We start from the raw sequence: 56,557 nt of genomic DNA on the forward strand, positions 1-56,557 counted from the left end.
GATCAGCGTTGCGTAGATCGAGGCCTGATGCACCTCTCATCCGCAGCGTCAGCTGGCTTTCTGGTATTGGTCGAGTGGCAATATGTCGTGTTGGTGCTGACACACCAGCGGGCAACTTAAGCCGACCACGGCCGTACGGTTGCCGCCTCTGGAGTCGGGTTGCTGTTCATCGCCTGTAACAGCCGCAGCGACTGGAGCTTCAAATTTTCGAGCCCGGCACTGGCCTGGCGACCAGCTACAGGGGGCATGGGAGCGGGCAATGTCCGCGGCGGACGTCGCCCGCCAAGCGCAGGGACTGGCGCTCGCGATCGAAAAGTATGTCCCTCCCTCTCCCCCCAATCTTGCCTCTCTCGTACTGCTCATCGAGAATGGCCGCCGAATACTTCTGACGGGAGACGCGGGCGTGGGAGCCTGCTCGAATGCCTCACCGCGGCCAAATTAATTGGAGACGATAGGCGGCTCGAAGTCGACGTGCTGCTGACCTGATCGCGTACTCACTGGTGATATGCTGCCTATGCTCGCCTTGAACGGATTCGAACCAATGCCTCGTGCCGAAACGGGTTGTTCCCAGCCAAGGCCCGCAGAGATAAGTGAGTATGGCAGTCTAATCATCAGCCGCCATACCCGTATTGGAGCTAAAGGCCACTAAGCCTTAATGAACGCCAGCAGATCCGGATTAATCACGTCAGCATGGGTGGTCAGCATGCCGTGCGGGAAGCCCTTGTAGATTTTCAGTGTGCTGTTCTTCAGCAACTTGGCCTGGAGTTCCACGGCGTCCTTGTAGGGAACGATCTGATCGTCATCGCCCTGTGTGACCAGCACCGGGACTGTGATCGCCTTCAGATCTTCGGTCTGGTCAGTCTCCGAGAATGCTTTAATGCCGTCGTAATGGGCTTTGGCGCTGCCCATCATGCCCTGGCGCCACCAATTGTCGATCACGCCTTGCGAGACCTTCGCGCCTTCCCGGTTGAAGCCGTAGAATGGGCCGGACGCAACATCGAGGAAGAACTGAGCACGATTGGCTGCGAGTGCGTTACGGAAACCATCGAATACTTCGATGGGTGTGCCATCAGGATTGGCTGCGGTCTTGACCATGAGCGGCGGAACGGCGCTGACAAGAATGGCCTTGGCGACACGGCCCTGCGGCTGCCCATATTTGGCGACGTAACGAGCGACTTCGCCACCACCTGTCGAATGGCCGATATGGACGGCGTTGCGCAGGTTGAGGTGCTGGGCGATAGCTGAAGCATCGGCGGCGTAGTGATCCATGTCGTGACCGTCGCTCACCTGTGACGAGCGGCCATGGCCGCGGCGATCATGTGCGACGACACGGTAGCCCTTGCTGACAAAGAACAGCATCTGGGCATCCCAGTCGTCGGATGACAAAGGCCAACCGTGGTGGAATACGATAGGTTGGGCGTCCTTCGGACCCCAGTCCTTGTAGAAGATTTCCACACCGTCCTTGGTGGTCACGTAACTATGGGTCATTGGTTCAATTCCTTGCTGATGAGGGGAAATTTTATTTTCAGAAGCCAAAGCCGGGATGGCCAGGGCGAGAGAAATGGTGGTGCCGGTCAGCAGAACCTGCCGACGGGAGAGGGAAAATTCGTTGATCATGAGATGTCTCCAGGATTTCGAGCCGGCCAAACCGCCAGCTTAGCCGTTGACGCAAGTTGCGCTTACTCGGCGCCGCGGGTGCTCTCGAACAGGAACCAGGCACGGCGCTCGGCCTCGTCCACCCAGTTCTCGATCAGGCTGGCAGTGGCGATATCGCCATGCTCATCGCAAAGATTGTGGGTCTCCTTCATCAGAGAAACCAGCGTGAGGTTATCTTCACGAAGTTCAGCCAGCATGTCGGCCGGCGTCACGAAATCGGCGTCGTTGTCAAGCAGGCGCTGCACCTTGGAAATATGACCGATAGAGCGGATCGTCGTGCCGCCGATTTTGCGGGCCCTCTCGGCGACATCGTCCGTCATGGCAAAAATCTGCTCGCCCTGCTCATCGAGCATCAGGTGGTAATCGCGGAAGTGAGGCCCGCTCATGTGCCAGTGGAAATTCTTGGTCTTGAGATAAAGCGTGAAGACATCGGCCAGAAGCGCGGTCAGCGCGCCGGAGATTTCGGTCGTTGCGTTGGCGCCGAGGGTAGTCGGCGTTGCGAGCGGCGATTTGCGATGTTTCTCGGCGAGCGTGCGGTCCATGATGATCTCCTTTGGATTGTGTGGGCTGCTGAGGATTTTTTTAGAGCGGTAAGCGACCCCACGGTATCCAATGCTTGGCTAGTCAAACCCACACCAAGGTATAGTTTCGGAACTCTCGGCATTTCGAAACACCCGCGCTATCAATGCTGCGAGCGCCAACCTATCGGTCTGGTTTTACACGGGAATAATAGATTTTGAGTTTGCGTTTTGCCAACCGGGATGGCTTGATGACACGATCGACATCCAGATGGGAAGCAGCATGCCTTCGCTTGGACTTGTGAACCTGAAGCGACGTTTATCGGCTCGCTACGAAACCGGCATTCTGTCGTTTGCATTCGTTCTTGCGGCTACTGTCTTCTATCTCGACACATTCACCGACATCCACAGCGCGCTTGCCACGCTCTATGTCATCACGCTGCTTCTCTCGGCGGAAACGCTGACGGAAAAGGGAACGCTGCTGCTGACGGCAGTCAGCATCGGTCTGTCAATTCTCTCCTACGCCGCGGCCCATGGCACAGACGCCGACCTTGCGGCAATATTGCGCCTGGCGGTGGCCGTCGCTGCCATCTCGATTACCTGTGCGCTGATCATACGGAACCACCGTGCGCGGCTGGATCTGATAAAATCCAATATCGCCTTGCAGAGCAGCGAAGAACGCTACCGGACGATTTTCGAGCAGAGCCGCGTCGCTCTGTGGGAGCGTGATTATTCCGAGGTACGCGCGTCGTTGATGGTCCTTAAAGCGCAGGGCGTCGCCGATCTGGGTGTTTATGCGCGAGACAATCAGAATTTCATCGGCGACTGCATCGCCCGCATACCGACGGTTGCTGCCAATGCTGCGGCGCTGGAGCTTCTCGGTAATGTCAGTGCAGAGAATGCAGGCTCGATGCGCCGCTATATCGCGCAGGATGACGAGACCTTTCTCGATCTGATGGTGGCGATCTTCGATAACCAGAACTATTTCGAGGGCAAAGGCACGATCATCACCAGCGACGGCAGCACCAAGCTGGTTTTGCTGACGGTGGGCTTTCCAGTGGACGTCGCCAACTTCAACCGCGTCATCGTCGGCATGTTCGACATTACGGAGCGCGAACTGGCCCAGAAGGCGATGTTCGAGGCCCAGGCCGAACTCGCACTCGCGTCGCGTGCCGCGACTGTGGGAGCCCTTTCGGCGTCTCTCGCACATGAACTCAACCAACCACTCGGCGCAATCGTCGTCAATGCCCAAACCCTGCAGCGCTGGCTCGATCGGGATCCGCCGGATCTGGCGGCGGTGTCCCGCTCGGCCGAGCGCATCGTACGCGACAGCCAACGCGCCAGCGACATTATCCAGAGCACCCGGTTGATGTTGAGCGAGCGCACGCCGGTCCTCGAGGCAGTGTCATTGGCCGATCTTGTCAGTGAGACGCAAGCTCTCATGGAGAATGAGTTTTCCAGGAACCGGATCACATTCGAAACGAGCGAGGCTCCCGGGATCACCAACGTCTGTGCCGTCCGCATCGAGCTGCAGCAGGTGATGATCAACCTGATCACCAATGCCATTCAGGCCATGGCCGCAACGCCGGAAGAGCTTCGACGGATTTCGGTGTCGATCAACCCGGCAGAGGGCCAAAGCATGCGGGTCAGTGTTCGTGACACCGGCCCTGGCCTGGGCGACGAAATCCTCAAAAACCTGTTCAAGCCGTTCTTCACCACCAAGGAAACCGGCCTTGGCATGGGCCTTGCCATCTGCCGCGGCATGTTGGAAGCCCGTGGCGGCTCTCTGACCGCGAGCAACCATGCGGACGGCGGCGCGCTGTTCGAAATGATCGTACCGATGGAGGCTGTCTATGAGTGATGCCAGGAAGTCCGCCAAAACCACGAGCAACGATACTCCTGTCGTTTACGTGGTGGATGACGATCCCTCAATTCGTGAGGCGCTGGTCGATCTCTTCCTGTCTGTCCGAACGGAAGCACAGGCATTTGAAAGCGCTCATGACCTGCTGGACGGGGCCGATCTCAAGCGACCGGGCTGCATCCTGCTCGACGTAAGGCTGCCCGGCGCCAATGGCCTGGACTTCCAGCTTCATCTGGAAAAACTCGGTAACCGGATGCCGATCATCTTCATGACCGGGCACGGCGACATACCGATGACCGTGCGGGCAATGAAGGCCGGCGCGGTGGATTTTTTGGCAAAGCCGTTCCGGGATCAGGATATCCTCGATGCTGTCGCCGTCGCTTTCCAGAAAGACAGGGACCTGCGCCAACAGTCCGCTGCAAATGGCGCCGTCACGGAACTAGCCAAATCATTGACCCGCCGCGAACATGAGGTCATGACGGCTGTCGTTCAGGGCCTGATGAACAAGCAGATCGCCTTCAACCTCGGCATCAGCGAGATCACGGTCAAACTCCATCGTGGCAATGTCATGCGCAAGATGGAGGCGCGCTCGGTCGCAGATCTGGTCCGCAAAGCCGAGCTGCTTGGGCTATAGATGGAAAAACCTAGACCCTTGTATGGTACAAGGACCAATATCGAAGGCGCATATACCGGGCTGTAGATATAACACGGCAAGGCCCCACTAAATTGTCCAGAACACCAGTCATAGCTATTGTTGACGACGATCGGTCGATCCGCGAGGCGCTTGACGATCTCATTTTGTCCTGCGGCTATCAGAGCCGGCTGTTCACGTCCGCGGAAGAGTATCTTGCTGCGCAGGATCGCGCCTCGATCGACTGCATGCTGGTGGATGTCAAAATGCCCGGTCTCACGGGGATCGAGCTGCAGGCAGTGCTGAACGAACAAGATGCGCTGAAGCCGCCGATGATCTTCATGACATCCTATACCGACAACAAAACAAGGGCGGCGGCGATGGATGGCGGCGCTTTTGCCATTCTCGGCAAGCCTGTGAATTTCAGCCAATTGGTCCAGTGTCTCGAACAGGCACTGAAGCACTGACCCACGCCAACGAGGAGTAAACCCATGTCGCACGGTTGTTCGCATACAACAACGATCCGCACGGTTCACCCCAAAACGCTCGGCTGCGAGGAATGTCTGGAAACAGGACAGGCCTGGTTTCACCTGAGGCTTTGTCGCGAATGTGGCCATGTCGGGTGCTGCAACCAGTCGCCCGGTCGCCACGCCACCGCGCATTTCCATGTCACGCAGCATCCGATCATAGAAGGTTACGATCCGCCGGAAGGGTGGGGATGGTGTTTTGTCGACGAGACGATGGTGGAATTGCCGGACCAGACACCCCAGCGCGGACCGATACCGCGTTACTACTGAAGCCCTTCCGCAAATCGGCATTTGCCAGATGACATTACAGACCGAGGGAGAATTCATGGCGGATCTCAGCGCGCGACAGCACCAGATGTATCCGATGCTGTCCACCCTTCAGATCGAGACGGCAAAACGATTTGCCAGTGGCGAGCCGCAGCATTTCGAAGCCGGTGCCTTCGTGTACAAGGTGGGCGATCACGCAGCACCCGCGTGGTTGGTGTTGGAAGGCGCGATGGATGTCTTTCGCCATGAAGGCCTCTCGCATGAGGCGCCTATCACCACGCATGGCGTTGGTCAGCTATCCGGCGAGGTCAACCAGCTTTCCGGACGCCCGACTTTGGCCGGTGCGCGTGCGGGGGCCGCAGGCTGTATCGCAATTCCTTTCGACGCCGCCCATCTGCGCGCACTTGTTATCGGATCAGCCGATGTCGGCGAGATTATCATGCGCGCCTTCATCCTGCGGCGTGTCGGGCTGATCGATGCGGGCGCTGGCTCGGTGCTCATCGGTGCTCCGGGCAATGCAGCACTTTCACGATTGCAGGGATTCCTCGCCCGCAGCGCCTTTCCCTATATCGTGCTCGATTCATTGGCCGAGGGCGAAGGCCGAGCACTGATCGAACGGCTCGGCATCCTCGCTTCAGAACTTCCCCTGATGGTCTGCCCCAACGGAACGGTGTTGAAGAACCCGACCGACACGGAAGCCGCCGCGTGCCTTGGCATGACGCCGGAGCTGACGCCCGGCAAGCTCTATGACGTTGCCGTCGTCGGGGCCGGGCCAGCGGGCCTTGCCACCGCTGTTTACGCCGCCTCGGAAGGTCTCGATGTCATCGTCATCGACGAACGTTCGGTAGGAGGACAGGCAGGCGCTTCCTCACGCATCGAAAACTATCTCGGCTTCCCGACCGGTATATCCGGCCAGGCGCTGGCCGGGCGCGCCCATAACCAGGCACTTAAATTCGGGGCGGAAATGGTTTTGCCCGTCAGTGTCAGCGGTTTAATCCCCCCGAAAGATGACGCCGGTGCGCTGACACTCGAACTTGGCGGCGGAAAATCTGTGACGGCCCGCAGCGTGGTCATCGCCTCCGGTGCGCACTACCGGCGTCCGGATATCGCCAACATCGAAAGCTTCGAGGGCAACGGCATCTCCTATTGGGCCTCTCCAATCGAAGCAAAACTCTGCGCCGGCGAAGAAATCGCTCTGGTCGGTGGCGGGAATTCGGCAGGCCAGGCCATCGCTTTTCTCGCACCTCAGGTCAAGAAACTGCATCTCGTAGTCCGGCGCGCGCTCGAAGAAACGATGTCGCAATATCTGATCGACCGCATCAAGGCGTTCCCCAATGTCGAACTGCACATGCATTGCGAAGTGGACGCGATCGAAGGTGATCCCGCTGGCGGCCTGAATTCCGCTACCCTGCGCAATCGGCTGGATGGAGGCGAGAGCGAGCTGTCACTTCACCACCTGTTCCTCTTCATCGGGGCCGATCCAAACGCCGGCTGGATCAGCGACCGCGTCCATACCGATGACAAGGGATTTATTGTTACCGGCCAGTCCTTCGATGCGCTTTGCAGCTTCGCCCGCAAGCCCCTGCCCCTGGAAACCAGCCTGCCGAACGTCTTTGCCATCGGCGATGTGCGGGCGGGGTCGACCAAGCGGGTTGCCGCAGCGGTGGGGGAAGGTGCCGCCGTCGTCTCCCAGATCCACACTGCGCTCAGCCTGATGAATACCCCGCACTAAAGCATGCGACATTTCTCGGAACCAAACGACCTACTGGCAAATGCCGGCGGGTCGAAAGTGTCGTTCTATGGAGATTTGAGTGACAGCCGGTCGGCTCAGATTGCCGACGCACCCAGCTGGCGGCCATATGCCACGATTTCCCGGCCAACGACGATACGCTCGGCCTCGAACCGATGCAGGGCGATGGGAAGGTCAATCTCCGACGCCAGGCAATTGCTCAACGCCATGACATCGCCGGCTGCTTTCGACACCCCCATCGCAGTGTGCGGCCGCGCGACGAAGGCGGCGTCACCGATCAGCACGATTGATCGTCCCATCATACGGGGTGCTTCGTAGTCGAAAATCCCCTGGATCGATGGGCTAAGTACCGCCCCGACCGCCAGCGCAAATTGTGGCGGCAGCTTTTTTGTGGCATCGACGCGCAATGCCTGCAGACGATCGTCGGACAGGCCATCACGCGGAAGCGAAAATCCATGCGACCGGCCATCATGATCGGTAAAGGTGTCGGCCAACGCGCTGGCTGCGACTTTGCGAAACCAGACCCAGTTATAGCGGCGATCACCTCTACTCATTTCGCCCTTCGATCCCGGTACCAGATAGCCAAGCACATGGACGCCTGGTCTGACATGGAAGGCAAAGCGATCGACAAGCAGCTCCGCTGCCGCAGGAAGGCTGGTCTCAGGGATAAGTCCACGCCATGCGACATAACCCGCATAGCGGTTCTCATGATCCTGCGGATTGACCGCACGGCGCACCACGGAGCCGAGGCCATCGGCGCCGATGACCAGATCAGCAAGCTCCCGCGTCCCATCCTGGAAAACCAGCTGGGCGCCTTCGTTTCCGTCGAGCACATCGGCCACACCCCGGCCCAGTACATAGCTTTCCGAGGCGATACGCGATGCGACGGTCTCAAACAGGAAATCCCACGATATCTGTGTCTGGGGCATGTGCACGGTCTGGGCGATACTGCCGTCCGGATTGAGATAGATGCGTTCCTTTGCCACCACGCCGACGCGCGCCACATGCTCGCAGCCGATCAGCCGGAGTATATGCAGCAGGTCGTTCTGGCCGACCAGCCCGGCCCCCCGGCCGGCGAGACCGTTCCTTGAACGCTCGTAGATGCGAACATCGTGGCCAGCCTGCTGGAGCATGATGCCGGCGAACAGACCGGCGAGCGACCCGCCGACGATTCTGATACGGAGCTGTTTCATCGTCCCGCCCTCATTGCCCGACAACCGTCGGCGAATGCCGACGGTGATGAAAGATTTTCACCGCGAAGGCTGCGATGCCAAGTGCCGCGCCCAGCAGGCTGACGAAGAGCCAGCCACCCTGCCCCCATGCCAACGTCGCCAGGGCCGAGCCGGCCGCCCCACCGAGAAACATGCCGGTCATGAACACCGTATTGAGTCGGCTGCGTGCGTCTGCGTCCAGCGCATAGATGATATGCTGGTTGGAGATCAGTGCGCTCTGGATGCCGAAATCGAGCACGATGACGCCGACAACCAACGAAGCGATAGATGCCCAGACGCCAAAGATCAGCCAGGCGACGATCGTCAAGCCTGCGCCCATCCAGACCACGAAATGCGGTCCGCGCTTGTCGGCGACCCAGCCTGCGAGCGGCGCTGCAAATATACCGACAGCACCGACGATCCCGAACAGACCCGCTACATCCGCCCCGAGTTGAAACTTCGGTCCGGCGAGATAGAGAGCCAGAATGGTCCAGAAAGCGGTGAAGGAAGCAAACAGGAATGCCTGGATAATAGTTGCAGCTCGCAGCGCCGGGTGGCGCTTCCACAGATGTCCGAGTGACTGGATCGCCTGATGATAGCGCAGGGTCGATGTGAGGCGGTGCTGGGGCAGGACCACGAACATGAGACCTGCGGCGATCAGGGCAAGCGGCACGCCAATCCAGAACATTTCCCGCCAGCCGGCATGCTCGCCGACGAAGCCCGAAAGTGTGCGGCTGAACAAGATGCCCGACAACACGCCAGCCATGACCGTTCCGATCGTCGCGCCGCGCTTTTCCGGTGCTGCCAGCGATGCGGCAAAAGGCACGATCTGTTGGGCGACCGTCGAACAGGCTCCGACGATGACCGACGCCGCAACCAGAATCCCGGCCGATGGTGCCAGTGCCGCAAGCGCCAGTGCCGCCGCCAACACTACGAACTGGCCGATAATCATTTTGCGCCGGTTCACCATGTCGCCTAGCGGCAACAGCAAGAAAAGCCCGAGCGCGTAGCCGAGCTGCGTTGCGGTCGGTACCATGCCGGTAATGGGCTGGTCGCCGAACTCACTCTCGATGATGCCGAGCATTGGCTGATTGTAGTAGATGTTGGCAACCGCAATGCCGCCAGCAACGGCCATCGCCAGTAGCGCCGCCTGCCCAATTTCCCGACTACGAGCATCCGGCGCCATCCCGGCCTGTATCGGTCCTGTCTTTTCCATGATCCTGCTCCATTTCCAATCCTGATCTGCGCAGACGGTATGCCGGATGGCGGTGCAGGCACATTCAATGGAAGTCTATCCGTACCTATACATCGGTCTAGGCTCGCATCGATGCGTTGAATGCTAGATTTGTCGAAACGCAATTGCAGGGAGACGTCCATGAGCAGAAGCGGCCAGACGGAATCGAACGCCATACCGCACCGGCAGGCGGCTGGGGCGCTCTCAAGGCCGTTGCAAAGACGCTCGCACATCAGCAGATCATCGCCGAGGGCGCTGTGACACTGTTGAAGGCCAACCAGCCCAACGGTTTCGATTGTCCCGGTTGCGCCTGGCCGGACCCCAAGCACACAAGTTCTTTCGAGTTTTGCGAGAATGGCGCCAAGGCGATTACCTGGGAATTGACGGCCAAGCGCGTCGGCCCCGATTTCTTTGCTTCGCATTCGGTGACGGACCTCTGGGACTGGAGCGATCACAAGCTTGAAGACCAGGGCCGCCTTACGCACCCGCTGATCTACGACCACTGCAGTGACCGCTATATCGCGATCGAATGGGAGGATGCATTCAATCGTATCGCTGCAGGGCTGAACAGCCTGCCCAGCCCTGACGCGGCCGAATTCTACACCTCCGGAAGGGCCTCGAACGAGGCGGCATTCCTGTTCCAGCTGTTTGTACGCGCCTACGGTACCAACAATTTTCCCGACTGTTCCAACATGTGCCATGAGGCAACCAGCGTCGGGCTGCCCCTGTCGATCGGCGTGGGCAAGGGCACGGTGACGCTGGAGGATTTCGACAATTGCGACGCGATCTTTTCGTTCGGACACAATCCCGGCACCAACCATCCGCGCATGATGACCACGCTGCACGAGGCTTCTCGCCGGGGCGTACCCATCGTGGTCTTCAATCCGCTCAAAGAACGAGCGCTGGAGCGGTTTGCGGCGCCGCAGGACCCAATCGAGATGACCACTCTGTCATCGACACCGATCGCCTCGGCCTATCACCAGGTCCGTACCGGCGGCGATCTTGCGGCGCTCAAGGGCCTGATGAAGCGTATCTTCGAGCGCGACGTAGCTGATATCGCATCCGGTGGAGCCGGCGTGCTTGATCGCGAGTTCATCGCCACCCATACCATCGGACTTGATGCGCTGAAAGCCGATGTCGAGCAGACAGAATGGCCTGAGATCATCGAAAAGTCCGGTCTGTCGCTCGAGGCACTCGATAGTGCTGTCGACGTCTACCTCAAAGCGAAAAATGTCATCCTCTGCTACGGCATGGGCATTACCCAACACGCCAATGGCACGGCCAATGTGCAGCAACTCGCCAACTTCCTGATGCTGCGGGGTAATATCGGCCGACCGGGCGCCGGTATCTGCCCCTTGCGCGGCCATTCCAATGTTCAAGGCGACCGGACTGTCGGCATTACTGAAATCCCCAATGCAGCTCTCTTGGATGGCATGGAAAAAGCCTTCGGTTTTCGACCGCCTGCGGAAAAGGGCCACAACGCGGTGGAGGCAATCGAAGCGATTATCGACGGCAAGTCGAAAGCGCTTATCTGCCTTGGCGGTAATCTCGCCGTCGCCATGTCGGATCCTGAAGCGACGTTCGCCGGTATGCGGAAGCTCGACATGGCCGTGCATCTCGCGACGAAGCTCAATCGCTCACATCTCCTCCTGGCAAAGACGTCGATCATCCTTCCGGTGCTGGGCCGGACGGATCTGGACATTCAGGCAACGGGGCGCCAGTCCGTCACTGTGGAGGATTCCATGTCGATGGTGCATGCGTCACGGGGGTTCCTCAAGCCGCCAAGCGACCAGTTGCGCTCGGAGCCGTGGATCGTCGCCGGCATGGCCAGGGCAACGCTTGGCGACAGGCATGGCATCGATTGGGAGGGTAGGGCTGCTGACTACGGCCTGATCCGTGACAAGATCGAGATCGTCTTTCCAGACTTCCATGAGTTCAATGTGCGCGTGAAAATTCCCGGCGGCTTCCGCCTCACCGTTGCCGCTTCTGATCGCGTGTGGAAAACGCAGTCCGGCAAAGCCGAGTTTCTCGTTGCACCAGGTCTTGATGAGGACGCCCGCTTGCGTGACCCCGATGCTCTCGTGCTGGCCACGGTGCGCAGCCACGACCAGTACAACACTACCATATATGGACTCGACGACCGTTATCGTGGCGTTTTCGGCCGCCGCGATGTTATCTTCATGAACCGATACGACCTGAAAACGCGCGGCCTTGCCGACGGCGACCTGATCGACATCGAAGCGATTTCGGGAAGCGGTACCAGAAGCGTTACAGGGTTTACAGCTGTTGCGTACGACATACCGCCCGGTTCGGTGGCAGGCTACTACCCCGAAATGAACCACGTCATTGCGCTAACGGATTACGACAGAAAATCGGGAACGCCAGCATATAAAGGCGTTCCAGTGAGGATACGGCGATCCCTGTAATCAATCTGACCGCTCGATCGGGAACGCTGATGTTGCGATGCAGGAAGGCGGTCACTCGTGCCATTTCCCCCCTTTAAACGTTGGATGCCGGGGAGTGACATCCTTCTGATAAGCGCATTCCACCTCACTCGGCTACCCGCCATGACGCCTGTCGCCTTGAACCGAATCGAACCGAACCGGCGACCCTCGCATTCTTCCTATTCTACCGGTGTCCTAAGCTGCTGTGAAATTTGGATTTTGAAGCGTAAGGCGATCTATGGGACTGTAGCACGCTATCGATTACACGCACGAACATCCTGCGAGCCGGGAGACTTCGAATGCTGCCACGCGCATCTTCATGTCGGTCTTGATAATCATCGCCGACAGCACGGTCTTCACGTGACGGGTTTCCGGCAGAACAACATCAAAGCCAGCTTTCGTCAGACCTTCATCAACCATTGAGACAATGGGCCTGCTTCCAGGCGATCCGATGCCACCTCTTACAAGCCTTGAAGCACACGTATGACGGAGCAGTGGGGAACGACGTCGCTATCGGTCGATAGCCCCACCTCTTGCTTGGCCTGGTTCCACACCGCGCGGAATTGTTGCTGATTGATGGTAACGAAAGGTCCGTTCCGTCCTGCTTGGCGGGCAACCGCTGCGACAGCACGCGACGTAAGAGGGACTGACCGGCTATTTCCGGATTTCGTCACAGGCGCGGCCGTCGTGAAAAGACAAGCTGGCTTCAGGCTCAAGGATGGGCGGATTTTTCCTCAATGCCGACACCGATGCACTCAACCGCGAGCACGAGTTCTTCGGCGAAGTATTCTACGACAGCCAGTCCGATCATGAATATATCGTTGGACCCGGTGAGTTTAGCCTCAGGAGATCGATGAGAACGCCATGTAGGTAGTGTCCCTTCCCATTTCGCAAAAACTGGTTAGACGCCTATTCTTCATAACGGAGGAGAGGCGTCTGGCAGGTAGCGGTAGGCGGTTACCAAGAGATCACCGTGTAGGGCGAAAAACGCTGAAATTCGTCGTCAATAAACTCGAAATAATATTCTGTGCATATTGACAGCGACTTAGAACGGTCGTGAACGATTTTACTACGCAAGGATCTACCAATGGCTGATGATACAAACTTAACTCCTGCAGTCGAGACAGCGTCCGCTGAGGCGTCCTCGAAGACAAAAGAAAAGAAGACGCGCGCACCGCGCAAGCCGAAGGCCGCTGCGGACGCTGTTGCTGAAACTTCGGTAAGCGCTCCGGTGAAGAAGACCCGCGGTCCGGCAAAGAAAGCAGCGGCTACCATCGCGCCTGTTGCAGCCGAGCCGGCCGCTAAGGCATCGGCTCCCGCAAAGAAGGGCACAGTTGCGAAGGCTCTGCCCGCCAAGCGCGCGCAGAAAATCGAGGCCGCGCCGGTTGATACTGACGGTTTTGCGGATCTTCTGAAGCTCGAAGAAGAAAACCAGAAGCTTCGTAAGGAGCTTTTCGACAAACTCCGCGCCGAAAACGCTGATCTCCGCAAAAAGCTCGGAACGGCTTGATCGTAGACGATCGCCAACAGCGGCTGATTGTAGTGCCGCTTCACGACTAAAGGCCGGGCTCGCATTGCAAGCCCGGTCTCCCGCTCGGTACTATGGAGCCAGGAAACGAGTCGGAGACGGTCGATGAGATCACCATGGCAACTAATCAAGGGGCTTGTATCGCGCAGCAAGTCCGAGGAAGGCGGTGCAACGGCTGATGAGGCCGTGGCGACATCTGACCCGCAGGTTGAGGTGTTCGAGCAGCGCAATGCGCCGCAAAGGGAACTGGAAGCGCAACCAGGTACTAACACTCAATCAACCGCCGGCGGGAACGAAACTGACCGGCATTTGCCGTCTATCGATGCAGACGCCCAGCAACCCTTACCAGCGGTGCAAACCAATCCTTTGCCCTTGCGGGTGGCAGGAAACGTGGGACGTGACCGACCCGCACCGGTGGTGCCTCTCGACGGGAAAGGGGGTTCAGGCACCCTTGCCACCGGATTAAACGAGCGACGGGCGAAGGCGCCCCACGCGCGAGGAAACCTCGGCAAGCGGACGATTGTCAAGACAGCCGTAGAACAGCCAGTAGCGACGAAGACGACGGCCGTTGACGAAGCTGCTGAGCTGGACCTCGAAATCAAAAATCTTAGATTGGAGCTATCTGCGAAACTACTTGAGCAGAACACCCAGCTACGTCGTATGATTGAGCGCTACGGTGACAAGTGAGCCCGAGCCCGCCGGTGCAGTGGCGATCTTCTGCGGGCGCGTTTCCCGCCGACGCGGACCGACGCGCCTGAATAAAAATAGGTGTGGGCCGTTTCCTTGGGTACCCGCTGAAAAGAAAGCCCTCTCTGACGTGCTCCGTTTTTGATGAACCGCTGGATTACAAGCCCCGTCCCGGGCGACTTACGCATTTTGGGTGGTGAGTCCACGTCCAACGAAACGCCTGGTGCGCCGGCCGCCATAGCTTTTGAACAGCCTCTCTGCTCAATAAGCCTCTTGAGTCCACCTATGTCGTGATCGAAGAAGTGGACCTGGACAATTGGGGTTGGGGTGGCCTCCCCACGGTCCAGTATCGGCGACAGCGCGCCGAGGCCGCGAAGTCCTAAACTTGCATTGCAACCCGTCCTTTTTCTTAAAGGCGAGGCGGGTATATACAGCGGGCCGGGATCGAATTTCGCAAAGACGTATCCCGGTCCCCTTCCCACAATTGCTTGAGCACAATTCCCCGAAACAACCTTTGCGTTGCGATAGGGAAGTCGCAGCTGCTTCGCATTCAAGCTGCTGGGTGTTAAGTTTAGAACCCAGCCCAGCAGGAGGTCGACCCTATGCAAAAATTCTCAGTAACTATCACGGAGGCGATCGATGCTGACAGCGCCGAAGAGGCAGCCTTACTTCTTTATCAGAAGCTATTTAAGGGGCCACCGCCATTGACCTTTGCAGTCACGGACGAAACAGCCCGCACAACCGACATAACCCTGGACCAGGCAGATGCGCGTGAATTTGCAGTTGCCGACCACACCGCAGACCCTGGGAACTGGTAAGGCGGCCGAAAAGTCCGATGCAGGAAGTACACTTCCCATAGACTTTTTGTTCTGTTTTTCCAGGAGAATTGAGATTGTTGGCAAACTCGCTGTCTGCAATGGGCTTTCTCTACTCAGATTTGAATTGCCCAACCTTGTCCATCTCCGACTCGCCGGCCGGACTTGCAGCGTGGCTGCTGGGGCAGCCGGGGTTCTCACATTGGACGTTTGACAACACTGATCCCGAAAAGTCGCCTGATGAAGTGCTCGATGACGTCACTCTGTACTGGCTGACCAACAGCGCGGCCTCGTCGGCGCGGATTTGCTGGGAATAGGGCGGACGCAGTCCGGTTTTGTCGGGGCCGGAGATGACGTCACAGATCTCGCTCCCGGTGGCCATCACCGTTTTCCCGGAGGAGATCTATCGGACCCCAGTGACATGGGCGCGACGGGCCTATCGCAACCTGGTCTACTTCCATGAGGTCGACAAAGGCGGGCACTTCGCCGCCTAAGAACAGCCGCAGCTTTTCTGCCGAAATCAGAGCCGCGTTCCGATCTCTGCGGAAGGAAATCTGAGCGCGCGAAATCCGTCACTCACAACAATTCTGTTATCCAGAGGGAGAAGCGAAAATCAAATGGGATAAAACACCGCTCGTCAAGGCAGCCGCAGAAGGTACCGGCAACCGACGACAAGCCGCCCTTTAACATCTTTGGGCCCGAAACGATACCGCAGCCCAACGCGGTCGTCGCAGCGGGCCGCACCCGATGTGCCGATACGCTGACCTGCGCCCCGGTGGTATCCACTGTATCGATCCGCGGCCGGGCAACAGGCGTCGGCAGCGAGCTTGCGACATGCGGTTTGCAAGTCGCGAAAATGCAATCATTTCGCAGTGGGAGATTGGCGCGGCGCTTGTTTCGGCCGATGGCCCTATTGCTCGTCTTCCACGGCTGATTGGCCGCGGTCGAGCGCTCGAAGTGCTATTGAGCGGTAGCGACATCAATGGCGAGATTGCCGAGCGGTACGGTTATGTGAACAGGTCGCTGCCGGATACTGACCTCGACAGGCTCGGCGCAGCGACGGTGCCCCGTCTTCGCACTGGTGGACTTGTAGAGCGCCGCTCCCATCACCGCATCGCTGCCATCGTCGCCCAGTGGCCACGAAAGACCAGCAATCTCGACACGGCGCAATCGACTTGTGACCGAGCCCTTTTGCAAATCTGTATCTCAGAATCTCGCGGACGCGCCGCATCTTTAGTCTCTGCGGGCATCGCGTCCCTTCCTCTCAGCGCAACTGAAAGGTCGAACGTCTCACCAACCGACACCCGGACAAACAGCCCAATCAGGAGCGCGGCATCGCCTCGGAACAGGGGGACAGCATCTTTTCGAACGACGGGGCGGCTTGCCTCCGAATTTGCAGGCATAGCGCCGAAAGCGGTCATCCGCGTCTCTTCGAGGCGGAAAACCGTCAATTCGCTAAATCTCCACAAAACGCCGACGCTGTGAATTACTGTTCCGGCATGGCTTTAGGATGACAGTCAATCGTGTAGACGCTCACTGGCTCAAGCTTTCCGCGTATCCTAATCGGCCCCAACGCCCTCACAGGGAAAAGACCATGAGTTCTACCAAGCGTCTCATCTGTCAGCACAATCTCCACCCCGCTGTCTTTTGCTACGCCAACGAGCCGGCTTGCGAGGTTGACCACATCGCCGATTGCTGTGTAGCTCAGGCGTGCTGTCGAGCCTATATTCCCAACCAACGCCACACCCGTGTTGATGCCGATCCGCACACGGACTGCGTCATGTTTAGGTGACATCGGAGGCAAAGCATGCATAGAGGCGCGGATGGCAGCCGCAGCGCGGCACGCTCTCAGAGCGTGATTGGTCTCGTCACCTGGTGCATTCCAGATCGCCATGACGGCATCGCCGATGAACTTGTCCACCGTGCCGCCCTCGGCATGGATGGCTGCGGTCGACAACGTCAAAAAGCCGGTGAGACTTGGCTCAACTCCGGCACCAAGCTCCTCTGTCAGTTCCGTGAAGCCCGGCAGGTCGGCGAACAGGACCGTTATTTCCCGCAGCTCGCCACCGGGCTTGGGCTCGATGTTGCCATCGATAAGAGGACGCACCACGTCGATCGGAAGGTATCGCGCGAAGGCGGAAAGACCATTCGACATCCGCTTTAGCACGAGCGAAAAATCATCGAGCTCTGCCAACATGGTCGGGCGATACCGGACTGCGTCGAGTTCGAATCTTCCGATCAGATGTAACTGCTCTGCAAGACGCGATAGGGGCCGGGCAAACAAAATCCTGGCGAAAGCTATCGCCATGACTGCCGCAAGTATGGCGATGCCGAGGACCACAAAGATCACGCGCTGGCTGTTGGCATCGTTGTCGCCGGCGAGGGTCGCACGCGGGATAGCGGCGACCAGTCGCCAGTCTTCAAATGGAAGCTTGTTAGAGGAGACGAAGACCGGTCCGAGATCCTTGCTGCCAATCAGAGTGCGAAAGCTGTCATTCTTCTCCTGCGTTTGTGCGGATACGACTGATGCCGCCAAGGTGTCTGACGTTGGAAAATTATTGAGGTCCCCAATCATAACACCGTCCAAAGCGCCGGAAGTTGCCAAGACCATGCTGCCTCGGGTGAGCATGAAGATTTTGCTGTCCTTTGGGATCATCAGTGATCTGAGCGTGGCTGAAAGCCGTTGAAGACTGACAGCGACCATGACAACGCCATTGACATGTTCTGATATGCGGACCTTGCCTGATACGACGATAGCCGGCTCGAACCCCAGCGGCAGCGTGTTGACGACACTCCAAGCCAACTGTTCGTTCCGTTCGCCGTTCCGGTACCATTGAGAGGTTTCGGCGATGTAGTTGCTTGCCGTCTCCGGAGGATGTTCGTCGACGAGATTGCCGCTCATCGAATAGTAAACCTTGCGGCGGAGCGAACGAGTTTTGCCCAGAGTTGGGCCGCCGATTTCCACCCTTTCGATTTTTCCTTCGGGTGTCACATGGGACCCGTAGAAATGGCCGTCGGGAAAGGCGATGCCGATCCATGCGATTACCGGTTGCTCCTTCATCAGCGACAGGAATAGTGAATCGAACTTCATAGGCTCGTCGGGCCGGAACGCGCTCAGTGCAAAAATTGATCTCACGATTTCGGCGGTGCTCGAAACCACGGTTAGGTTGGAGACAAGCTCGTTGCCGACTGTGGCACTGCTTTGGACGTCGAGCATCGCCACCACTTTCTCGACATTCCGGCTAGCGGTCCGATACCAAATCAAATGGACAAGGGCTGCGGTAGACAGAATGGTGAGCAGCAATAGTACGATGAACGCATGCGGGATTTTCACGCGTGGGAAGACCTTGGCATTTATACGCACGAATTCGGTTACTCCCTCTCCATTTACGAAACGTCGGCGTGGGCACTCCCGTCGGTGCAACAGGCAGACCATCAGCGCGACATGCTTAACTCCCGCGGGCTGGGCTGACAATCAGCTGCTGGCGGCCCCCGTACCGTTCTGCGCCGACCGCCAGGTGAGGTCCCGCCCTGTGGCTCCTCGGCGAACGCATGGCGCAGCTGAAGGTGTCAAGCCGGCTGAATGAGGATTTCACTACAGGCCCGGCTTCAGCGGCGCCCACAAATATCAGCCGATTTATTGACGGGTTACAAACAACTTCTAAGGCAGTGCAGGCCGCCTCGCTCGTCGCCACGCATCGATCGGAGTACAAGGATTCTAAGTGGACCTCTGCGAGCCTGGTTTAGCTTCGGAATGGCAATTCCGATTGTTTATCCGGGGCACGACCACCAGCCGGCTCTTACTACTTGTCCACCGCGTCCGCCGAGCTGCCACGACAGCGTCCGGCCCTCGCCCGAGGCGTTCGCCCGGTCAAGGCAATGCCGCCGGTTAATTGAGGTATAACCTAGGTTGTTAAGAACACCCACCTTCCCGTCTACGCTCGGCCCTCGGGTCCAACTACCTCCTAGTGGTCCAAGTTTTCGTCCGCATCCCCCTGGGTCAGCTCTCAGTGCAAGTCACAGCATGAGTTCATTTTTGTACCTGCTTCGGAGCCCGACCAACGGCTGTGCAATATCGATGTCGCCGCGCGAGGCCATTGCATCCTCCATGTTGACAAAGAAACGGTCTCACAAACTAGGCTCGATCGGCCAGTGGTCCGGGTTTTGGTTGCGCGCCTGGATCCATGCAAGCATCTCCCGATGTTACTCTAACGCACAGTCAGCGCCGCGGCCGCCATCAGCCCGCCAATCAGTGCAAAATGTCCAAGGCAATCTGCATCGCCTCCATCCTTTTCGGCGGCTGGAATTTCCAGAACCGATGGCCGAGCGGTATCGACAGGAATGTGAAGACACCGAGCCAGCCAGCACCGAGCCAGCCAAGCTGAAATGCGTTCGTGACCAGGAGGACCGAGCCAGCCAACTCACTTACAATCATCGCAGCAACGATGTATTTGGGTGTTGAAAACCCGTGTTGGCGGATGTCGCGACCATCACCTCGAATTTCAACAACCCCAAGAGTCCAGCGATCCAGAAGAAGCTTGTCAAAACGGCACGTGTGATCAGCTCAAAGGCATCGCTGACCAGAATGGCCTCGATTATTGTCGGCATGTTTCAATTCCTGCAACAACTATCGCCTCCGAACAGCATGCTCGGAAGCGCTTTCGATGGTTGGATCTCAAACGAGATCGAAGACCTCGCTCATCGGGCGGCGCGGCTTCTGCGGCCAGTTTTCGTCCGTGGCGTATCCGACGGCCAGAAGAAGGACGGGCAATTCGTTTGCCGCCAGTCCGAACTCACGGCTGACACCGTCAGGATCAAACCCGATCATCGGAGTAGATCCTAGACCCAGCGACTTCGCCGCGAGAATAAGTGTCATTGCGCTGAACGTTGCGCTGCGAACAGCTTCGTCACGGGCGCGCTGAGGCTGTTCGAAGTACAGATTCTTTGCAGCACCGGTCCAACCCGCGACCATGCTCTCAGGCATGATCCCCGCAGCGACCACTGGAGAAAGACGTGCTGGCATGTCCGTATGGTCTGCAACGACGCCGCAGACGATGAATGTTACGGCGGCATCCGTGATTTTGGGCTGATCCCAACCAACTGCGCGCAGGCGAGCTTTGGCATCCACTGACCGGACGGCGATGAGCCGCCAGTTCTGCAGATTGAAGGCGGACGGAGCAAGCAAGGCGAGACGAGCGAGCTCGGCGACCTGCGCATCGGTTATGTCGCGTGAGGCATCGTAGAGATTGGTCGTGCTACGCTGCTCGATTGCATTGATGATCTCGTGGGTCATGGAACTTTCCTTTTCATGGGCGTGACTCCGCGCGGTGCAGGGCGCACTCGGGAGAGGATGTTGACTGTGTGGACTTCAATTTTCGTCAGGCGATGGTTTCGACCACGCCGCCGTCGACGCGTAGCGCTGCTCCCGTCGTGGCAGATGCCTGTTCAGAGCTGATGTAGAGGATCATGTTGGCGACTTCATCGACGGACGATGCGCGTTGGATGATCGAGGAGCTGCGATGCGATTTGATGAAGCTCTTCGCCACTGAATCAAGACTCTCGCCGGTCCGCTCTACTTCAGACTGAAGCATCTGCGAAACTCCCTCGGAAAGGGTGGGGCCAGGAAGGACCGAGTTCACCGTGACACCGGTTCCGGCCAACCGCTTGGCGAGCCCTCGTGAAATAGACAGCTGGCTCGTCTTCGAGAATCCGTAATGGATCATGTCATGGGGAATGTTGAGCGCCGACTCGGAGGATACGAAGACGACACGCCCCCATCCGCGTTCCGCCATGCCCGGAGCATAGGCGCGCGAGATCCGAACACCGGACATGACATTCGTCTGGAAGAAGCGATCCCACTCGGAGTCTGGAGTTTCGAAGAAATCCTGCGGGCCGTAGATGCCAATATTGTTGATAACGATATCAAACGCAGGGTGCTCCTCTACCAGCCGATCGCACTCGTCGGCGGTACCGAGGTCACCAGCGAAGCCAAAAACACGCCGTCCACCGCCCAGTCTTTCGATGGCTGAACTGACACGTTCTTCCTTGCGACCGTTGATAACCACGTCCGCGCCGGCTGTATGAAAACCCTGGGCGGCAGCAAATCCAATGCCGCCGGTGGAACCCGTGATAAGGACCTTTCGGCCTGTAAAATCTATGTTCATTGGAACCCTCGGTGTGTTGTGAGGGTAATCTGGCTCTATTCTATGAACTTTATAATCGGCTCCAGATCGACAGGACATTTCGAGATAATCGAAAGATCATCCGGTCAGACCGAATCCGATTTCTTTGCTGAGATGATCGACCAGTGCAGCGGTCCGTCTGCTGGTTGGCCCGCCGGGTTGCACGGCATAGAGATCGACAGGCCCGGCAACATAGTTGTCCAGCGCTGTTTCCAGCTCTCCAGTCCTGAGCTCGGTGCGGATATCCCAGTCGTTCTTCAGTACGACCCCAACGCCTTCGACCCCCCATTCTCGAAGGATCGCGCCATCGCTGGCCTGCCTGTCGCCTGAAACCTTAACATTGAAATGTCGGTCGCCGTCCCGAAAGGGCCACGCCGCCAATGGCGAACCCGGCCTCGACAGGATGAGACAATTATGATCCGAGAGATCTGCGGGGTGATGTGGTTTTCCTGCTCTACGCCAGTAGTCAGGCGACGCACAGACAAGCCGACTTCCCCTGACAAGCAGGCGAGCACGGAGTGACGAATCCGCAAGCGGCCCGTATCGTAGCGCCAGATCAACTCGATCTTCTATCAGATCGATGGTGCTGTCCGTCAAAATGAGCGAAATGCTGATTTGGGGGTGCAGCGCTTGAAAAGCATCGAGGTGAGCTCGGAGCTGTGATCGCCCGAAATCATTGGTGGCCGTAACCTTGATCGGACCGGACAAGGGTCCACTTTCGGAAATCCCGTTCAATGCAGCGTTCCATTCCGCGAGAATCCGACGGGCATCGATCAGCAAACGTTCGCCTTCATGAGTGAAGACGAGCCGCCGTGTGGTTCGCGTCATCAGGCGGGCGCCAAATTCTTTCTCGAGCTGCGTCACCGCAAGTGCAACTGTCGATGTCGCGATGGTGCGTTGGCGTGCCACGCCTGAGAAGGATCCCTCCTCCGCCACGTCAACAAAAAGGCGTAGCGCGTCAAGACGATCCATATTGCGAGCTTTTCAAACAGTTATGTTGAATCCACGGCAATTATAGCCAATTTCGCGAGGTAATATAGCAGGGAAAATGTCGGTCAAGCACTGTCGGCCCGAACCCGGTCGATCGGCCGGACAGCACGTTGGATTGCGATTCTATCGCCGAAAAGAAACATGGCGCTGTAACGCCAGCAACGACCCCGTGGTTGCGAGCAAGAAGGCGCGCACTAGGCAAGGAATGAGCTTCTGGAGCTCCCGAACGTCGAGAAGTCGAATGTGTTTTCTTTTCGTCAACACCGCAACACGGCGTACCCGAAATGCTCTGCAAGGTTACCGTCGTTAACCATCGCTTATCGATGGTGGATTGATTTTACCGTGCAAATCGCGAAGGAGCTTCTCCTTTTGCAAATCTCGTGGCTCAGGCCGCATCCCGTCCTGCCCCGAGGTGGATCGCGGCCTCCACAACGTCTAGCAGGCCAGGGAAGCGCTCGTTCAGCTCGGCACGCCGAAGTGCGTTCATATGTGAGACACCTTCGTTACGGGTCGATACAAGACCCGCTTCACGCAACACCCGAAAGTGATGTCAAGACGCGCAACGTCAAGGACTTCGTTGCCTGCGTTATCGTGGTCGACCCCGGCTGAAGTGATTTCGCACCGTGCACTTAAACCGGACCTTTTTTTAAATAAGCGCACCACTCGTAACGCGGTTATAACGACCGATAATGTTGCATTATCGCTTGTTTCGTCTTGCCGCTTCCGCTGCTGCGTATAAATCTACTGTTAGCAGCCTGATGTAGTATCACCAGCCAAGAGTTGCCATATCGTAAACATGCTCCGCCCCTCCCCCTTACGGTTGCCCACGGTACGTGGCTGCCGTCATCCTAAACGGGCCTTGTCCAAGACCTTGACGCGGTATAAATAGCTAGACAGGCTAGATTGGAGCGGAATATGGAATGGCAGCTACAAGATGCGAAGAACAAGTTTTCAAAGGTTATTCAGAAAGCCAAGTTTGAGGGCCCGCAGGTTGTGACTTTGCGGGGCAAGCGGACTGCAATCGTGCTGTCGGCGAAAGAATATGATGCCCTTAAGGCCGGCCGGCCGACGCTCGTCGACGATCTTCTTGCCGCGCCGCCGTGCGATGATTTGTTTGCCGATTATATTTCGGCCCGCGAACGGTCGCCCAGCCGTGGTTTGGCATCCTGATGTATCTCGTCGATACCAGCCTTGTATGCGAAGCAACACGCGGCGTAGCGGAAGCGGTCACCTGGCTGCGCGCGCAGGACCCTGCCGCCATCTATCTGAGCGTCGTCACACTTGGGGAAATCACGCGCGGGATTGCACAAAAGCAGACGACGGATCGAAGAGCCGCGACCGATCTTGCCGAATGGTTGCGTAAGCTCCGGCATGACCACGCCGGGCAGATACTCCCGGTCACGGATAAGGTGGCCGTGGAATGGGGACGGCTTGCTGCTCTTTGCCCCGGCGGTGATATGGACGGGCTGATCGCAGCCACTGCGATTGTCCATGACCTCATTGTCGTTACGCGCAACAGCGCTGACTTTACCGGCGTCGGCATAGCTGTCATCAATCCGTGGGATCTCGCTTGATGGTGTTGAAGGTGTTGAAGGTGCTGATATGACGGGTGACAAAAGCCAAACTATCCCTCCTGAGGCTGGTTCTCCTGTCCCTCTTCCCGCGGTCTCTGACGCGGCCTCCGTCGACCGGTCCACCACTCTTCCTGCCCACCTCGATGGTCTTGCCGATCGTGCCCGCGGTTATGTCGAGGCCGCCAGCTCCGCCAATACGCGGCGTGCCTATGCGAGCGACTGGAAGCATTTTGCTGCCTGGTGCCGGCGCCAATCTCTTTCCACCCTCCCCCCTGAGCCGCAGATTGTCGGGCTCTACGTCACCGCCTGCGCGTCCGGTGCCGTTGGTGCAGACAGAAAGCCTAACTCCGTTTCGACGATCGAACGCCGTCTTTCCTCCCTCACCTGGAATTACGCACAGCGCGGTCAGCCGCTTGATCGCAGGGACCGGCACATTGCGACGGTTATGGCAGGCATCCGCAACAGTCACGCCCGGCCGCCGGTGCAGAAAGAAGCGGTTATGCCGGAAGACATCATAGCCATGCTTGAGACGCTCGACCGCGGAACGCTACGCGGGTTGCGTGACCGGGCGATGCTGCTGATCGGTTTTGCCGGCGGGCTTCGCCGCTCCGAGATTGTAGGGCTGGATGTCAAGAAGGACCAGACGGAGGATGGTCGGGGGTGGATCGAGTTATTGGACAAGGGCCTGATCGTCACCCTGCGGGGAAAAACCGGCTGGCGCGAGGTTGAGATCGGCCGTGGTTCGTCGGACGCCACCTGCCCTGTCGCTGCGCTCGATACATGGCTGAGGCTGGCCCGGATCGCGCACGGCCCATTGTTCCGGCGAGTGACGGGTCAAGGCAAAGCCGTGGGCGCCGACCGTCTGAACGATCAGGAAGTCGCCCGCCTGGTCAAACGGGCAGCACTTGCTGCCGGCGTGCGCGGGGATCTCACCGAGGGCGAGCGGGCGCTAAAATTCTCCGGCCACTCGTTGCGCGCCGGCCTCGCCTCTTCGGCGGAGGTAGACGAGCGTTACGTGCAAAAGCAACTCGGCCATACGTCGGCGGAGATGACGCGCAAGTATCAACGCCGCCGTGACAGATTCAGAGTCAATCTGACGAAGGCTGCCGGCCTCTGAGCGATTCTGCGCCACTGGAGGATTGAAGCATCAACTCCGATGAGGTGGATGTCCTTGCAAACATGGTTTTGGAATCTTCTCACTGCAATGAGACAGCGGTGACCGTTGTTTCTCGTCTCACGAACTGGCGGTGGAGCAGGGACCTGTGAGCTGTGGATGATGCGCCCCAAGCGGTAGCCGCCTACTCCCACATCCAAAGTCTCTCATGATCTTTGTCTGCCAGAGCGCCAGTCTTACGCAATTGTTGGCAGGCTCAGCGCGCAAAAATATGGCTCGGTTGCTTGACTGCAGACCGATAAGGAGCGGGATCATCGCGTCCTCCATTGCCCGAAAATGTCGTTGCGAGGCGTCGCTATGCAACGGGAGCGAACGGACGCCGCCATGCGAGCACGGATACCACCGTCGGCCGTAACGGCTGTAGATGAATTGGGAGCCATGCCAACGACAAGCCTAATCCTTACAATCAGGGCCGGGCGCAGGTGCGATGCCGATTGCAAATGGCCTGCCGTCAAGCGCGGCGAATCCCTTCATTTGTCAGCGCTCAAGTGGAGGCAGGCGCTCGGTGCGGTCCCCACTGCAACTTACATGGCAGTCAGGAGCGGGGCTCTTTCGCCCCGTGCAAAAGTTGTACGTGTACAACGCGGTTTGTTTTGCATTTTTCCGCGCCAAGTCGTCGTGACCTACTCAATGAATTCTCTGCCTATCGCTTCAATCAGAAGCCAGCAGGGATGCGCTAAGCCGTGTCTTACGGTCATCCAAAACAAAGTTCAAACTCAAGGCGATCCCGAATTGCAGAATGGCAGGTGGCAAAAAGGGAGGAATGCGGGCCATATTATATTTCGTGGGAAACCTCCGGAACGGCCTTGCGGCCTATCGCGCGATGGCGAGTTGTACATGTACAACAAAAGTGCCCCGAGTCGCCGTGCTTTCGGTTAATCTTTTGTTAACGAAAAAGACTTTGCCACGCCGGATAGAATCGGGCCTAATGAGATCAGCGCATTTTATGCGCTAATTAAAAAATAAGCGCGGATTGAGTCGGGGCCAATATGTTGAACATCGCAGGCAATAAGAATGGTGAGAGCCTGCGCTCTCTGATCTCGTCTGATGCGGAGGAATTGTCGCGTCAGTTGCAGGCGCACCAGCAGCGGACCTTTCCCCCCACGGCTCAAAAGAGCATTCGTCAATTCACGCCTGCGGAAGCCGCCGATTTCATCGGTATCCATCAGGGCTATCTCAGGCAGATCGTCGCCGATGGGCATGGACCCGAACCGCTGGCAAACGGTCGCCGCCAGTATTCGGTTCAGGATATCGAAAATCTTCGCCACCTTCTTGATGAAGGGGGGAAGGGGCCTCGCAAATATGTCCGCCATCGCCGCGACGGTGAAAAGCTTCAGGTCATCTCCGTGATGAACTTCAAAGGCGGTTCAGGCAAAACCACAACATCGGCACATCTTGCACAATTCCTTGCTCTGCGCGGCTATCGGGTTCTGGCGATTGACCTTGATCCGCAGGCATCACTGTCCGCGCTGTTTGGTCATCAACCTGAATTTGACGTCGGAGAGAATGAGACGCTCTACGGCGCTATCCGTTACGATGCTGCCAAGCGGGATGTCACCGACATCGTTCGCGCCACCTATACGCCCAATCTCCATATCATTCCGGGAAACCTGGAGTTGATGGAGTTCGAGCACGAAACGCCCAAGGCTCTTGCGGGCAGGCATAAAACGGATTCGATGTTCTTTGCCCGCATCGGAGAATGCCTGGCGGAGATCGAAAGCGCCTACGACATCGTGGTGATCGACTGCCCGCCGCAATTGGGATTCCTGACGCTTTCGGCACTTTGCGCGGCGACGGCCGTCCTTATCACGGTGCACCCCCAGATGCTGGATGTCATGTCGATGAGCCAGTTCCTGCATATGACCGGTGATCTCTTGTCGGTTGTCGAAGAAGCCGGTGGTTCGATGGACTACGACTGGATGCGGTATCTCGTGACGCGGTACGAGCCAAATGACGGGCCGCAATCGCAGATGTCAGGCTTCATGCGCTCCATTTTTGGAAACCGTGTCCTGGAAAATTCGATGGTCAAGTCAACGGCTATTTCGGATGCTGGGCTCACCAAGCAAACACTTTATGAGGTGGACAGAAACCAATTCACCAGAGGCACCTATGATCGTGCGCTTGAATCGCTCACTGCCGTGAATACGGAGATAGAGGATCTCATCAAGCGGACATGGGGAAGGAAGTAGTTCATGGCCCGTAAGAACGTTTTCAGTTTGATTGAATCCGACGTGAGCCCGCAGGTGGAGAATGAACCGCCGTTTGCGAATTCGCGCCCGCTCGCCGGTTTTGAAAAGCCGCTGAAACGTGCCAGTCCCGTTGGCGCGATATCCCAGTCGCTCGGCGGTGTTCACGAAAAAGCACAGCGCGTCGATGCCTTGGAAAAGCAACTTGCGCAGGGGCAGGCGATTGTCGAGCTCGATACCGCAGCGGTGGACAGTTCGTTTGTCGTCGATCGGCTCGGAGTAAGCTCTGAGGATCAGGAACTGCTCGTATCGCAGATTCGCGAACACGGCCAACAAGTCCCTATTCTTGTTCGTCCGCATCCCGAGAGGGAAGGGCGCTTTCAGGTTGCTTACGGGCACCGCCGTCTGGCCGCCATCAAAAAAATTGGGGGCCCCATTCGCGCCGTTATCCGCGATCTGACGGACGAACAGCTTGTCGTCAGCCAGGGGCAGGAAAACAATGCGCGCACCGACCTGACCTTTATCGAGCGGTCCTTCTTCGCATCACGCCTGGAAGAGCGGAATTTTAGCCGCGATATCATCATGTCGGCATTGGGCGTCGATAAGGCTGCTCTTTCGCGCATGATCGCCCTGGTGAACCGTCTTCCGTCTGAACTGATCGAAGCGATCGGCGCTGCCCCCGGCTTTGGCCGAACGCGCTGGGCCGAGCTTGCTGATCTGATTGAAGACGATAGCCGGAAATCAAAAGCTCTCGAGGCCATTCTGATGCCTGGCTTTGGTAGCCTGACATCAGATGCCCGCTTCCAGGCAGTCTACGACCGGCTAAGGGAGAGCAGGGACAAGGCGCGAAGTGCTTTCTGGAATGCCGGCGCTCAGCGAAAGGCCGTGAGAATATCCGAGACGGGCGACGCATTGAAGCTCGCCTTCGACAAAACGGTTGAGCCCGAATTCGGCGCTTATGTCGAAAGTCAGCTGTCCGCTCTCTACGAAGATTTCGTGCGATCGAAAGAGACAACAGGAACAGGAGACTGAACCGCAAAAGAAAAAGGCCCCCAAACGTTTCCGTCGTGGAAGCCCTTCTCTGAAGTTTAGCAGCTAGAGAATCACATTTTCACGAATCATAGTCAAGAGTCTTTGGCATCGTTTTGGTGAGCAGATTTCTTTTGCCTGTTACAAGGTGAAGAAAATGCAGATTGAAAGTGTGACGACGCCCTTCGGGCGGCGGCCGATGACGCTTGCCATGGTGGCAAATCAAGTTTTGGCTCAGGAAATCGAGCCGGAAAAGTCGGTCGACAAGTGGAAACTCTATCGCGCTTTGTGCGAGGCAAGGCCGCGCCTAGGTGTAACGGACCGCGCGTTGGCCGTCATGAATGCTCTTTTGAGCTTTTACCCGAAAAATGAGCTGTCAACGGATAACGGCCTGGTCGTGTTTCCGTCCAATGCGCAGCTTTCACTGCGTGCCCATGGGATGGCCGAGCAAACGCTGCGCAGGCATTTGTCGGGCCTTGTCGAGGCTGGCCTTCTGTCACGCAAGGACAGTGCCAACGGCAAGCGTTTCGCGCGCCGTGACAGGGCAGGAACGATCGACGAAGCATTCGGCTTTTCCCTGGCGCCACTTTTGGCCCGCTCGCACGACATTGAGCGTCTGGCAGACGAGGTCATTGCCGAGCGGCTGCATATCCAGCGGCTGCGAGAGCGATTGACCATCTGCAGCCGTGACGTATCGAAACTGATCGAGACCGCTCTGGACGAGGGCATCCCGGGCGACTGGATGACCACTCACGTGCATTATAGCGCCCTGATGGGGGCACTGCCACGCAAGCCGGGAGCGACGGAGCTCACCGCAGCACTGGGCGAGATCGAAGCATTGCGGGAAGAAGTTACCAAGCAGTTGGAAATACAGATTAATAGACAAAAACTAAGCGGCAATGCCTTACAAAACGAGCGGCATATACAGAATTCAAAATCCGACTCTACATCTGAATCTGAACCTGCAAAAGAAAAACAGCAGGGGGAAAATTCCGTGAGCGCGCCCAAAGCGAGACGGGAACCGATAAAGGCGTTCCCGCTGAACATGGTGCTGTCGGCATGCCCGGAAATCATCATGTATGGGCCGGGCGGCGGCGTTTCCAGCTGGCGCGATCTGATGGGCGCCGCTGTGGTGGTTCGATCGATGCTCGGCGTCAGCCCGAGCGCCTATCAGCTGGCTTGCGAAATTCTCGGACCTGAAAATGCCGCCGCGGTGATGGCATGCATTCTGGAGCGTGGCGGCCAGATCAATTCTGCCGGCGGCTATCTTCGGGATCTGACACGCAAAGCAGAAAAGGGCGAGTTCTCGCTGGGGCCGATGTTGATGGCGCTGATGCGCGCAAATGCGCCCGGAGCCCGGAAAGCCGGGTAGGGCAGGCCTCTTGGCGAACTGGTGGCAGCAACTTTGTCTAGGCTGGTCTGCGCAGACGCGGCGCTTGATCGTCGATCGGCGGAGGAGAATGAAAATCCTCTGGAGGGGCCGGCCGGCCGACGTGAAAGCCTTGGACCTGATCGATGCGAAATTCACGCATGAGCTCCAGCTGCTCGTCCGTCTCGACGCCCTCAACCAGAATCTTGTGACCGCGATTGCGGACCAGGCCGATAATATCCTGCAGCATGGCTTTACCCCTCGGGGTGCTGCTGTCGTGCAGAAACGAGCGGTCGATCTTGACGGTGTCGAAATCAATGAGACGAAGCCAGGAAAGACCGGCAAAACCAGTTCCGAAATCGTCAAGCCAGATACGAATCCCCAGCATCTTCAAATCACTGATGCAGCGCAGGATGTCCGAGTTCATCTCCATTTCGAGACCTTCGGTGATCTCAAAGGCAAGTCTGCCGCCGGCAACGCCGGTATCTCCAAGTATCGCCGCGACAGATGTGGCGAAACCCGGCGTCTTGAGTTGAATGGGCGAAACGTTGACGCTGACGACACGAACATGATTGTCCATCAAAAGTTCGGCGCAGACTGTTCGGATCGCCCAGTATCCAAGGTTCAGAATGGCGCCTGTCCGCTCCGCGATCGGGATGAAAAGGCCGGGAGCGACAGCCGTTCCGTCGAGCATCTTCAGGCGCATGAGAGCCTCGACGGCTTCGACGCGTCCGGATGAGACATTGCGGATCGGCTGATAGACCAACGATACGAGGTTCTGACTGGTGGCTATTTTGAGGAGAGCCGCGATATTTTCGCTTTCGTCACTGCTATGCGGATCATTGGGGTCGAACAGTTTGGCGCAGTTGCGTCCGCTTGCCTTGGCACCATACAAGGCGCGATCGGCCTCATGAATGATCTTTTCGAGTTTCGTGCCAGCTTGGCTTCGGGTGAACGCAGCACCGACACTGACCGTGACGATCGACATCCCATCGCGGCGCTGCTGGTGCAACAGACCGAGGTTTTCCACGGTCCGGCAGATATTTTCCGCCAGTTCCGCCACCTGTTCCAGTGTCTCCAGCCGCGCGAGCACAATGAATTCTTCGCCGCCGTAGCGACCGATCGAACCGTTGTACCTTTTAATGGAATCGGCAAGGGCGTCGGCAACCAATATAAGACAGCGATCGCCTTCCTGATGACCATAGCAGTCGTTGTACTTCTTGAAGAAATCGACATCGATGAGGATTGCCGTAAAACTGGTGCCGTATTTCTGCCAGCCGCTCCAATAGTCCCTGAGCCTTTGATCGATGGCTCTTCGGTTTTCCAGTCCCGTTAAAGGATCGGTATTGGACAGTCTGAGCAGTGCATCGCCTCGTTCGGACGCCTCTTTTTGCTGAACCTTTGCTTCAAGAGCGTTGAGGAAAACCTTGTACCTCTCTCTGTTCAGCTTCCAGTTGACGTAAGAGGTAAAAACAAAACAGGAGATGCAAAAAGTGCCAAATGCGAGCTTGTAGGACGGGTCTACGACCGGAAATGATAGCAATGCGGCCAGGAAAATTAGAAGAATGATGGCCGAGGCAACCAAGGAAAGGCGGAATTGAAAGCTGAAAAACAGGTTGACGCTCATCATGAAGATTGCGCCGAACACCATGTAATAGGAGATACTAATGGTGTCCGCCGTCATCAACGATGGATATAGCCACCCGGCATAGGCCACGACGAGGCCAGTCGCGCAGGTCGTATCGATGACATCGGCACTGGCATTCCAGCGAACCTCCGCTTCCAACACGAAGAAGGCAATCGTACCGATAATGAAACGCGATGCGATCACATAGTTCGCAACGTCTGGGACAAGCAGGATGTCGGTGATCGAAAACAGGAGATAGACGGCAATCGCGATCCACATTCCCTGTCGGGTATCCTGGCGACGGATGCTCTGGCCCTGTTCCAGGTAGAGTGTACGAAGCTCCGCCGAAGCCGGTCTCGGCGGCTCAGCATTGAGATCGATCTCTACTACATCGGCCAGCGTGTGCTTCATGCACGTTCCATGGGGTTGCGTCGCATCCTTCCGCCCTAGAACTGCCCTTCCGACAACTTTCATCAACCGACGCGTTTGAACGCGCAAGGCAGAGACGAAGCCTATCAATAAAAGGCAGCACTTTTCGGCACGATATTGGACGTACATTAAGTTTTCCTGAATTTGCCGAAGGTTAGCTTCTAGTTCGACAGAACCAACTGATACGCGAGCGCGTTAACCATGCCATGCGGATACGTGCAATTTTGATTGGCACTGCACTCGTTTTTCCCCATAGTGTTAATGATCTATTAACGCATGAGGCTCGTGTGACCCAAATCAAGATTGCTTTTGACGGCGAAAGCCTGATTACCCCTGCGGCCATCAACACAGAACTATCTTCCTCCCAAACTGACCTCCATTATGAGCAGCTGGCAACTGGCCGTGTGGAGGTTGCCCTTGCGCTGAAGATTGCGCAGCAACAAATTCAGGACGATCAAGACCCGGCGCTGATCATTCATCGTCTGATTGGCACGCTTCATGAGACGCGTCGCAGGTATCATCATAATGTCTGGCAAGAATTGATCCCGATCGTTCAGAACCACCCGGTCGCGGATTTTTTTCACGAGGATCCCTTCACACGCTGGTCGTTCATGAAGCCACGTGGTTATTCCGGCGATGCTCAGCTGATTGATTTCATCTATGGTCACCCGAGTGTTGCCGACGAAATTGCCAAGGCTTCGCCGCTTGGCAAGGAGCTTTACGGCTACACCAGCCAGTCGCCGTCACCGGTGGCTGTGCGGGAACGGCGCGATCTTCTGACGCGCTATGTCGATGAAATTGCAACTGAAAAAGGACCAGGAACCGAAATCCTGACTGTGGCAGCCGGCCATTTGCGCGAGGCCGACAATTCTGTCGCTCTGCGGGAAAAGCGGATCAAGCGTTGGGTCGCCCTTGACCAGGACCCGCTGAGCGTTGGTTCGATGGTCCGCGATTTCAACGGCACATGTGTCGAGGCGATCGATGGTTCCGTTCGTGGCCTGCTGACGAAATCGCACACGCTCGGCAAGTTCGACTTCATCTATGCGGCAGGTCTCTACGATTATCTGGCCGACAAGGTGGCGATCAAGCTGACCCAGACTTGCCTGGATATGCTCAAGCCGAACGGCGTGTTTCTGTTCGCGAATTTCTCGCGTGACGTCGATGACGACGGTTACATGGAAACCTTCATGAACTGGGCTTTGTTGCTGCGTTCGGATGTGGAAATGTGGAACATCATCAATGCCAGCGCCGACCGCAATGCGGTCGAAGCACGTGTGGAATTCGGCGAAAACCGCCATATCGTTTACGGCATTATCCGCAAACGCAGCTAAGGTTTAAGGGGGCGGCAAAACCGCCCCCAGTCCATCAACCCTTGAACTGATATTGCTCGATCGATGCCGTTTTCATCTCAATGGAAAAGCCGGCAGACTTCGGTGGCATATAGGCAGCATTCTCGATCACGCACGGCTCGATGAAATGCTCGTGCAGGTGGTCGACATATTCGATCACCCGACCGTCCTTGGTGCCGGACACGGCAACATAGTCGATCATCGACAGATGCTGGACATATTCGCAAAGGCCGACGCCGCCGGCATGCGGCCAGACCGGCAGGTCATATTTGGCCGCAATCAGGAGAACCGCCAACACCTCGTTCAGCCCGCCCATGCGGCATGAATCGATCTGGACGATATCGATTGCGCCTTCGGCGATGAACTGCTTGAACATGATGCGGTTCTGGCACATCTCGCCCGTCGCGACCTTGACGGCCCCGATACCGGCGCGGATCTTGCGGTGTCCGGCCACGTCGTCCGGGCTGGTCGGCTCCTCGATGAAGAACGGCTTGGCGAACGCCAGCTTGTTCACCCATTCGATCGCCTCGTTTACCTCCCAGACCTGGTTGGCATCGATCATCAGGTAACGATCCGGACCGATTACGTCGCGGGCGATGCGCAAACGACGAATGTCGTCCTCAAGATCGCGACCGACCTTCATCTTGACGTGGTTGAAGCCGGCATCGATCGCTTCCTGGCAGAGACGGCGCAGTTTCTCGTCGTCGTAACCGAGCCATCCGGCCGATGTCGTGTAGCAGGCGTAACCTTCCGCCTCGAGCGTCGCGATACGCTCGGCCTTGCCTGCCTCGGCACGCTTCAGAATGGCGACGGCCTCATCGCGGGTCAGCACATCGGTGAGATAGCGATATTCGACGATATCGGCGATTTCTTCGGCCGTCATATCGGCAACCAGCCGCCAGACGGGCTTTCCGGCCTGCTTGGCGAGCAGGTCCCAGACAGCATTGACGACGGCGCCGGTGGCAAGGTGCATGGCACCCTTGTCGGGACCGATCCAGCGCAACTGGCTGTCGCCAGTCAGATGCCGCCAGAATTTGCCGGGATGGGCGAGAATTTCCCCGAGTTCAGCGCCGATGACCAAATGCTTCATCGCATTGATTGCTGCGCAGCAGATTTCGTTGCCACGGCCAATGGTAAACGTCAGGCCGTGACCCGAAAGTCCATCCGTGTCGGTGTCCAGAATGACGTAGGCTGCGGAGTAGTCCGGATCAGGGTTCATCGCATCCGAACCATCAAGGCTTTGCGAGGTGGGGAAGCGCAGGTCGAAGACACGGAGATCGGTGATGCGGGTCATAGGTTTGCTCCGAAAAATATGGGCGGCAGGCTGTGGTTTAGGGACCTGGAAATGGCAGATGCAGAGAAGCCCCGCATCGGCCAGAACCTCAAATGTCTGCCCGTGTGGTTTGCTTCTGGCTTCCGAGACCCTCGATACCGAGTTCGACGACATCGCCGGGCTTCAGGTAGCGCGGCGGCTTCATGCCCATGCCGACGCCGGGCGGGGTGCCGGTGGAGATGATGTCGCCGGGATGCAGCGACATGAACTGGCTGAGATAGGAAACGAGGAAGGCGGCACCATAGACCATGGTCTTGGTCGTGCCGTTCTGCACGGTTTCGCCGTTGACCTTCAGCCAGAGCCCGAGATTCTGAGGATCGGTGACTTCGTCCTTCGTCACCAGCCAGGGGCCGATCGGGCCGAACGTGTCGCAGGACTTGCCCTTGGTCCACTGGCCGGAGCGTTCGATTTGGAAGGCGCGCTCGGAAACATCGTGAACGGTGCAATAGCCGGCTACATAATCGAGGGCGTCGGCTTCGGAGACATATTTGGCTGTCTTGCCGATGACCACACCGAGTTCGACTTCCCAATCGGTCTTTTCAGAGCCGCGCGGGATGAGCACATCGTCATTGGGGCCGACGATTGCCGATGTCGCCTTCATGAAGACGACGGGTTCCGGCGGAACGGCCATGCCGGATTCGGCGGCATGGTCGGCATAGTTGAGGCCAATGCAGATGAATTTGCCGGTTCCAGTCACGCACGGACCGATGCGCGGTGTGCCGGTGACAAGCGGCAAGGTCGTGGGATCGAGCTTTGCCAGCGCGGCAAGTGCCGCGGGGTGGATATCCTTGCCGCCGATATCGGAGACATGGCCGGAGAGATCCCGGATTGCCCCGTCAGCGTCGAGGATGGCCGGCTTTTCAGCGCCGGGTGCGCCATAGCGAAGAAGTTTCATCGGTGTGTTTCCTGTTTTAAGGCGTCAGATCGTCCAGCCGCCGTCGATGGCGTAGGCTTGGCCGGTCGTATAGGTGGCGCCTGCGAGATAGACGGCGAGGTCGGCGATCTCTTCCGGCGTGCCGAGCCGGCCCATCGGCTGGCGGGCGATGAAGGCGGCGCGGGCGGTATCGTAATCGCCCTGCGAGCGCATGCGCTCCTGGAGCGACGGGCTTTCGACCGTACCGGGGCAAATGGCATTGCAACGGATTCCCTGCGCAACATAATCGGCGGCAACGGCCTTGGTCAGGCCGATGACGGCCGCCTTGGTGACGCCATAGGCGAAGCGGTTCGGTACACCCTTGATGCTGGAGGCGACCGACGACATGTTGACGATCGAACCGTCACCGCGCGCCAGCATGCCGGGCAGGACGGCGCGAATGGTCCGGATCATCGCCTTGACGTTGAGGTCGAAGGCGAATTCGAGATCGCTATCCTTCATCTCCAGAACCGAGCCGCCGTGAACGACGCCGGCGCAATTGAACAGCACATCGATATCGCCGATTTCGGCAACCAGCGTCGAAACGGCATCGACTTCCAGCACATTGAGAATATGCGTCGTGATGCCGGTCTCTTTGGACAGATTGGCAAGCGCATCGGCATTGATGTCGGTGGCGTGGACGATCGCGCCCGCGCGGGTGAAGGCGAGGGCGGACGCTTGGCCTATGCCTTGCGCTGCAGCGGTGATCAGGACTTTCTTGCCGGTCAGATTGGCGGTCATGTCATTGGCCTCTATTAGGTTTTCTTGCGTTCGACGATAAGAATGTGATCGGCGGCGAGCACGACTTCGCCGCGTTGGTTGATAACTTCGCAGCGTTCGGTAACGCGGCCGGATGCAGGCCGTTTCGGGTCGTCATCCTTGGCCGCGATCGTCACGCGCGTGCGGATCGTATCACCAATGTGGACGGGACGGACAAACCGCAATCGATCATAGCCGTAGGAAAATGCGACCGGATTGATCAGGGACGCAGTCAGGCCAACACCGATGGAAAAGATCATCGTGCCATGGGCGATGCGCTGGCCACCGGGCAGGGTTTTGGCGAATTCGGCATCCATGTGATGCGGGAAGAAATCGCCGGTATGGCCGGCATGGACAACGAAATCGGTCTCGGTGATGGTGCGGCCGATGGTCAGCCGGACAGAGCCGAGTTCGTACTCTTCGAAATGGATAATCTGTTCGCTCATGGTCGAAATCCCGGTAGCGGCGCAATTGGGGTCGCTGGCCGCGCGCTGGATTGATAGGCGGCTTCGACCAGCGCCATGGTCTGCCAGGCATCTTCGACGGAGCCGATCAGGATGTCGTCTTCGCCGGAGGCAAAGCGCTGCAGGTTGGCCATGCGATTGGCAAAGGCATCGGGAAACCATGCGCCTTGCAGCGGCACGGAAATCCACTCCTTGCCACCGGATGGGCGGATCCAGAGTTCGTCCGGCTCGCCGCGCGGATAGTCGAGATTAACGCCGAGCTTGACATAGGCAGCACCTTTGGTGCCCGAAATGCGGAACTCGCAGGCCTGAAATTTGCGGCCGAAATCATGATCGTGATTGACCGAGACAACGCAGCGCAGCCTGTCGCCGTAATCGAGAATGGCCGCCGTACGGGTTTGGGCGACGTCATGGTTCGGATGGCCGATGGTTTTGGCGTGCACACCGAGCGGATTACCGATCAGGCCACGGATGAAATCCAGATAGTGGATCGAATGCATGGCAATCTCGATGCGCGGTAGGCCCTGGAGGAAAGGCCACAGGCCCCACGGTGTCGCCAGCGCCAACCAGGCATCGAAATCGACGATTTCGCCAAGGAAACCGCGCTCGATCGCATCTTTCAGGGCCAGCATCATCGGGGCGAAACGCAACTGGAAATTGACCGCAGCCTTCAGCTGCCGGGCGCGGCAGATATTGAGGATTTCTGTCGCTGCGGTCAGGTCGGAGCCCATTGGTTTCTGGATCAGCGCAGCAGCGCCGGAAGGCAGCTTCGAGAGGATAGCGGCATGTGTCGCAGGCGGCGTCGCGAGATCGAAGACCGCATCTTTGACCGTGAGCGCCTCATCTTCACTGGCAAAGGCGCGGATACCCCAGGTTTCTGCCAGTGCACGCGCTTTGTCAGCATTTGGATCGTAGAGACCGGCTACCGGGAAACCGGCGCTCCTGTAGGCAGGCAAATGGGCATCGCCGACGATGCTTCCGGCGCCGAAAATGACGATGGGGCGCGGTGCCGTAGGCTTTGGCCACCATTGGCGAAGGGTTGCCGGATCGAAATGCTCAGTCATGATGAAACACCTCCTCCATCATTGCCCACCACTCGCCGACTTTGCGGGTGACAAGCGGTTTCTGGCAGGCCATGCAGACGGACCACCATTCCTGGTTTTTCGGATGCGCCGCCATCTTCGCCATATCGGCGCCGAAATCGGTTCCAACATATTCCCAGTAGCCGAACAGCAGGTTTTCCGGCTCCTTCAGGAAGATCGAATAGTTGGTTATGTTGCAGTCCGAGATCAGGGCAAGAATCTCTGGCCATACAGCCGCGTGAAGGCGCCTGTATTCCTCGACCTTTGTCGGCTCAAGCCCGATCACCATGCTCATGCGCTGCATTATCGTCCCCTGTCAGGCCCGGAATTCGCGGGTGAATTCTTCGACTGAGCGCGATTTGACCGCATCCCAGTCCCAGGCGATGCCGATGCCTGGCTCGGACGGTGCGAGCGCCTTACCATCGACAATCTCCATGCGCTTTTCAGTCAGATCGTCGAGCTGGGGAATATACTCGACATATTTGCCGTTCTGTATCGCGCAAACGAGGCTGACATGCAGCTCCATCAGGAAATGCGGGCAGACGGGAATGTCGAAGGCCTCCGCCGCATGGGCAACCTTCAGCCACGGCGTGATGCCGCCGATACGGGCGACGTCGACCTGAACGATCGAGCAGGCGCCTTTCTGCATATATTCGCGGAAATGGCGGATCGAATATATCGATTCCCCGACAGCAATCGGCGTCGTTGTCGAACGCGAGAGGCGGATATGGCCGTCGAGATCGTCAGCGGGAAGCGGCTCCTCGATCCAGGCGAGATCGAGCTCCTTCAGACGCCCGGCGCGCCGGATGGCTTCGTCGACGGCAAAGCCCTGATTGCAATCGGTCATGATCTCGAAGGCCGGACCGACGGCGGCGCGCACGGCTGACAACCGGTCGTAATCTTCCGAGCCGTGCGGACGGCCAATCTTGATCTTGGACCCGGAAAAGCCTTTCGCCTTGGCCTGCAGCGCATCATCGACCAGCGACTGCTTGTCGATATGCAGCCAGCCGCCTTCGGTGGTGTAGAGCGGGCAACGGTCGCGGGCGCCACCGGCAAGTCTCCACAGCGGCAGGCTCTGCTTCTTCGCCCGCAGATCCCACAGGGCAATATCGACAGCTGCAATAGCCAGCGCCGTGATCGGGCCGATCGTCGTCGCGTGCGTGGCAAATTCCATCTTGTGCCAGATCGCCTCGATGCAGTCGGCATCCGCGCCGATCAGCAGCGGTACGAGATGGTCCGACAAAAGCCGCATGACGGACGAACCGCCGGTACCGATCGTGTAGCTGTAGCCGGTTCCGGTCGCGCCGTCGGAATCGGTGATGGTGACGAAGGGGGTTTCCTGGCTGACAAAGCTCTGGATCGCGTCGGTCCGCTTCACCTTCGGCTGAAGGTCGACCATGCGCAGTTCAATTTTTTCAATACGGGCCATCAAAAATTCCTCAGGCTACCAGGCTCTTGCCGGTCGTTAGGTCAAACAGGTGCGCTTGCGAAAGATCAAAGCTCATCTTGATGGTCTGGCCAGAGGGCAGGGGGCGGGGATTGAGCATGCGCGACACCCAATCGCGGCCGTTGAAGCCGACGAAGACCAGCGTCTCATTGCCAAGCGGTTCGGTGATGGAAACCGGCAGTTCCTGTTCGGCAACCGCCTCGGCATCGCCGGAATTCAGACCGTGGCCGGTTGGGAAGAAATCGTCGGGCCGAAGACCAAATGTCAGCTTTTGACCGGCCGTCAGGCTCGGGCGGAATTTCGGCGGGATTGGCAGGGTGGCGCCGCTGGCGAACACCAGCTTGCCATCATCCACCGTCACGTCGTCCATATTCATCGGCGGCGAGCCGATGAAGCCGGCAACGAACTTGGTCAGCGGCCGGTTGAACACCTCTTCCGGCGTGCCGATCTGCTCGATATGGCCGTCGCGCATGATGACGATGCGGTCGGACAGGGTCATCGCCTCGACCTGGTCATGCGTGACATAGATCATCGTTGCCTGCATGCGGGCATGCAGCTTCTTGATCTCGGTACGAACCTGCGTGCGCAGCTTGGCGTCCAGATTGGACAGCGGCTCGTCGAACAGGAACACATCCGGGCGCCGGACGATTGCCCGGCCCATGGCCACGCGCTGGCGCTGGCCACCGGAAAGCTGCGACGGGCGGCGCTCCAGCAGATGCGACAGGTCGAGAATGGCGGCGGCATCCGCCACCTTTTCCTTGATTTCCTCGACCGGCCGGCCGGCGATCTTCAGCGAAAAGCCCATGTTCTCGCCCACCGTCATATGCGGATAGAGCGCATAGGACTGGAATACCATCGAGATGTTGCGGGCGCGGGGCGGCAGGTCGTTGACGACATTGTCACCGATCTCGATCGTGCCGCCGCTGACATCTTCGAGGCCGGCGATCATCCGCAACGTCGTCGATTTTCCGCATCCGGACGGGCCGACCAGGGCGATGAACTCACGGTCCTTCACTTCGAGATCGATGCCGTGCACCACTTCCAGCGCGCCGTAGCGCTTGACCAGTTTCTTGAGACTGACGGGAGCCATGAAATTATCCTTTGACCGCGCCGAAGGTGAGGCCGGAGACGAGGTGCTTTTGTATGATGAAGGTGAGGGTCAGCGCCGGGATGATCATCACGACGGCGAGCGCGCACATGCCGCGCCAGTCGATGGTGAACTCGGCGGTGTAGTCCAGTAGGCCGACCGGCAGCGTCTTGGAATTCACCGAGCGGGTGATCTGCGACGCCAGCGCATATTCGTTCCACGAGATCAGGAAGGCAAAGATGCCGGCTGATGCGATGCCGGGGCCTGCCAGCGGAAATTCCACCTGCCAGAAGGCCTGCCAGCGCGTGCAGCCGTCGATCTGGGCAGCTTCCGCCAGATCCTTCGGTACTTGCCGGAAGAACCCGTCGATCAGCCAGATGGTGAACGGCACGTTGAGCGCGACATAGGTGAGGATAAGCGCGAAATGCGTATCGATGATACCGGTACGGGCAAAGATCATGAACAGGGGTAGCGACAGCGCGATGCCGGGTACGGCGCGTGTCAGCATGAAGCCTAAGAAGATAGCCGATTTGCCCCGGAACTTGTAACGCGCAAAAGCGTAGCCCCCGGCCATGCCGATCCCGAGCGCAATGAACGTCGAGGTGATCGAGACGATCAGCGAATTGCGGAAATAGGACCAGACCGGAATACCGCCCTGGCCGGCACCTGAAAACATCGATCGATAAGCGTCCAGCGACAGGTCTTGCGGAATCCAGACGGGCGGCTTTGCCATGATTTCGACGGTCGGGCGCAGCGAGGACAGGATGATCCAGAAGCCGGGCAGGCAGATGATCATCATCGCCACGAACAGGGTGATGATATGGGCGAGCGAATAGAGGCGCTTGCGCAGGCGGTGGGACGAATTGATATCCATTACCACTCAGCTCCGATCTGCTGGCGCGCGGCTGCGAGCTTGCGGAAGAAATAGACGGTGAAGAGAATCGACAGCACGATCGCAAAATAGGCCATGGCATTGGCCAGCCCCATGCGGGCGTCGCCATAGGCGGTGCGTCCAACCAGGGTCCACAACAATTCGGTGCGCTTGGCCGGGCCGCCATCCGTCATGATCTTGACGATGTCATAGGCTCTCGCAACATCGAGCGAACGGATGGTCATGGCGATGAAGGCGAACGGCATCAGATACGGCCAGGTAATGTAGCGGAACGTCTGCAGCGGCGTGCAGCCATCGACATGGGCTGCCTCGATCGGGTCACGCGGCATGGCCAGAAGCCCGGCTAGGATCAGGATGGCAAAGACTGAGGTCGAGGACCAGACTTCGGCAACGGTGATCGAAAACAGCGCCAGATTGCCATTGATCAGCCACGGGATCGCCTGGTCTGTCAGCCCCAGTGCCTGCAGGCCGTTGTTGACCAGGCCGATATTGTCATTGAACAGGAACTTGAACTGGAAGCCGACGAGTACCGGTGAAAACATCATCGGAAACATCATCATGGTGCGCAGCAGTCGCTGGCCGCGCACAGCCTTGGACACCAGCAGCGCTAGACCGAGGCCGAGCAGCATTTCGGCATTCAGCGCAATCGTCAGGAACAGCACCGTGCGGCCGAACGCGACCCAGAAATCCCAACTTGAAATGACGGTGATATAGTTGCGCAGGCCTATGAAGACGTAGAGCGATTCCGGCTTGGTCAGGCGAAACGGCGTGAAGCTCGAATAGAAAGACAGCGCCAGCGGCACAACGACGACTGCCGCGAGAACCAGGAACGCCGGAAACAGCAGCAGCACCGGTGCCGATAGTCTGGATAGTTTCATGTCGCGCCCTTTGATTTGCGCCGGAAATTGAAAGCGGCGCCACGGCAAAAGCCGTGGCGCCGCGTCAGTTCAATCAAAGCTTGCCGGCATCCTGCAGGATGGTCGTGGCCTTTTCGGCAGCGCTATCGAGCGCCTGCTTGGAGGTCTTGTCGCCAAGGATCGCAGCCTGAAGCTCCGGATAGACCGAGTTGGAAATCTCGATCCACTCGGCTGTCTGCGGAACCGGGAAGGCGTGTTTTGCCGCTTCCTGGAAGGCCTGCAGCACTTCGGTCTTGTAGGCGTCGCCCTCGGCGGCCTTGATGTTGAAATCCCAGACGGCGCTGCGTGTCGGCAGCGGACCGGTTGCCGATTCCAGCTTCTGGCTGTCTTCGTTGGTCAGCCACCAGACCAGCGATGCGGCGGCTTCCTTGTTGGCGCAGGATTCCGTAACCGAGAAGCCATGGTGACCGGACCAGCCGGTGCGCTTGCCCGACGAACCTGCCGGCTGAACCTTCACGCCGACATTGCCGGCAACCTTGGAGGATTTCGGATCGTTGAAGAAGCTCGCCCAGCCAGGCCAGTCGAGATTAAGCGCGATCGAGCCGGACGCGAAGCCCTGACCAAGGTCGTCCCAGAGATAGTTGGTGGTGCCGGCCGGAACGGCCTTGTCCTTGTAAAGCTTGACGAACCAGTCGAGCGCGCGCACGCCGGCGTCCGAATTGAAGGCCGGGCGGCCGTCCTTGTCGAGATATTCGCCGCCTTCGGCAACCAGCATTTCGTAGAAGCGGCCGTTGATTGCCTCTTCCTTGCCGGCAAACTGCGTGCCGTAGAATGTCGGCGGCGAGGAGAAGAATTCGGCCTGGTCGGTGACCTGCGCCCAGGTATCTGGCGGTGTTAGGTCATAGCCGTATTTGGCTTTGAATGCGGTCTTCTTGGCTTCGTCCTGATAGAGGCTCTTCTGGTAATACAGCGCCGAAACGTCGAACTGGGCGCGCGGCAGCATGACCAGCTTGCCGTTAAGCGTCGAGGCGGCGATCAGCGCCGGCACGAACTTGGCGATTTCCTCGGCCGGGATCAGCGGCGTCAGGTCGGTGTAGATATCCGGATATTGCGGCGCGAACGACGAATGGTTCGAGCCGACGCACCAGCTGAGGCCACCGGTGGCGATATCCGACTTGATTTCCTTGTCGAGCTCGAAATGGTTCTTCTTCGAGAGGATGTTGACCTTGGCGCCTGTCGCCTTTTCCCACTCGCCGATGCGCTCATAGAGCTTTTCATATTGCTGGCCGCCGATGAGCTTCGCATCGATGGTCACGCCGTCGAATTTGCCGGGCAGGTCTGCGGCTTGTGCCGCGACCGAGCAGGCAAACAACATTACTCCGGCTGATACGCCGGAAAGCAGCTTGTTCATGATTTCTCCTCCTCACGTCCACACCATTCCCAATGGTGGGAATTCCTCATTTGTGAGGAATTGATTTATATACAAACAGCAAATGCACCCTTGCGTCAAGCCGCAACTTTGCTTTGTCGCGCGCCTCGTATGCGTATATGAAGTAAGTCATTTACAGGGGGATGTGTTGATGGACGCTGATGAATCCGACCGTTACCGCGCGCCGGCGCTGGACAAAGGGCTCGATATTCTCGAGCTTCTGGCCGGTGTCGATGGCGGCCTGACGCAGGCCGAGATTTCCAAGAAGCTGGAGCGCAGTCCGAACGAGTTCTACCGCATGCTCGACCGGCTTGTACGGCGCGGTTACGTGACGCGGATCGATGGCGACCGTTATTCGCTGACGCTCAAGCTGTTCGGTCTGGCGCAGCTGCATGCGCCGGTCCGGCGGCTGGCATCCTATGCGACGCCGCTGATGCGCGAGCTTGCTCAACGCAGCCGCCAAGCCAATCACCTCGCGGTGTTCGACCGTGGTTTTGCCGTGGTGATTGCCCAGCAGGAAGCCCCGGATTACTGGGGCATCTCGATCCGGGTCGGCTCGCATATCAGCCTGTTCGATACCGGATCTGGGCATGTGCTGCTCGCCTTCCGCAGCGAGGAAGAGCGCCAGATGATGATTTCCGAACATGTCAAAAGCCAGTCGGAGCCACCGCTGTCTGAGGACTTCTTCGAACGGCTCGACCGTATCCGCCAGCGCGGCTACGAAATGATGGCCAGCGCGCAGACCGCCGGCGTCTACAATCTGTCAGCGCCGATCCTGGGGCCGGACGGGCGCGGCATTGCCGCATTGACCTGCCCCTATATCGCGCTGGTCAACGCCCCGTCCGCACCGGATATCACCGAGAGCATTGCGCTGTTGCAAAAGACCGCTGCGCAGCTTTCGCTGCTGGCCGGATCGGACGTCAACCACGCGGAATGAGCATCGGTTAGATACACGGGTAGAGGCTGAAATTCCTATTTGAATGATATCTTCTTATGTGAAATAGTTGATTGGGACGCCGGGGAGGGCACAAGAGATGATCATCGACACCCATTTGCACCTGATCGACAGGGCCGCACTTGCCTATCCGTGGCTGTCGGGCGTACCGGCGCTCGATCGCGATTTTCTCTATGAAACCTATGCGACAGAGGCAAAACGCTGTGGCATTGGCGCCGCCCTTCATATGGAGGTCGATGTCGATACTGCGCGGATTGAAGCTGAAATCGACTATGTCCAGGATCTTTCCAAACGCCCCGAAAACCTGATTGCCGGCGCTATCGCCGCCTGCCGCCCCGAAGAAGCGGGTTTTGCCGCCTATCTTGAGCGGCAACAGGCAAATCCGTTCGTCAAGGGTTTCCGCCGCGTGCTGCATGTCGTGCCCGATGATGTGTCGGAAGGCGGGCTGTTTCGCGAGAATATCAAGCGGCTGGGCGGAACCGGCCTGTCCTTCGACCTCTGCGTCCTGCCGCATCAGATCCCGAAAGCCATTGCGCTTGCCGATCTTGCGCCGGACGTTCAGTTCATCCTCGACCATTGCGGCGTCCCGGACGTCGCTTCCGGCGCGGTGCAGCCGTGGCGGGACAATATGACCGAGATTGGCAAACGCCCGAACGTGACCGCCAAGATTTCCGGCGTCGTCGCCTATGCCGAAGCGGAAAGCTGGTCTGTCGAGACGCTGCGCCCCTATGTCGAGCACACGATCGCGAAATTCGGCTGGGATCGCGTCGTCTGGGGCAGCGACTGGCCGGTCTGCACGCTGGGCGGTGGCCTGTCGACCTGGATGGCCGCAACCCACGCGCTGCTGACCGGTTGTTCGCAAGGCGAGCGCGACAAGCTGTTTTCGGGCAACGCCAAGAAACTTTGGCGGCTCTAAACAGGCGGCCGGCGTGATCCGCCGCCCTGCTTCTTATCGAAAGCTCTCTGCAAACAATCGGTTGATGTCGCCGATAACCGTCCTGGCCGATTGACGCTGCAGCAGGCCTTCGTTCAAGCGGTCTGATGCAGCTTGCTGGAAGGCCATGTAACCATCGTGACGCGGCCGGACCCAGGCCGAATCCAGTGTCGCGCGGGTGGCGCGGTAGAAGTGGGCGGTGGCGAGGTTGACGCCAACATCTTCCCACGCTTGCGCATGGCCGGGCTGTCCGCCCGCAACGGCGTAATCTGCTTTCTGGACTTCGCCGCTGGCGATCCAGTAGGCAAAGTCGATGGCGGCGTCCGGGTTCTCGGAGAAGGCTGAAATGGCAATACCGGTTCCGCCCAGCGCCGAACCTGATGGCCCGTTCTCGCCCACCGGCGGAATATCGCCGAAACGGATGAGTCCAGGCCGGAAATCCTTCACCGAATAGCTGACATAGCCATAGATCAGCGGCGAGACGACAGCTTTTGCCTCGGGCACTGCCATCCGCTCCAGAACCGCGATCGGGTCCATCTCGAAACAGGCAGGATCAACCAGAGCGGCGATCTCGCGCAGCATTTCGAAAACCTGGATGCCGGTCTCGACGTCGATCAGTTCGCTTGGCCCCCCAACAGCGCAACGCCGCCCGAGATTGCCGCACAGCGTATAAAAGCTCATCAGCGAATGGGGCGGGCGCAGCGGGATAAGGACTTTTCCTTCCCGCGCCAGCTCAAGCACCTCGGTCCAATTGACGGGCGGTGCGGCCTGCAGATCAGGCCGCCAGGCCTGTACCTGCGTTGCCGCATCGATCGGAAAAGCCCATTGGCGGCCCTGCCAGGTATAACTCGGATAGGACTGCCCGACACTGGCGGCCGCCAGCGCGGCTCGCTCGTTTTCGCGGCCGGCGACATCCAGAGGCAGCAGGCATTTCTCATGGGTGATCTGCCCGACATGCGGGTGGTCGATGACGATGAGGTCGAACTGTTTTGCCAATTCCTCTACCGGAAATGTTTCGAAATCCTGCAGAGAACGTTTTTCCCATTCGACCCTGACGCCGGTTTCGCCGAACCAGCGGCTCGAGCAGGCGACCATCGGATAGTAGCCGCGCGGATGGTTCCAGGTCATGCCTTTGAGTGTAATGGTCATAGGCCGAACTCGTCGCGAATAGCCTGGCTGTGTTCGCCGATGCGGGGTGCTGCACGATCGACCTTGGCCCGCACACCGTTGACGCGGAGCGGCGAGCGGGTCGTGGTGATCGAAATTTTGTCCTCGCGGGTGACCGTCTGCAGCATGTCGAGAACCTGAAAGCCCTCGCTCTCCAGTAGCTCGTTCCAGTTCAGTACCCGGGCGCACCAGATATCCGCCGGTTCGAGGATTGCCAGCCACTCGTCGGTGGTCTTGGTGGCAATGCGCCTGGCGATCAGCGCCTTGATCTCGTCGCGGGCGGTAAACCAGGTGGATGAGTTGTCGCGGTAGGGCGCAAGCTCGTCCATGCCGAGCAGATCGGCAAGCTTGGGGATCGGCGTCATGGCGATGGCGAGATAGCCGTCGGCCGCCGCATAGACGCCGTATGGAGCCGAAAGATACGCATGGGCACTGCGAAAGTTTGCCCGCTTCGGCAATCGCCGTCCGTCGTTCAGATGGGTCGTCAAAACCTCGAACTGGAAATCGACCAGGGCTTCGAGCAGGCTGGTCTCGACATGGCTGCCGGTGCCCTTGATGCTGCGGCGGACGAGCGCCGCCAGAATGCCCTGGGCAAGGGCTGCACCGGCCAGCATGTCACCGATCGCCAGGCCGAAAGGAACCGGCCCCTGATCCTCATCGCCGTTCAGCCACATCACGCCCGAACGCGATTGTGCCAAAAGGTCTTGTCCCGGCCGTTTGACCCAGGGGCCTTCCTCACCATAGCCGCTGATCGATGCGTAGACGAGTCGCGGATTGATGGCCTTGACGGCCTCGTAATCCAGCCCAAGCCGCTCGATGACACCGGGCCGGAAATTCTGGATCAGCACGTCGGCCTGAGCGAGCAGCGTCCGCAGCGAAGCCAGATCCTTCTCGTCCTTCAAATCGATGGCCAGGCTTTCCTTCGCCCGGTTGATCGCATGGAAGATGGTGGAATCGCCGCCGATCTCGGTATCGCTCAGATAGAGGCGCCGCGACAGGTCGCCGCCATCCGGCCGCTCGATCTTGATGACGCGGGCGCCAAGATCCATCAATCGTAGGGAGCAGTAGGGACCGGACAGGAACTGGCTGAGATCGACGACGATCAGGCCGGCGAGGGGAAGGTCGGTATCTGCTGACATTATTGTTTTTCCGTCTTGCCGGCAAAATCGGCCGGGTTCTTGTATTTTACGGTCTGCAGATGCTCGCAGTAGAGCACCAGTTCGCCCTCGCCCTTGAACACCTCGTAACTGGCGCGGATCAGGCCCATGTCCTTGTAGCGCGGCGCCTTATCCAGGTTGGTGCGGATGGCGTAGATCGTATCGCCGATGAAGACCGGCTTGATGAAGCGCAGCTTGTCATAGCCATAGGAAAAGGCGTTGACGCAGTTGGTGGCGACAAGCCCGAGGCCGGCGGAGAACACGAACGCACCGGCAATCAGCCGCTTGCCGAAAATGCCTTCGCGCTCGGCAAACATCTGGTCCTGCACATAAGGATGAATATCGGTGACCAGCATGTTGAACAGATGGCTGTCGCCCTCGGCCATGGTGCGCCGCAAAGAGCGGATGCGCTGTCCGGCCGGCCAATCCTCATAAAACCAGTTTTCGGCATTCCAGACCGGAAGCGAGGCATGGTCCGTCGGCATGTCCGAAGGGTGATTGGAGGACACGCCCACGGTTGGGGAAAGGGTGCTCATGGCTTTCCCGCCACGCGAATTCCGCCTCGCCTTGTCATGTCCATGTGCGTCCTCCAGTTTTCTTATGTAAAGAAGATTTTCACATATGGATGATTTTTGCAAGCGGCAACCGACGTTTGCGCGCACTTGCGGCCGGCTGCGATGAGCGCGCGGAAGCAAAACAAGGTGCAATCTGATGAGGGGAATGAACGGCAGGGCGGGAAATGCGGGAGGGTAGATGAATGTGATGCGTTACCCGGATTGACCGGCTTGAACACTCCATCCCGCCTGAAAGGGCTTTTTCGGCTGCTAAAACCGGCAAAGCCCGCCGCTGGATACCAAGCGTTAACTATATGCTTTGTAAATCAGAATCACCAACATGGAGAACCGCCTGATGAGTGCTGCGTTGAAGGATGTGCGTTTTTCGGAAACGGAAGACCGGGTTGTGCCGTTCCCGCTGTCGGGGCAGGCCAGCACCATCAGACGCTGCGCCCGCGAGCTTGAAAACGTCCATGGCGACGAGGCTCTGCAGTATTGGAAAACCGAATGCCGCGCGCTGGCGGAGCGCCTGAGCAATCTGGGCTGCTCCGAGGAAGCCGTCCGCCACCAGGTCATGTCTTTCCAAACGGAAGTCCAGGTGGAGATGATGCGGCGTTATTCGGACCGTTTGGCGGCTGAGGCCCAGGACGGCTATACGCTTAATTCCTGACAGGTCCGCCAGTCCGGCCGCAAACATCGAGACTTCGGAGCCTCCGGAAAGGGCACAGGAAAAGGGCAGGTGGACCTGCCCTTTTGTCGTTGTGACGAATTGGTTCCGCTACTTCTTTTTCTGGAACGTCTCGTAATATTCGTCCGCCATGGAACGCAACGAGCGGCCGATGGCGGCGTATTCGAATTCGTTGAGATTGGCGAGGGAGGCGCGTCCGGCCGGTTGCTGCGTACCGAAACCACGGCCGGGAAGCAGCACGATACCGGTCTCTTCGGCAATGCGGAACAGCAGCTCGTTGGTCGAGAACGTCTCCTTGACCCATTTGGCGAACTCGGGGCCGTAAAGTTTCAGGGAAATGTCTTCCAGGTCGAGCAGGGTATAATAATCGACCGAATTCGGGTTGTCGGTGACGGGAATACCGAGCTCCCGGTAAAGCGCCGATTCACGGTTGCGAATGACCTTCTTCAGCGTCGACTTGTAGACATCGTTCTCGTCCATCAGCGCAAACAGCGAGAACAGCACCATCTGCACCTGCTGCGGCGTCGATAGGCCGGCGGTATGGTTGAGCGCCACGGTGCGGCTGTCAGCCACCAGCCGGTCGATGAATTTCAGCGAGCTGACATCAGGCAGCAGGGAGCCGTAGCGCCGGTCAAGCGCGGTCTTGATGGCCTTGGGCAGTTCGCGCAGTTTGCCATCGAGGATATTGTCCTGATGGGTGGCGATGACGCCAAGACGCCAACCGGTCGCGCCGAAGTATTTTGAGAAGGAATAGACCAGGATCGTGTTGTTCGGGCAGATCGCAAACAGCGAGCGGAAGTCATCGGCAAAGGTGCCGTAGACGTCGTCGGTGAGAATGATCAGGTCCGGACGGTGGTTCTTGACGATATCGGCGATCTTGTTGAGGCTGCGGTCGTCGAGCTTCACCGAGGGCGGGTTGCTTGGGTTGATGCAGAAGAACACCTTGATGTCAGGGTCCTTCAGCTTTTCGAGCTCCTCGTCGGTATATTGCCAGCCCTGTTTCGGATCGGCATTGATCGCCACTTCCTTCAGGCCATATTCGTCCAGTTCCGGAATTTCGATATACGGGGTGAAGACCGGCATGCCGATGGCCACCTTGTCACCCTTGGTGACGATGCCGTTCTGCTTCAGGGTGTTGAAGATATAGGTCATCGCCGCCGTGCCGCCTTCGACGGCGAAGACATCGACATTTCCAGCCGATAGCGACCCGCCGATCATTTCCTTGACGATGTACTGGCGGACGATCTGCTCGCTGATCTTCAGCATGCGCGGCGGGACCGGATAGTTGCAGCCGAGAATGCCCTCGACCATTTCATGCAGGAACTGCGAGCCGGACAGGCCAAGCTGATCGCGCACATAGCTCAGCGCCCGCTGCAGGAAGGCGACGCCCGCCTGATCGCGGTTCTCGCTGGTAAAGCGCTCGAAGCGCGCCTCGATGCCCTCGATATTGGGCAGGCCGCCGATCCATTTCTGCATGTAGGAATAGGACAGTTCGGATTCCGACGCGGCAAAAAGCCCAAGGCGGAAAAAGGCGCGGCGCGGTAGTGTGGCCAGGAAATTCGGATTGCCGCGCCCGGCATTCAGCATTGTCCGGTTTTCCTTGGCCGAAGCCAGCTTGATCAGTTCGTCCTTGAGCTCGAACGGGCTCAGTTTTTCAAAGCTGCTATAGTCGGTCATGAGGTTCACTCCTTGCAAAGTCGAACAAGTCAGACGAAAGCGACGACGAGCGGGCCGAGCAATGTCAGGAAGACATTGGCCAGCGCGTAAGTGATGGCGAAGGGTGTGGTTGGAACGGTATTTCCGGCCTTGTCGAGGATTTCGCCGAAGGCAGGGTTGGCGCTGCGCGATCCGGACAGCGCGCCGGCGAAGATGGCGGTGTTGTCATAGTGCAGGATATAGCGGCCCACCAGCATGGTGATGATCAGCGGCAGGATGGTGACGACGACGCCGATCAGGAAGATCGAAATGCCGTTTGCAGCGATCGTGTGTACGGCCTGTTGTCCCGATTGCAGCCCGACGACGGCAACGAAGCCGGCAAGGCCGAGATCGCGCAGCAGCGTCGAGGCTGCCGTCGGCATGTTGCCGAGCGCCATGTTGCGGCTGCGGTACCAGCCGAAGGCGAGACCCGCCAGCAGGGCGCCGCCGCCGCTGCCGAGCGTCAGCGGAATGGAGCCGATGCGAATGACCGCAAGTCCGACCAGCAGACCGACGACGATGCCCAGCCCATGGAAGACGAAATCGGTCTTGTCGCTGGGCACGATCACCGTTCCGACGCGCTTGGCGATACGCTGCAGATCTTCCTGCAGGCCATGCACGGTCACGACGTCACCGGCTTCTATGCGGGTATCGGCCGCAAGCGTCAACGGATTGCCGGCGCGCTTGACCTGCAGAACGAAGACGCCGTGCCGCAACTCCTTGGTCGCCTCGATGATTTCGGCGACCGTCTTTCCGGCATAGTCCTTGTTGCCGATAACGACATCCCGTGTTGCCACGACCATGTCCATGCCGTCGGACGACTGGGTTTCGGGCCCGATGGTGTTGGCCATGCCAACCACGCCGGCGCGGCGGCCGACCACGAGAACAATGTCATCGGCCTGGAGTTTGAGATCGGGTTCGACGCCGATGATGGCACCGGCACGCTTGACCCGTTCGATGGCAATGGCTGCCCCGGTCGCGCCCGCCTCGATCTCGCCAATGCTGCGGCCAGCGGCCTGCCCGACCTGGAACAGGCGTCCGACCAGATCGGGAAGGGCAGGGGTTTCGCCGGGGCCATAGACCTTTGCACCGGCCAGCATTTCGGCCTCGGCCTTGACCGCGTCGTCGCGGATGCTGCGGCCCATGAACCAGGGCAGGATGTTGACGCAGACGATGATCGCCCCGAAGGAACCGAAAATATAGGTGACGGCATAGCCGATGGCGACATTGGCCTGCAGACGCTGGGTCTCGTCGGCCGCAAGGCCGAGCTTGCCGATCGCCGAACTGGCAGTGCCGATGATCGCCGACTGGGTAAGACCGCCAGCAGCGATGCCTGCGGCAAGCCCTTTGTCGAGACCGAACATCCTGGCCAGAACGACAACGGTCACCAGACCGCTGATGGCGAGTACGGCCGCCATGATGATCTCGCGGATCGACTTGCGCCCGAGCGAGCGGAAGAATTGCGGCCCACTCTCGAAACCGACGGCATAGATGAACAGTGCGAAAAGAACCGCCTTGATGCCATTGTCGATGGTGATGCCGATCTGACTGAGCACGACCGCGACCAGAAGCGAGCCGGCGACGCCGCCGAGCTGGAATTTGCCGAATTGGAACTTGCCGAGCCAGTATCCCCCGGCCAGCGAAAGAAACAGAGCGATTTCAGGAGATTGGTGAAAAATCGACTGCAGGAATGACATGGGGCCCCTCCGTATCAACGCAGCTTGTACGCTTGCACCTGATCAGAAGGGAGGGTTGCGGTGGGGTCAAGAACAAACTTGCGCGGGAAGATTAACGGCCTTCCGCTTTTGTGCAGATTTGAGACTCATCGCCAAAAAAGCCGCCGGGCGGGGACATATCGCTGGCGCTCCTGATAGGGCATACCGGTTTTCCTCTTATCGGCCGACACGAACGGCAGCAAAAAGCATCCCCGCGCGGTGTCCGCCGTGGTTTTCAAAACATGCACTCAATCGGACGGGGCACTGGAAACCGCCTCTAATGAGTAAATATGTTTGACGCTTTCCAGCGCCCCGTTTGGCGTTCTCTCGGGAGCTTTCCTCCCTACAGACCCCGACTGCGGATTCTCTGACCCGGGACGATCGCCGCGACATAGGGTTCCGGTTCCGGCATTAAGCTCACGGCTCCGGTACGTCACGGTTCTCGACCCGGCATGCGTGCCACACAGGCACACCCGCCCCAGAGGGACAGGGGGAATCCATTTTCCGGGGGCTCTCCTTCCGGTCCGCCTGACGTTCGCAGCCTCCTCATCGGAGACCACGAGGCTTCACGTGGAGCGCCAGCCCTGCCTCGCCGCAAACGTCTTGCGGTGCATCCGTGACAGAACGCCATGATCATGGCACGGTTTTTTTGGGCGGGGATTCTGGGGGCAGACAATTGGGAGAAAACTGTTCGATATCAATGTTCTGGTCTGTTGCATCCCGTTTGAACATCCCCGGCGGTTTGGGAAAAACATGTTTTTGAGACTGGACTTGCCTGCGCGTTGCTTTTTGTCGCCTGGCACGATCTGCACGCAGGGCAGCGTGGCGAAGGACTGGAGCTGAGCGCCGTAGCGAAAACGCCTAGTTTCGCTGGGCGTTCAAACTCATGTCATTTTCTCCGCATTTTGCAGGTCATTTGGAAAATATGCGATTGCCAAACTCTCCGTCATTCCTGTGCTCGTCACAGGAATCCAGCCAGCTCAAGTCCTTGAGCTGAAAGAGTCTTTTGACCCGACAGACGTCGGGTCGCTGGATCCCCGCCACAAGGGCTGACATGACGGAGAGTGGAGTGCTGCTCTCGTCAGGTCGCGAATTTCGGGTTTGTCACCCCAAACAAAAACGCCCGGCATTTTCGCCGGGCGCTCATTCTGCAGGATGTGAGGGAGGATCTACATATCCTGCGGAAGGTGTTTGATCAGGGTATCACTTGCCGGCGTCGAGGCGGTCGATGGCCTCGACATTGCCGGCCGATGAGCCGTTCGGATCGAATTCGGATTCCAGCCACTTGTCGACGATGGCCTTGGCCAGTTCCGGCCCGATGACACGGGCGCCCATGGTGATGATCTGGGCATTGTTGGACTTGGCGGCGCGCTCGGCCGAATAGGTATCGTGGGTCAGGGCTGCGCGGATGCCGGGCACCTTGTTGGCCGAGATCGAGACACCGATGCCGGTGCCGCAGATCAGGATGCCGCGGTCGTTCTGGCCGTTGACGATGGTTTCGGCCAATCCCTTGGACAAGTCGGCATAGAAGCCGGACTGGCTGAGATTGGAGACTTCAAGGCCGCTCTTGGTGGCGAGATGGGCTTCGATGACGTCGAGAAGCGGCTTGCCTGCGCTGTCGGCGCCGATTGCGATTTTCATGGCTGTATCCTTCCGTTGACGGTTGTTTCAGAGCGCCGAGGCGACGCGGTTGAGAATGTCGAGATAGCCTGCGATATCCCAGGCCGAGCGGCCGATGAACAGGCCGTCTATATGCGGTTTGGCAATCAGCTCTTCGCAATTGCCGGGATTGACGCTGCCGCCGTAGAGAACCGGCACGGAAACGCCAAGGCTGGCCTTCGCCCACCCGGCGATCAGGGCGTGGCGCTCGTCGGCATAAGCGGATGAGGCGGGAATGCCGTTGACGCCGATTGCCCAGACGGGCTCGTAGGCAAGCAAGATAGGCTTGGCCTTGTCGGCTCCTTCGAGCAGCGCAAGAGCGCCTTCGACCTGGCGGCGCAGGACGATATCGGCCTGTCCGGCTTCGCGTTCGGCCAGCGTTTCGCCGATGCAGACCAGCGGGATCAGGCCATGGCGGACAGCAGCGGCCGTCTTCAAGCCCACCGTGCGGTCCGTTTCGCCAAAATGTTCGCGCCGTTCGCTGTGGCCGAGCTCGACGATGTCGAGGTTGCAATCCTTGAGCATGACCGGCGAAATTTCACCGGTCCAGGCGCCGGCATCATCCCAATGCATGTTTTGCGCGCCGACCTTGACGCTGGTTGCGGCAAGCCGATCCTTCACCTGACGGGTAGCCGTGAACGGCGGAATGACGAAACGCTGGACGCGGTTGTCGCGTGCAGCATCGGCCTCTGCCAGTCCATCAGCAAAAACCATCGCCTCGGCGAGCGTCTTGTTCATCTTCCAGCTGGTACCAACCCAGACCGATGTTTTTGTCATGCTATTTCCTCCGCGGTCTTGCCGCTAATCTTCTGAAGCGTGATGCCGGCCTCCTTGAGGCCTTGTTCGAAGGACGGTTCGATTTCCGCGCCGGTCAGGACCATGTCGAATGCGTCCAGCCCGGTCAGGAAATGCAGGGCGGATTTGCCGAACTTGCCGTGATCGACAAGCAGGACGCTGCGCGCCGCCGACGTCATCATCTGCCGCTTGGTCTGGACGACTTCCTGATCCTGATGGAAGGCGGACGCGCCATGGATGGCCGAGCTCGACAGGAACGCCATGTCGGCTCTGAGCGAGCGCAGGGCCTCTTCCGTGGTGATGCCGAAAAAGCCGTTGAACTTCTTTGAATACTGGCCTCCGAGCGAGATGACATCGATCCCGGCGACCGCGGCCAGCTTGTTGATCACGCCGAGATTGTTGGTGATCACCGTTAGGGGCCGGATCTCCTTGAGATAGTCGGCCACACCGCCTGCCGTCGAGCCATCGTCGATGATGATGATCTGGCCGGGCTCGATCAGCGTCGCCGCATGCTGCGCCAGCCGCCGTTTTTCTTCCGCAGCGATCTTTTCGCGATAACGGAAATCACTCTCGAACTGCGGGCTGGACTGGATCGAGGCGCCGCCATGCACCTTGCGCAAAAGACCGGCCTGCTCGAGATCGTCGAGATCGCGATGCACGGTCATCTTGCTGACGACGAACCGCCCGGCGAGATCCTCGACCGAGGCCGAGCCCATTTCCATCAGGATATCCATGATCGCTTGGCGCCGGTCTTCAGGCTTCATCGGGATGCTCTCGCACGATTGTGATGGTTTTAAAGATAACGATTATTGTGATAAATTCAACCACATGAATGATACTATGTGATATTTTGTTGTGATGACATGGTTTATGTCATTCCATGACCGGCGGCAAACGCCCTCCCGCCGCGCTTTCAGCTTTGGAGATTTGCTTTGTTGCATCAATCTGTTGCGGCGAGGCCGAATGCCGTGTCATGACAGTAAGGTGAACCATGGGCATAGCCATTGGGTACCGGAGCGCGGAGAGACCTTTCATGACCAAGACGGACATCGCTCGCCGGGTCTACGACAATGCCTGGAAACTCGATCCTGTTGTGCGCAGCCTGCTCGATACGGATTTCTACAAGCTTTTGATGCTCCAGATGATCTGGCGCCTCTACCCGGAGGTCGATGCAACCTTCTCGGTGATCAACCGCACCAAGACCGTGCTTTTGACCGACGAGATCGACGAGCAGGAACTGCGCGAGCAGCTCGATTATGTGCGCGGCCTGCGGTTCACCAAGAAGGAAATGATCTGGCTCGCCGGCAACACGTTCTATGGCAAGAAGCAGATCTTCGCCCCGGACTTCCTTGCCTGGCTCGCCGATTTCCAGCTGCCGGACTACGAACTCTCCCGCAAACACGGTCAATACGAGTTGACCTTCCCTGGCAAATGGACCCACACGTCCATGTGGGAGATCCCGGCCTTGGCGATCATCAACGAACTGCGATCCCGCACCGCCATGAAGGACATGGGGCCGTTTGCGCTGGATGTGCTTTACGCCCGCGCCAAAGCCAAGATGTGGTCGAAGGTCGAGCAGCTCAAGATCCATCCGGATCTGCGCATTTCCGATTTCGGCACGCGCCGCCGTCATAGTTTCCTGTGGCAGCGCTGGTGCGTCGAGGCGCTGAAGGAAGGCATCGGCAAATCCTTTTCCGGCACCAGCAACGTGCTTCTCGCCATGGATACCGACCTCGAAGCACTCGGCACCAACGCGCACGAACTGCCGATGGTGGTGGCGGCGCTGGCCCGCAGCGACCAGGAACTCGGCCTGGCGCCCTACAAGGTTCTGCAGGACTGGAACCAGCTGTATGGCGGCAACCTGCTGATCGTTCTGCCCGATGCGTTCGGCACGGCGGCGTTCCTGCGCAATGCTCCGGATTGGGTTGCCGACTGGA

The 56,557-nt window shown here is 58.6% G+C and carries 49 protein-coding genes and 5 pseudogenes (1 of these 54 cut by a window edge); 23 read left to right on the forward strand and 31 right to left on the reverse strand.

Annotated features, from left to right (window positions below; all coding sequences use genetic code 11):
* Positions 1 to 645: 645 nt before the first annotated feature.
* Complete coding sequence (locus tag ACP7E6_RS24985) at positions 646 to 1,617, reverse strand: alpha/beta fold hydrolase (protein ID WP_426232391.1); 972 nt, start codon at positions 1,615 to 1,617, stop codon at positions 646 to 648.
* 62 nt (positions 1,618 to 1,679) lie between these two features.
* The gene (locus tag ACP7E6_RS24990) at positions 1,680 to 2,198 is read right to left on the reverse strand and encodes a Dps family protein (RefSeq protein WP_426232392.1); all 519 of its coding nucleotides are present in this window, start codon (positions 2,196 to 2,198) and stop codon (positions 1,680 to 1,682) included.
* 259 nt (positions 2,199 to 2,457) lie between these two features.
* Here ACP7E6_RS24990 and ACP7E6_RS24995 point away from each other — a divergent pair, with 259 nt between their 5' ends.
* The 5 genes from ACP7E6_RS24995 to ACP7E6_RS25015 all read left to right on the forward strand — a co-directional run bounded on the left by ACP7E6_RS24995 (position 2,458) and on the right by ACP7E6_RS25015 (position 7,192).
* Positions 2,458 to 4,035: a sensor histidine kinase gene (locus tag ACP7E6_RS24995; RefSeq protein WP_426232393.1), complete on the forward strand. Its 1,578-nt coding sequence runs from the start codon at positions 2,458 to 2,460 to the stop codon at positions 4,033 to 4,035.
* Positions 4,028 to 4,669 (forward strand): response regulator transcription factor, encoded by a 642-nt coding sequence (locus ACP7E6_RS25000; RefSeq protein WP_426232394.1) that lies wholly within the window; start codon positions 4,028 to 4,030, stop codon positions 4,667 to 4,669. The genes ACP7E6_RS24995 and ACP7E6_RS25000 overlap by 8 nt, the downstream gene beginning before the upstream one ends.
* Before the next feature lie 92 nt (positions 4,670 to 4,761).
* Positions 4,762 to 5,133, forward strand: coding sequence for a response regulator transcription factor (locus ACP7E6_RS25005; RefSeq protein WP_426232395.1), 372 nt, complete (start codon positions 4,762 to 4,764; stop codon positions 5,131 to 5,133).
* 24 nt (positions 5,134 to 5,157) lie between these two features.
* Entirely contained in the window at positions 5,158 to 5,463 is a 306-nt protein-coding gene (locus tag ACP7E6_RS25010) for a UBP-type zinc finger domain-containing protein (RefSeq protein WP_426232396.1), read from the forward strand.
* A 55-nt stretch (positions 5,464 to 5,518) separates the two neighbouring features.
* On the forward strand, positions 5,519 to 7,192 hold the full coding sequence (locus ACP7E6_RS25015; protein ID WP_426232397.1) for an FAD-dependent oxidoreductase: 1,674 nt from the start codon (positions 5,519 to 5,521) through the stop codon (positions 7,190 to 7,192).
* Positions 7,193 to 7,287: 95 nt separating this feature from the next.
* On the opposite strand, the gene ACP7E6_RS25020 is transcribed toward ACP7E6_RS25015, so the two are convergent.
* Both ACP7E6_RS25020 and ACP7E6_RS25025 read right to left on the reverse strand, forming a co-directional pair.
* Complete coding sequence (locus tag ACP7E6_RS25020) at positions 7,288 to 8,403, reverse strand: FAD-dependent monooxygenase (RefSeq protein WP_426232398.1); 1,116 nt, start codon at positions 8,401 to 8,403, stop codon at positions 7,288 to 7,290.
* A gap of 10 nt (positions 8,404 to 8,413) precedes the next feature.
* A complete protein-coding gene (locus ACP7E6_RS25025) occupies positions 8,414 to 9,637 on the reverse strand; it encodes an MFS transporter (RefSeq protein ID WP_426232399.1) in 1,224 nt (407 codons plus the stop codon).
* Between the two features lie 116 nt (positions 9,638 to 9,753).
* On the opposite strand from ACP7E6_RS25025, the gene ACP7E6_RS25030 reads away from it, so the two are divergent.
* Positions 9,754 to 12,081 (forward strand): FdhF/YdeP family oxidoreductase, encoded by a 2,328-nt coding sequence (locus ACP7E6_RS25030; protein WP_426232400.1) that lies wholly within the window; start codon positions 9,754 to 9,756, stop codon positions 12,079 to 12,081.
* A 333-nt stretch (positions 12,082 to 12,414) separates the two neighbouring features.
* Here the strand turns inward: ACP7E6_RS25030 and ACP7E6_RS25035 are convergent.
* Both ACP7E6_RS25035 and ACP7E6_RS25040 read right to left on the reverse strand, forming a co-directional pair.
* Positions 12,415 to 12,542, reverse strand: a pseudogene (locus ACP7E6_RS25035) (IS110 family transposase); the annotation flags it as partial.
* A gap of 7 nt (positions 12,543 to 12,549) precedes the next feature.
* Positions 12,550 to 12,773: pseudogene (locus tag ACP7E6_RS25040) on the reverse strand (tyrosine-type recombinase/integrase); the annotation flags it as partial.
* Between the two features lie 413 nt (positions 12,774 to 13,186).
* On the opposite strand from ACP7E6_RS25040, the gene ACP7E6_RS25045 reads away from it, so the two are divergent.
* From ACP7E6_RS25045 to ACP7E6_RS25070, 6 genes and pseudogenes are all read left to right on the forward strand, one after another.
* The gene (locus ACP7E6_RS25045; protein WP_426232401.1) at positions 13,187 to 13,609 is read left to right on the forward strand and encodes a hypothetical protein; all 423 of its coding nucleotides are present in this window, start codon (positions 13,187 to 13,189) and stop codon (positions 13,607 to 13,609) included.
* Positions 13,610 to 13,732: 123 nt separating this feature from the next.
* Complete coding sequence (locus ACP7E6_RS25050) at positions 13,733 to 14,314, forward strand: hypothetical protein (RefSeq protein WP_426232402.1); 582 nt, start codon at positions 13,733 to 13,735, stop codon at positions 14,312 to 14,314.
* A gap of 257 nt (positions 14,315 to 14,571) precedes the next feature.
* Positions 14,572 to 14,697 (forward strand): annotated as a pseudogene (locus ACP7E6_RS25055) (tautomerase family protein); the annotation flags it as partial.
* A gap of 219 nt (positions 14,698 to 14,916) precedes the next feature.
* Positions 14,917 to 15,132, forward strand: coding sequence for a hypothetical protein (locus tag ACP7E6_RS25060; protein WP_426232403.1), 216 nt, complete (start codon positions 14,917 to 14,919; stop codon positions 15,130 to 15,132).
* Between the two features lie 137 nt (positions 15,133 to 15,269).
* Positions 15,270 to 15,687 (forward strand): annotated as a pseudogene (locus ACP7E6_RS25065) (alpha/beta fold hydrolase); the annotation flags it as partial.
* 34 nt (positions 15,688 to 15,721) lie between these two features.
* Positions 15,722 to 16,614 (forward strand): annotated as a pseudogene (locus tag ACP7E6_RS25070) (enoyl-CoA hydratase/isomerase family protein).
* Between the two features lies 1 nt (position 16,615).
* Here the strand turns inward: ACP7E6_RS25070 and ACP7E6_RS25075 are convergent.
* From ACP7E6_RS25075 to ACP7E6_RS25095, 5 genes are all read right to left on the reverse strand, one after another.
* Complete coding sequence (locus ACP7E6_RS25075) at positions 16,616 to 18,493, reverse strand: adenylate/guanylate cyclase domain-containing protein (RefSeq protein WP_426232404.1); 1,878 nt, start codon at positions 18,491 to 18,493, stop codon at positions 16,616 to 16,618.
* Between the two features lie 1,067 nt (positions 18,494 to 19,560).
* Positions 19,561 to 19,737, reverse strand: a complete 177-nt coding sequence (locus ACP7E6_RS25080) for a hypothetical protein (RefSeq protein WP_426232405.1) — start codon at positions 19,735 to 19,737, stop codon at positions 19,561 to 19,563.
* Positions 19,738 to 19,804: 67 nt separating this feature from the next.
* Positions 19,805 to 20,422, reverse strand: coding sequence for a nitroreductase family protein (locus ACP7E6_RS25085; protein WP_426232406.1), 618 nt, complete (start codon positions 20,420 to 20,422; stop codon positions 19,805 to 19,807).
* 85 nt (positions 20,423 to 20,507) lie between these two features.
* Positions 20,508 to 21,293: an SDR family NAD(P)-dependent oxidoreductase gene (locus ACP7E6_RS25090; RefSeq protein WP_426232407.1), complete on the reverse strand. Its 786-nt coding sequence runs from the start codon at positions 21,291 to 21,293 to the stop codon at positions 20,508 to 20,510.
* Positions 21,294 to 21,389: 96 nt separating this feature from the next.
* The gene (locus ACP7E6_RS25095; RefSeq protein ID WP_426232408.1) at positions 21,390 to 22,283 is read right to left on the reverse strand and encodes a LysR substrate-binding domain-containing protein; all 894 of its coding nucleotides are present in this window, start codon (positions 22,281 to 22,283) and stop codon (positions 21,390 to 21,392) included.
* Positions 22,284 to 23,216: 933 nt separating this feature from the next.
* Between ACP7E6_RS25095 and ACP7E6_RS25100 the strand changes: the two genes are divergently transcribed.
* From ACP7E6_RS25100 to repC, 6 genes are all read left to right on the forward strand, one after another.
* A complete protein-coding gene (locus ACP7E6_RS25100) occupies positions 23,217 to 23,471 on the forward strand; it encodes a type II toxin-antitoxin system Phd/YefM family antitoxin (protein ID WP_426232409.1) in 255 nt (84 codons plus the stop codon).
* Entirely contained in the window at positions 23,471 to 23,875 is a 405-nt protein-coding gene (locus ACP7E6_RS25105; RefSeq protein WP_426232410.1) for a type II toxin-antitoxin system VapC family toxin, read from the forward strand. Before ACP7E6_RS25100 ends, ACP7E6_RS25105 begins: the two co-directional genes overlap by 1 nt.
* Positions 23,876 to 23,903: 28 nt before the next feature.
* Positions 23,904 to 24,992: a site-specific integrase gene (locus ACP7E6_RS25110; protein WP_426232411.1), complete on the forward strand. Its 1,089-nt coding sequence runs from the start codon at positions 23,904 to 23,906 to the stop codon at positions 24,990 to 24,992.
* Between the two features lie 1,046 nt (positions 24,993 to 26,038).
* A complete protein-coding gene (gene repA, locus ACP7E6_RS25115) occupies positions 26,039 to 27,238 on the forward strand; it encodes a plasmid partitioning protein RepA (RefSeq protein WP_426232412.1) in 1,200 nt (399 codons plus the stop codon).
* A gap of 3 nt (positions 27,239 to 27,241) precedes the next feature.
* Entirely contained in the window at positions 27,242 to 28,267 is a 1,026-nt protein-coding gene (gene repB / locus ACP7E6_RS25120) for a plasmid partitioning protein RepB (protein ID WP_426232413.1), read from the forward strand.
* A gap of 154 nt (positions 28,268 to 28,421) precedes the next feature.
* On the forward strand, positions 28,422 to 29,636 hold the full coding sequence (gene repC / locus ACP7E6_RS25125) for a plasmid replication protein RepC (RefSeq protein WP_426232495.1): 1,215 nt from the start codon (positions 28,422 to 28,424) through the stop codon (positions 29,634 to 29,636).
* A 37-nt stretch (positions 29,637 to 29,673) separates the two neighbouring features.
* On the opposite strand, the gene ACP7E6_RS25130 is transcribed toward repC, so the two are convergent.
* Positions 29,674 to 31,671: a putative bifunctional diguanylate cyclase/phosphodiesterase gene (locus ACP7E6_RS25130; RefSeq protein WP_426232414.1), complete on the reverse strand. Its 1,998-nt coding sequence runs from the start codon at positions 31,669 to 31,671 to the stop codon at positions 29,674 to 29,676.
* A 305-nt stretch (positions 31,672 to 31,976) separates the two neighbouring features.
* Between ACP7E6_RS25130 and ACP7E6_RS25135 the strand changes: the two genes are divergently transcribed.
* A complete protein-coding gene (locus ACP7E6_RS25135; RefSeq protein WP_426232496.1) occupies positions 31,977 to 33,020 on the forward strand; it encodes a class I SAM-dependent methyltransferase in 1,044 nt (347 codons plus the stop codon).
* A 34-nt stretch (positions 33,021 to 33,054) separates the two neighbouring features.
* On the opposite strand, the gene ACP7E6_RS25140 is transcribed toward ACP7E6_RS25135, so the two are convergent.
* The 11 genes from ACP7E6_RS25140 to ACP7E6_RS25190 all read right to left on the reverse strand — a co-directional run bounded on the left by ACP7E6_RS25140 (position 33,055) and on the right by ACP7E6_RS25190 (position 43,283).
* The gene (locus ACP7E6_RS25140; RefSeq protein WP_426232415.1) at positions 33,055 to 34,332 is read right to left on the reverse strand and encodes an L-fuconate dehydratase; all 1,278 of its coding nucleotides are present in this window, start codon (positions 34,330 to 34,332) and stop codon (positions 33,055 to 33,057) included.
* An 88-nt stretch (positions 34,333 to 34,420) separates the two neighbouring features.
* Positions 34,421 to 35,266 (reverse strand): fumarylacetoacetate hydrolase family protein, encoded by an 846-nt coding sequence (locus ACP7E6_RS25145; protein ID WP_426232416.1) that lies wholly within the window; start codon positions 35,264 to 35,266, stop codon positions 34,421 to 34,423.
* Between the two features lie 24 nt (positions 35,267 to 35,290).
* A complete protein-coding gene (locus ACP7E6_RS25150; RefSeq protein WP_426232417.1) occupies positions 35,291 to 36,025 on the reverse strand; it encodes an SDR family oxidoreductase in 735 nt (244 codons plus the stop codon).
* Between the two features lie 14 nt (positions 36,026 to 36,039).
* On the reverse strand, positions 36,040 to 36,489 hold the full coding sequence (locus ACP7E6_RS25155; protein ID WP_426232418.1) for a MaoC/PaaZ C-terminal domain-containing protein: 450 nt from the start codon (positions 36,487 to 36,489) through the stop codon (positions 36,040 to 36,042).
* The gene (locus tag ACP7E6_RS25160) at positions 36,486 to 37,571 is read right to left on the reverse strand and encodes a Gfo/Idh/MocA family protein (RefSeq protein ID WP_426232419.1); all 1,086 of its coding nucleotides are present in this window, start codon (positions 37,569 to 37,571) and stop codon (positions 36,486 to 36,488) included. The genes ACP7E6_RS25155 and ACP7E6_RS25160 overlap by 4 nt, the downstream gene beginning before the upstream one ends.
* Entirely contained in the window at positions 37,564 to 37,893 is a 330-nt protein-coding gene (locus ACP7E6_RS25165) for an L-rhamnose mutarotase (protein WP_426232420.1), read from the reverse strand. The genes ACP7E6_RS25160 and ACP7E6_RS25165 overlap by 8 nt, the downstream gene beginning before the upstream one ends.
* A gap of 12 nt (positions 37,894 to 37,905) precedes the next feature.
* Positions 37,906 to 39,018, reverse strand: coding sequence for a mandelate racemase/muconate lactonizing enzyme family protein (locus ACP7E6_RS25170; protein ID WP_426232421.1), 1,113 nt, complete (start codon positions 39,016 to 39,018; stop codon positions 37,906 to 37,908).
* Between the two features lie 10 nt (positions 39,019 to 39,028).
* Positions 39,029 to 40,126, reverse strand: coding sequence for an ABC transporter ATP-binding protein (locus tag ACP7E6_RS25175; protein WP_426232422.1), 1,098 nt, complete (start codon positions 40,124 to 40,126; stop codon positions 39,029 to 39,031).
* Positions 40,127 to 40,130: 4 nt separating this feature from the next.
* Positions 40,131 to 40,997 (reverse strand): carbohydrate ABC transporter permease, encoded by an 867-nt coding sequence (locus ACP7E6_RS25180; protein WP_426232423.1) that lies wholly within the window; start codon positions 40,995 to 40,997, stop codon positions 40,131 to 40,133.
* Positions 40,997 to 41,893, reverse strand: coding sequence for a carbohydrate ABC transporter permease (locus tag ACP7E6_RS25185; protein WP_426232424.1), 897 nt, complete (start codon positions 41,891 to 41,893; stop codon positions 40,997 to 40,999). The genes ACP7E6_RS25180 and ACP7E6_RS25185 overlap by 1 nt, the downstream gene beginning before the upstream one ends.
* A gap of 73 nt (positions 41,894 to 41,966) precedes the next feature.
* Positions 41,967 to 43,283, reverse strand: coding sequence for an ABC transporter substrate-binding protein (locus tag ACP7E6_RS25190; RefSeq protein ID WP_426232425.1), 1,317 nt, complete (start codon positions 43,281 to 43,283; stop codon positions 41,967 to 41,969).
* Between the two features lie 169 nt (positions 43,284 to 43,452).
* On the opposite strand from ACP7E6_RS25190, the gene ACP7E6_RS25195 reads away from it, so the two are divergent.
* Both ACP7E6_RS25195 and ACP7E6_RS25200 read left to right on the forward strand, forming a co-directional pair.
* Positions 43,453 to 44,238, forward strand: a complete 786-nt coding sequence (locus ACP7E6_RS25195; protein WP_426232426.1) for an IclR family transcriptional regulator — start codon at positions 43,453 to 43,455, stop codon at positions 44,236 to 44,238.
* A gap of 97 nt (positions 44,239 to 44,335) precedes the next feature.
* Positions 44,336 to 45,172 (forward strand): amidohydrolase family protein, encoded by an 837-nt coding sequence (locus tag ACP7E6_RS25200; RefSeq protein WP_426232427.1) that lies wholly within the window; start codon positions 44,336 to 44,338, stop codon positions 45,170 to 45,172.
* Positions 45,173 to 45,205: 33 nt separating this feature from the next.
* On the opposite strand, the gene ACP7E6_RS25205 is transcribed toward ACP7E6_RS25200, so the two are convergent.
* Genes ACP7E6_RS25205 through ACP7E6_RS25215 form a run of 3 tightly spaced genes read right to left on the reverse strand, consistent with a single transcriptional unit; the run spans position 45,206 to position 48,050 of the window.
* Entirely contained in the window at positions 45,206 to 46,339 is a 1,134-nt protein-coding gene (locus ACP7E6_RS25205; protein WP_426232428.1) for an extracellular solute-binding protein, read from the reverse strand.
* Positions 46,336 to 47,496, reverse strand: coding sequence for a CaiB/BaiF CoA transferase family protein (locus ACP7E6_RS25210; protein ID WP_426232429.1), 1,161 nt, complete (start codon positions 47,494 to 47,496; stop codon positions 46,336 to 46,338). Before ACP7E6_RS25210 ends, ACP7E6_RS25205 begins: the two co-directional genes overlap by 4 nt.
* Complete coding sequence (locus ACP7E6_RS25215; RefSeq protein ID WP_426232430.1) at positions 47,496 to 48,050, reverse strand: MaoC family dehydratase; 555 nt, start codon at positions 48,048 to 48,050, stop codon at positions 47,496 to 47,498. Before ACP7E6_RS25215 ends, ACP7E6_RS25210 begins: the two co-directional genes overlap by 1 nt.
* A gap of 358 nt (positions 48,051 to 48,408) precedes the next feature.
* On the opposite strand from ACP7E6_RS25215, the gene ACP7E6_RS25220 reads away from it, so the two are divergent.
* The gene (locus ACP7E6_RS25220; RefSeq protein ID WP_426232431.1) at positions 48,409 to 48,738 is read left to right on the forward strand and encodes a DUF6074 family protein; all 330 of its coding nucleotides are present in this window, start codon (positions 48,409 to 48,411) and stop codon (positions 48,736 to 48,738) included.
* A 108-nt stretch (positions 48,739 to 48,846) separates the two neighbouring features.
* On the opposite strand, the gene ACP7E6_RS25225 is transcribed toward ACP7E6_RS25220, so the two are convergent.
* From ACP7E6_RS25225 to ACP7E6_RS25245, 5 genes are all read right to left on the reverse strand, one after another.
* The gene (locus ACP7E6_RS25225) at positions 48,847 to 50,433 is read right to left on the reverse strand and encodes a bifunctional aspartate transaminase/aspartate 4-decarboxylase (RefSeq protein ID WP_426232432.1); all 1,587 of its coding nucleotides are present in this window, start codon (positions 50,431 to 50,433) and stop codon (positions 48,847 to 48,849) included.
* 29 nt (positions 50,434 to 50,462) lie between these two features.
* Positions 50,463 to 52,148: an aspartate-alanine antiporter gene (aspT, locus tag ACP7E6_RS25230; RefSeq protein ID WP_426232433.1), complete on the reverse strand. Its 1,686-nt coding sequence runs from the start codon at positions 52,146 to 52,148 to the stop codon at positions 50,463 to 50,465.
* Positions 52,149 to 53,369: 1,221 nt separating this feature from the next.
* Positions 53,370 to 53,807, reverse strand: coding sequence for an RpiB/LacA/LacB family sugar-phosphate isomerase (locus ACP7E6_RS25235; protein WP_426232434.1), 438 nt, complete (start codon positions 53,805 to 53,807; stop codon positions 53,370 to 53,372).
* A gap of 27 nt (positions 53,808 to 53,834) precedes the next feature.
* Positions 53,835 to 54,602 (reverse strand): triose-phosphate isomerase, encoded by a 768-nt coding sequence (locus tag ACP7E6_RS25240; protein WP_426232435.1) that lies wholly within the window; start codon positions 54,600 to 54,602, stop codon positions 53,835 to 53,837.
* Entirely contained in the window at positions 54,599 to 55,384 is a 786-nt protein-coding gene (locus tag ACP7E6_RS25245; RefSeq protein ID WP_426232436.1) for a DeoR/GlpR family DNA-binding transcription regulator, read from the reverse strand. The genes ACP7E6_RS25240 and ACP7E6_RS25245 overlap by 4 nt, the downstream gene beginning before the upstream one ends.
* 269 nt (positions 55,385 to 55,653) lie before the next feature.
* Here ACP7E6_RS25245 and pncB point away from each other — a divergent pair, with 269 nt between their 5' ends.
* Positions 55,654 to 56,557, forward strand: partial view of a nicotinate phosphoribosyltransferase gene (gene pncB / locus ACP7E6_RS25250; RefSeq protein WP_426232437.1) — the 5' portion only. The gene runs 401 nt beyond the window's last position; 904 of the gene's 1,305 nt are visible here — the first part of the coding sequence; its start codon is at positions 55,654 to 55,656; the stop codon falls past the right edge of the window.

It is taken from the genome of Pararhizobium sp. DWP3-4 (assembly GCF_049898205.1).
Lineage (GTDB): Bacteria > Pseudomonadota > Alphaproteobacteria > Rhizobiales > Rhizobiaceae > Pararhizobium.

What these genes read in the sequence shown, in the direction of transcription:
- ACP7E6_RS24985 (WP_426232391.1), bottom strand. Translation starts at nt 1,617, where the DNA reads ATGATCAACGAATTTTCCCTCTCCCGTCGGCAGGTTCTGCTGACCGGC.
- ACP7E6_RS24990 (WP_426232392.1), bottom strand. Translation starts at nt 2,198, where the DNA reads ATGGACCGCACGCTCGCCGAGAAACATCGCAAATCGCCGCTCGCAACG.
- ACP7E6_RS24995 (WP_426232393.1), top strand. Translation starts at nt 2,458, where the DNA reads ATGCCTTCGCTTGGACTTGTGAACCTGAAGCGACGTTTATCGGCTCGC.
- ACP7E6_RS25000 (WP_426232394.1), top strand. Translation starts at nt 4,028, where the DNA reads ATGAGTGATGCCAGGAAGTCCGCCAAAACCACGAGCAACGATACTCCT.
- ACP7E6_RS25010 (WP_426232396.1), top strand. Translation starts at nt 5,158, where the DNA reads ATGTCGCACGGTTGTTCGCATACAACAACGATCCGCACGGTTCACCCC.
- ACP7E6_RS25015 (WP_426232397.1), top strand. Translation starts at nt 5,519, where the DNA reads ATGGCGGATCTCAGCGCGCGACAGCACCAGATGTATCCGATGCTGTCC.
- ACP7E6_RS25020 (WP_426232398.1), bottom strand. Translation starts at nt 8,403, where the DNA reads ATGAAACAGCTCCGTATCAGAATCGTCGGCGGGTCGCTCGCCGGTCTG.
- ACP7E6_RS25025 (WP_426232399.1), bottom strand. Translation starts at nt 9,637, where the DNA reads ATGGAAAAGACAGGACCGATACAGGCCGGGATGGCGCCGGATGCTCGT.
- ACP7E6_RS25045 (WP_426232401.1), top strand. Translation starts at nt 13,187, where the DNA reads ATGGCTGATGATACAAACTTAACTCCTGCAGTCGAGACAGCGTCCGCT.
- ACP7E6_RS25050 (WP_426232402.1), top strand. Translation starts at nt 13,733, where the DNA reads ATGAGATCACCATGGCAACTAATCAAGGGGCTTGTATCGCGCAGCAAG.
- ACP7E6_RS25060 (WP_426232403.1), top strand. Translation starts at nt 14,917, where the DNA reads ATGCAAAAATTCTCAGTAACTATCACGGAGGCGATCGATGCTGACAGC.
- ACP7E6_RS25080 (WP_426232405.1), bottom strand. Translation starts at nt 19,737, where the DNA reads ATGCCGACAATAATCGAGGCCATTCTGGTCAGCGATGCCTTTGAGCTG.
- ACP7E6_RS25085 (WP_426232406.1), bottom strand. Translation starts at nt 20,422, where the DNA reads ATGACCCACGAGATCATCAATGCAATCGAGCAGCGTAGCACGACCAAT.
- ACP7E6_RS25090 (WP_426232407.1), bottom strand. Translation starts at nt 21,293, where the DNA reads ATGAACATAGATTTTACAGGCCGAAAGGTCCTTATCACGGGTTCCACC.
- ACP7E6_RS25095 (WP_426232408.1), bottom strand. Translation starts at nt 22,283, where the DNA reads ATGGATCGTCTTGACGCGCTACGCCTTTTTGTTGACGTGGCGGAGGAG.
- ACP7E6_RS25100 (WP_426232409.1), top strand. Translation starts at nt 23,217, where the DNA reads ATGGAATGGCAGCTACAAGATGCGAAGAACAAGTTTTCAAAGGTTATT.
- ACP7E6_RS25105 (WP_426232410.1), top strand. Translation starts at nt 23,471, where the DNA reads ATGTATCTCGTCGATACCAGCCTTGTATGCGAAGCAACACGCGGCGTA.
- ACP7E6_RS25110 (WP_426232411.1), top strand. Translation starts at nt 23,904, where the DNA reads ATGACGGGTGACAAAAGCCAAACTATCCCTCCTGAGGCTGGTTCTCCT.
- repA (WP_426232412.1), top strand. Translation starts at nt 26,039, where the DNA reads ATGTTGAACATCGCAGGCAATAAGAATGGTGAGAGCCTGCGCTCTCTG.
- repB (WP_426232413.1), top strand. Translation starts at nt 27,242, where the DNA reads ATGGCCCGTAAGAACGTTTTCAGTTTGATTGAATCCGACGTGAGCCCG.
- repC (WP_426232495.1), top strand. Translation starts at nt 28,422, where the DNA reads ATGCAGATTGAAAGTGTGACGACGCCCTTCGGGCGGCGGCCGATGACG.
- ACP7E6_RS25130 (WP_426232414.1), bottom strand. Translation starts at nt 31,671, where the DNA reads ATGAAGCACACGCTGGCCGATGTAGTAGAGATCGATCTCAATGCTGAG.
- ACP7E6_RS25140 (WP_426232415.1), bottom strand. Translation starts at nt 34,332, where the DNA reads ATGACCCGCATCACCGATCTCCGTGTCTTCGACCTGCGCTTCCCCACC.
- ACP7E6_RS25145 (WP_426232416.1), bottom strand. Translation starts at nt 35,266, where the DNA reads ATGAAACTTCTTCGCTATGGCGCACCCGGCGCTGAAAAGCCGGCCATC.
- ACP7E6_RS25150 (WP_426232417.1), bottom strand. Translation starts at nt 36,025, where the DNA reads ATGACCGCCAATCTGACCGGCAAGAAAGTCCTGATCACCGCTGCAGCG.
- ACP7E6_RS25155 (WP_426232418.1), bottom strand. Translation starts at nt 36,489, where the DNA reads ATGAGCGAACAGATTATCCATTTCGAAGAGTACGAACTCGGCTCTGTC.
- ACP7E6_RS25160 (WP_426232419.1), bottom strand. Translation starts at nt 37,571, where the DNA reads ATGACTGAGCATTTCGATCCGGCAACCCTTCGCCAATGGTGGCCAAAG.
- ACP7E6_RS25165 (WP_426232420.1), bottom strand. Translation starts at nt 37,893, where the DNA reads ATGCAGCGCATGAGCATGGTGATCGGGCTTGAGCCGACAAAGGTCGAG.
- ACP7E6_RS25170 (WP_426232421.1), bottom strand. Translation starts at nt 39,018, where the DNA reads ATGGCCCGTATTGAAAAAATTGAACTGCGCATGGTCGACCTTCAGCCG.
- ACP7E6_RS25175 (WP_426232422.1), bottom strand. Translation starts at nt 40,126, where the DNA reads ATGGCTCCCGTCAGTCTCAAGAAACTGGTCAAGCGCTACGGCGCGCTG.
- ACP7E6_RS25180 (WP_426232423.1), bottom strand. Translation starts at nt 40,997, where the DNA reads ATGGATATCAATTCGTCCCACCGCCTGCGCAAGCGCCTCTATTCGCTC.
- ACP7E6_RS25185 (WP_426232424.1), bottom strand. Translation starts at nt 41,893, where the DNA reads ATGAAACTATCCAGACTATCGGCACCGGTGCTGCTGCTGTTTCCGGCG.
- ACP7E6_RS25190 (WP_426232425.1), bottom strand. Translation starts at nt 43,283, where the DNA reads ATGAACAAGCTGCTTTCCGGCGTATCAGCCGGAGTAATGTTGTTTGCC.
- ACP7E6_RS25195 (WP_426232426.1), top strand. Translation starts at nt 43,453, where the DNA reads ATGGACGCTGATGAATCCGACCGTTACCGCGCGCCGGCGCTGGACAAA.
- ACP7E6_RS25200 (WP_426232427.1), top strand. Translation starts at nt 44,336, where the DNA reads ATGATCATCGACACCCATTTGCACCTGATCGACAGGGCCGCACTTGCC.
- ACP7E6_RS25205 (WP_426232428.1), bottom strand. Translation starts at nt 46,339, where the DNA reads ATGACCATTACACTCAAAGGCATGACCTGGAACCATCCGCGCGGCTAC.
- ACP7E6_RS25210 (WP_426232429.1), bottom strand. Translation starts at nt 47,496, where the DNA reads ATGTCAGCAGATACCGACCTTCCCCTCGCCGGCCTGATCGTCGTCGAT.
- ACP7E6_RS25215 (WP_426232430.1), bottom strand. Translation starts at nt 48,050, where the DNA reads ATGAGCACCCTTTCCCCAACCGTGGGCGTGTCCTCCAATCACCCTTCG.
- ACP7E6_RS25220 (WP_426232431.1), top strand. Translation starts at nt 48,409, where the DNA reads ATGGAGAACCGCCTGATGAGTGCTGCGTTGAAGGATGTGCGTTTTTCG.
- ACP7E6_RS25225 (WP_426232432.1), bottom strand. Translation starts at nt 50,433, where the DNA reads ATGACCGACTATAGCAGCTTTGAAAAACTGAGCCCGTTCGAGCTCAAG.
- aspT (WP_426232433.1), bottom strand. Translation starts at nt 52,148, where the DNA reads ATGTCATTCCTGCAGTCGATTTTTCACCAATCTCCTGAAATCGCTCTG.
- ACP7E6_RS25235 (WP_426232434.1), bottom strand. Translation starts at nt 53,807, where the DNA reads ATGAAAATCGCAATCGGCGCCGACAGCGCAGGCAAGCCGCTTCTCGAC.
- ACP7E6_RS25240 (WP_426232435.1), bottom strand. Translation starts at nt 54,602, where the DNA reads ATGACAAAAACATCGGTCTGGGTTGGTACCAGCTGGAAGATGAACAAG.
- ACP7E6_RS25245 (WP_426232436.1), bottom strand. Translation starts at nt 55,384, where the DNA reads ATGAAGCCTGAAGACCGGCGCCAAGCGATCATGGATATCCTGATGGAA.